This is a genomic window from Brucella ciceri, assembly GCF_041930145.1.
Taxonomy (GTDB): Bacteria; Pseudomonadota; Alphaproteobacteria; order Rhizobiales; family Rhizobiaceae; genus Brucella; species Brucella intermedia.
In genome coordinates this window covers 180,477-238,147 of record NZ_JBHEEV010000005.1, presented here as the reverse complement: position 1 = coordinate 238,147, position 57,671 = coordinate 180,477, and the positions used below count along the sequence as shown (strand labels likewise).

The window sequence follows — 57,671 nt, the reverse complement described above, 5'->3', positions numbered from 1 at the left end:
CTGCTGAAGACGCTGATTGCCGAAAACCTTGTCGAGCAGCTTCCCGACAAGAAGGCCTATCGCCTGTCGCTGGAGTTTTTTGCGATGGCGGCGCAGGCGCGCCAGCGTGACGGTATATTGAGCATTGCCCGCCCCTCGCTCTTGCGCCTTTCGACCACGTTCAACGATACGGTCTTCCTGCTGGTGCGCAGCAATTTCGACGCGGTCTGCCTCGACCGCGTGGAAGGGCCGTTTCCGATCCGCTCCTTTACCGGCGATATTGGCGGCAAGGTGCCGCTCGGCATCGGTCAGGGGAGCCTTGCCATCCTCGCCTTCCTGCCGGAAGAAGAGCGCGAGGCGATCATCCGCTTCAACATGCCCCGCATTCTGGACAAGTCGGCTGTGGACGAGGTCGATTTGCGCATCATGATCGCGGAAGTGCGCGAAACGGGCGCATCCACTTTCAATTTCAACATGATCGACGGCATGGCGGGCCTTGGCGTCCCCATCCTCAACCGCGACGGCGAGGCGGTGGCAGCACTCAGCATCGGCACGCTTGCCGCGCGCCTGACCGAGAAGCGGCAGGAGACGGTGACCGAACTTCTGCGCAAGGAAGCGGCCATCATCTCGCAACGGCTCAATCCGTTCGACCCGACCCTGCGGCACCCAAATCAGGCTTTGTTGAAATAAACGAAAGCTTTATGAGCATTGTGCGCAACAGACCGGCTTTGTCCACAGCGGGCAAAAAGTTTGGCGATTGACTCGCAACCGCCGTCAGCGTTTGATCGCTGGCAGGTGTGGAGGTTCTGTGGGCGGAGGGCAAAATATCCAAAGCAGAAAATCCATCTCCATAACGCTACAATATTGGAGTTCTGTTGTGATCAAATCCACCAGACGGGGAATAATCCACCTTGCCTTTGCCCTTGCCGCATCGACGGCGATGGGCACCTTCGCCACCACGGCGGCTCAGGCACAGGACAAGATCCTGCTCATCATCAATGGCGCGCTTGGCGACAAGTCGTTCTTCGACAGCGCCGCCAAGGGCATGAAGATGATCAAGGACAAATATGGCGACGACGTCGAGACCAAGATTCTCGAAATCGGCGACGATCCGACCAAGTGGGAGCCGGTGTTCCTCGATGCGTCCGAACAGGACTGGGACCTGATCATCGGCGGCACCTACCAGATGTCGGAAACCGTCGGCTCGGTCGCCCAGCAATATCCGGACAAGAAATACATCCTCTACGATGCGAGCGTGCCTTATGAAGAAGGCGGCTATGACAATGTCTATTCTATCCAGTACAAGCAGAACGAAGGTTCCTATCTCGGCGGCATGCTGGCGGCGTCTCTGCTGAAGGAAGGCAAGCTCGGCGATACCGGCAAGAACCTCGGCTTCCTCGGCGGCATGGACATTCCGGTCATCAACGACTTCCTCGTCGGCTATATCGCCGGCGCGCAGGCCATCCAGCCCGATGCCAAGATCGCCATCTCCTATGCCGGTTCCTTCATGGATGCCGCAAAGGGCAAGGAGCTCGGCCTCGCGCAATATCGTTCCGGCGTTTCGCTCGGCTTCGTCGTCGCCTCGCAGACCGGCCTCGGCCAGCTTTCCGCTGCCAAGGAAACCGGCAAATATGTTCTCGGCGTCGATTCCGATCAGGAAGCGATCTTCAAGGACAGCGATCCGGCCATCGCCAAGCAGGTCGTCAGTTCCGTCCTGAAGAATGTCGATGTCAGCCTGCTGCAAGCCTATGAACGCTTCAAGGCCGGCGACCTGCCGTTCGGCAAGGCGGAAGCGCTCGGCCTCAAGGAAGGCGCTGTCGGCATCGTGCAGGATGGCAACATGGCTTCCATGGCCACGCAGGAAATGAAGGACGCCATCAAGAAGGCTTCCGACGAGATTTCCGAGGGCAAGATCACGGTTCCGACCGCATTCGGCATGAGCACCGAGGATCTCAACGCGATCCGCAACAAGGTTCGTCCCTGACCGTGGAAAATCCAGCTGAAAATAATGAAGGCGGCGATGCTATCGTCGCCTTCCGCCCAATCGTCGCCTTCCGCGATGTGAGCAAGGTCTATCCGAACGGCACGCAGGCGCTTCGCGACGTGTCGTTTTCGATCCGCGCAGGCTCCATCCACGCCATTTGCGGCGAGAACGGTGCCGGCAAATCCACGCTCATGAAAATCCTGTTCGGCATCGAAAATGCCACGGCGGGCGAAATCGTCGTCGATGGACAGCATATTGCATCCTGGTCGCCGGAAGATGCCGCGGCCAAGGGCATCGGCATGGTTCACCAGCATTTCTCGCTCGTGCCGACCCTGACGGTCACTGAAAATATCATTCTTGGCCATGAGCCGGTGAAGGCCGGGCTGATCGACCGCGCGGGTGCGCGCAAAATGGTCGAAGCGCTGATGCAGCAATACGACCTGCACGCCGACCCGGATGCGATCACCGGCGCGCTTTCCGTCGCCGCCCAGCAGAAGGTCGAAATCCTCAAGGCGCTGGCCCGCCGCACAAGGCTCCTGATCCTCGACGAGCCGACCGCCGTTCTCTCTCCGCCGGAGATCGAGGAACTGATGCGCAAGCTGAAATCGCTGCGCGACGAAGGCATTACCATCCTCTTCATTTCCCACAAGCTGAACGAAGTGCGCGAACTGGCCGAAAACGTGACGGTGCTGCGCGCCGGTGCCGTCGCCGGGACCGAAAAGCTCGCCGACGTGCCGGACGATGCCATCATGCAGATGGTGATGGGCCACGCGGTCGACATACCGCAACGCGCCCACAAGCATGGCGCGATGAAAACCGTTCTCGACATGAAGGACGTCACGACCAGGGCAGCCGATCCGGCTGACCGCATCAAGGATGTGAGCCTGACCATCGGCGCGGGCGAGATCGTCGGCGTTGCCGGTGTCGATGGGAGCGGCCAGCGTGGCCTCGTTTCCGTGCTGTCCGGCCTTGCTGAAGCGGCAAGCGGCGCGATCAGCCTCAACGGCAAGGACATGCTGCGCGCCGACACGGCAAGCTGGCGGAGGCAGGGCCTTGCCTATCTGCCAGCCGACCGCTTTTCGCAGGGCGGCGCGCCCGGCCTGTCTCTCGCCGAAAACGCGATAGCCGGAGCCGGATCGATTACCGCCGACAGGCAGATTTTCCGGGGACCGTTCCTGCGCTGGAACGCCATCAAGGCCCGCGTCAGCGGCATGATAAGGCAATATTCGGTGCGGGCGGGCGCGATTACCGAACGGCTCGATTCCCTTTCCGGCGGCAATGCGCAGAAGCTGATCGCCGCGCGCGAGCTTGCCACCAATCCGAAATTCCTGATCGCCGACCAGCCGACGCGCGGCATCGATGTCTCGGCGGCAGCCTTCCTGCATCGCCGCATCGACGAAGTGGCGCAGGGCGGCTGCGCCGTGCTGCTCGTCAGCGCCGATCTCGATGAATTGCTGCGCTTGAGCGACCGCATCGTCGTGCTCTTCAACGGACGCATCGTTGCCGTTCTGCAAAACGGACCAGACATCACACCGGCTGCTCTTGGTCCTTATATCCTGGGGACACGAGCATGATCCCAAAAAGTGTAAAACGGTTTTTGGATAAGATCATGCTCAAACAGAAAGCTGCCGCCTGATGCGCAGATTCATATCCTATCTCATTCCATTCTTCCTGACCGTGCTGGTGATCGGCGTCATCATGGCGGTGCTGCTGGTGCCGCTGGCGCTGATGCAGGACAATCCGGCGGCGATCCTCAAAACCTTCTTCCTCGGACCGTTCGGCAGCATTCGCCATATGGGCAATGTGGTGGAGGCGGCAACGCCGATCATGCTGACCGGCCTTGCGATCACCATCCTGTTCCGCTCCGGCCTGTTCAATCTCGGCGCGGAAAGCGGCTTCTTCCTCGGTGCGCTTGGTGCTGTGGCGGGTGCTGTCCTGCTTCCTTCGCTCGGCTGGTTCTCGCTGCCGGTGGCCATCCTCTGCGGCGCGGTCGCAGGCAGTTTCGCCTGCACCATCCCGGCGGCGCTGCGGCTGCGGTTCGGCGCCTCGGAAATGGTGACGTCGCTCGTCCTCAACTATGCCTTCCTGTTTCTCGGCCTCTTCGTCCTCAACTATGTCATCCGCGATCCGGCAGCGGGCGGGATGATGTCGCTCAAGATACCCCCGGACGCCAAGCTCGACCGCCTGCTTGCCGGGACGCGCCTCAACAGCGGCTCGATCATCGCGGTTCTTGCCTGCATCGCTGGCGGCATCTGGCTTTACTGGACGCGCTCTGGCCTCAATATCCGTATTGCGGGCTCAAGCCCCGGCTTTGCAAATCACCTCGGCCTGCCGCTGAAACGCATCGTCATGCGGGCGCAGATCGTCGGCGGACTGGTGGCCGGCATGGCCGGAGCGCTGGAAGTGCTGGGCCTTCATGCCCGCTTCGCCTGGCTGGACCTGCCCGGCTATGGCTGGACCGGCCTCGTCGTCGCCATCCTGGCGCGCGAAAACCCGTTCCTGCTCATTCCGTCGGCACTTTTCCTCGGCTTCGTGCAGGTGGGCGGCGATCTTCTGGCCCGCAACATGAACATCCCGACCGAAGTGGTGGGGCTGGTGACCGCGGCGATCATGGTGGGCGCGACGGCAAGCGTCATTCACAATCATCCGACCGTCTTGCGGCTGATCCGCAATCTTCGCAATCGCGATGCAGACCAGGCCGCAGTGCAGCCGGGAGTACAGGCATGAGCACCGTTCTTGCACAGATTTTCGACCCGCATTTCATCGGCACGATCCTGCGTGTGGCGACACCATTGCTGCTGGCCGCTCTGGGCGTGATGATTTCCGACCGGGCGGGCGTGCTCAATATCGGCATGGAAGGCATGATGCTGGTCGCGGCCCTCATCGCCGTTCTGGCCAGCGCCGCAACGGGAAGCCCGGCCATCGGCCTGCTGGCGGCGCTTGTCGTGGGCGCGCTTCTGGGCTGGCTCATGTCGCTTTCGGTCAACCGGCTCGGCACCGATCTCATCATGACCGGTATCGCGCTCAACATCGCGGCTGCGGCGGCAACGACGCTCGGGCTTTATCTCGCGACAGGCGACAAGGGCATGTCCGGCGCGCTGAAAAGCGGGGCCCTGCCAAGCCTTCCCGTGCCCTTCATCGGCAATATCCATGTGCTCACCTTCGCGGCCCTTCTGGCCGTCCCGGCGGTCAGTCTCCTCATGATGCGCACGCGCTTCGGCCTGCATCTGCGCGCCACCGGCGTCGATCCGAAATCGGCGCGCGCCGCAGGCATCCAGACCGGCCGCGTGCAGATGATGGCGCTCGTCCTGTCCGGCCTCTTCGGCGGTGCCGCCGGTGCCTATCTGTCGCTTGGTTATGTCACCTGGTTTGCCCAGAACATGACCGCCGGTCGCGGCTTCATCGCCATTGCGGCGGAAGTCATGGGACAGGGGACCGCATGGGGAACGCTCGTGGCGAGCCTGGTCCTGGCGGCGGCGGAAGGTTTTGCCATCACGCTGCAAAGTCTTGGCCTGCCTTTCGAACTGATGCAGATGATCCCTTATCTCGTCCCGGTCGTCGTGCTGACGGTCCATGCGGCGCGGCGCCAGCGCCGCGCCCGCCTGCTGAAGAAATCCTGATAATGAACATCGAAACGAGAATGACATGAAAGCTTGGGAACTGACCCGAGACCTGCTGCGCGACACGAAACCGGTGGTACGCACGGCGGAGGAACAGACCTGGGATGCGAGCGCCGTCATGAAGGCGCAGGACGATCTCATGGCCATGTTCTGGAAAAGCAATGTGCCGGGATCGGCTGCGCCTGAATGCCTGATGGCGGGTGCGCTGCAATCGCTGGAAAACAAGGGCTTTGTCCTTGCGCGTTATGAAGAACTGCTTCGCGACGGGCTCGCCGCACTTGAACGCGGCGACTTCGAGACGCTCTATCGCATCGACATGCGCCTGCGCGTCCTGATGCGCGCCGCACGTCCCGATCCAAACCATCCGTCGCAAAAAACCGTGCGCTATGGCACGTGGGACGAGTTCGACGCCGCCGTTCAATGGCCCGACGATGTGCTCTATGCCATCCAGTCCGATGATTTCCGCGACCGCACCGCCGCCGCCTGGATGGCGCAGCTTGTCGGTGCGGCGGCTGGCACGGCGCTCGAAGGCTATACGGCGGAAAACATCGCCGAGGTCTTCGGTCCGATCCGCGATTATGTGCGTGAGCCCAACACCTATAATGACGACATCACCTTCGAGATCGCCTTTCTGGAAGCCTTCGGCGACAAGGGTTCTGCCGTGACCAGCGCCGACATTGCCGAGCGCTGGACTTCGCTGATCCCGCTTGGCTGGTCGGCGGAGGCGATCGCGCTTTCCAACATGCGGCGCGGCCTCACCGCGCCTGAAACCGGGACGTCCGACAATCCGTTCGATGAGTGGATCGGCGCACAGATGCGCGGCACGATCTGCGGCATGGTCGTACCGGGCCGCGCCCGCGAAGCTGCCCGCCTCGCATGGATGGATGCGGAAATCTCCCATGCCGGAAACGGAATATTGGGCGAAGTTTTCAACGCCGTCATGGCGGCGCGCGCCTTTGCTGTTTCCGACACGCGCGAACTGCTCGTTTCGACGGCAGCACTTTTCCCGGTCGAGACCGAATATGGTGCGGTTCTGGCCTTCGCGCTCGATGCCTGCCGCTCCGCCGGCAACTGGCAGGATGCATGGGCGAAATGCGATGCGGAATATGCCGAATATAACTGGATTCACGTCTATCCGAATGCAGCCGCACAGGTCATCGCGCTCTGGTTCGGCGAAGGCGACTTCGACCTTACGCTCGAAATCGTCTGCGGCATCGGCCATGACGTCGACTGCAATGCGGCGCAGATTCTCAGCATGATCGCCATCCAGCACGGCTCCGGCATCATCGCCGAACGGTGGTCGAAGCCGCTTCTGGCCGACGACATCGTCACCTATATGCGCCGCCCGGCGAAAATCTCCTTCGACGCACTTGTCGACCAGACGGTCGATGCGGCGCGCAACGCAGTTTAAATCTTTTTACGCTTTTCCGGACGCAAAACCGCTTCACATTTTTGCTGGAAAAGCTTTAACGCAGAAAGACCCATCATGGCCCGTAAAATCATTATCGATACCGATCCCGGTCAGGACGATGCAGTCGCCATTCTTCTGGCTCTGGCAAGCCCGGAACTCGACATTCTCGGCATTACCGCAGTGGCTGGCAACGGCCCGCTAGCGCGCACCGAAGTCAACGCCCGCACCATCTGCGAAGTGGCGAAGAAGCCGGACACAAAAGTGTTCGCAGGCTCCATCCGTCCTCTGGTGCGCCCGCTCGTGACGGCTGAAAACGTGCATGGCAAGACCGGTCTCGACGGTTATGACCTGCCCGCCCCGACCATGCCGCTGCAGGCACAGCATGGCGTCGACTTCATTATCGAAACGCTGATGAAGGAAGAGCCCGGCACCGTCACGCTTTGCCCGCTCGGACCGCTCACCAACATCGCGTCCGCACTCATCCGCGAGCCGAAGATTGCCGGGCGCGTCAAGGAAATCGTGCTGATGGGCGGCGGTTATTTCGAAGGCGGCAACATCACGCCGTCGGCGGAATTCAACATCTATGTCGACCCGCATGCCGCATCGGTAGTGTTCAAATCCGGCATAAAAATCACCATGATGCCGCTCGACGTCACCCATAAGGTGCTGACCACCGAGAAGCGCATCGCCGCCATTCGCGGCATCGGCACCCATGTCGGCGAGGTGGTCGCCGCATGGCTTGAATTCTTCGAACGCTATGACGAAGCCAAGTACGGCACCGATGGCGGGCCGCTGCATGACCCCAATGTCATCGCCTATCTCATCAAGCCGGAACTTTATTCCGGACGTGAGTGCAATGTGGAAATCGAGATCAATTCGGAACTGACCATCGGTGAGACGGTCGTGGACTGGTGGGAAGTAACCGACCGTCCGAAGAACGCGCTCTTCATCAAGGATGTGGATGCAGACGGCTTCTTCAAACTGCTGACCGAGCGTCTCGCAACGCTTTGATTTTTTCAGGACACGATCCCGAAAACCGGAAGTCCACCTTTCGGGATCGTGTCTCAAATCACAATTTTGCCACAAATAAGCCGCGAGTGCCTTAATTTCGTTGTTTCTTCGCCATGTTTTAAGTGGTGTTTTCGAGCATTTTTTCGCTCAAATCGCGTGAAAGCGGCGCAAATCGCCGCCAATCTTCGCTTCGTCACAATTTGCGAAAGCCGGTTCAGGTCTGGCTTTGCAGAAGCGCTGCCACTTCCGCAGCGGTCGGCGCGGCGCTTCCCGCACCCGGTCTCGTGACCGCAACCGCACCCGCCGCCGAACCATATCGCACGCAATCGTGCAGGGAACGGTCCTGCGAATAGGCGACCGCGAAACCGCCATTGAAACTGTCGCCAGCGGCGACCGTATCCACCACATCGACCTTGAACGGCGCGAAATGTTTCACCTCGTCCGCTGTCACCAGCAGCGCGCCACGGCTTCCAAGCTTGACGATGACCATCTTCGGCCCGCGCTCCAGAAGATTTCGGGCTGCGGCTTCCGCCGAAGCCAGATCGGTCGGCTCGATGCCGGTGATTTCGGCGGCTTCCGTCTCGTTGGGCGAGATGATGTCGCTGAGCGCAATCAGATCGGCCATGCGGCCTGCATCGCCGACCGGGGCCGGATCTAGCAGAACGCTGCCGCCTGCCGCACGCGCGGCCTTCGCCACGGCCAGATTGGCTTCATGCGGAACCTCGCGCTGCAGCAGCGTGATCTTCGCCCTGGCAATATCGGCTGCATAGGCATCGATGTCTGCAGCCGACCAGCGCGCATTGGCTCCGGCACAGACCGCGATCGTGTTCTGTCCGGCTTCCTCGACCTGAATGATCGCCATGCCCGTATCGACACCGTCGATCACGCGCACGCTTTCGGTATTGAGGCCGAATTCCTGCATCTGCTTCACGGCCAGTTCGCCAAAGGCATCATTGCCGACAGCGCCGACGAAGCGAATGTCACCGCCAAGCTTTGCGACCGCAACCGCCTGGTTGGCGCCCTTGCCGCCGAGGCCGATGCCATAGCCCGATGCATTCACGGTCTGTCCCGGACGCGGCAGCGCGGCCATCCGCGCGCTGACATCCACATTCACACTGCCGAAAATAAAAATCTTCAACGGTTTTCTCCATAGCTTTGTCGCGGCACCTTAACCGGGCCGAAACAAAACTTCCACGCCGGGCTTGTCGCCATGCACAGAGAGAAAAGGGGCTCGCGCACCCAAGCCCTGTTCGTCAATGCGGCTCCGCCCCTGATTGCAGTTCCCGCTTCAGCAGTTTTTCGAGCCAGTCGGCAAAGACCTGAAGCCGACGGGAAAGATGCTGGCGGTGTGAATATAGAAACGTCATTCGCATCGGCGCGGCGCGCATATCGGCCATTACCTCGATCAGTTCGCCGGCTTCCAGATGGCGTCTGACGTCGTAGGCCGGAATCTGGATGAGGCCGAGACCGGCAAGACAACAGGCGATATAGGCTTCGGCGCTGTTGACGGTGACGCGGCCGCGCACCGGAATCGATCGCGTTGCGCCAGCTTCGCTCCACTCCCACGGCTCGACGCGCCCGCTCGACGGCGAGGCATAGTTGATGGCCCAATGGGCGGAAAGGTCATGAGGCGTTTCGGGAATACCGTACCGCTCAAGATAGGCGGGGCTCGCAACGTTGATCAGCGGAAGCTCGCCGAGCGATCGGGCGATCAGCCCGGAATCCGTCAATGGTCCCACGCGCAGAACGCAATCGACACTCTCTTCGACAAGATTGACGGCGCGATCAGTCACTCCCAGATGTATATCGATTTCCGGATAGGCATCCAGAAACTCGGGCAGGGCTGGCGCGATGATCAGACGTCCGATGCGGCCGGGAACGTCGATCCGCAACGTGCCGGATGGCGTCGCGGTATTCCGAAACAGATTTTCCGCTTCCTCCATATCCGCAATCAGACTCAGGCATCGTTCATAGAAGGCGGCGCCATCCTGCGTCGTCGACACGCTTCTGGTGGTCCGGTGGAGGAGCCTCGCCCCGAGGCGCCCCTCCAGCTCGAGAACCGCCGCCGAAACAGAGGAACGCGGCACGCCGAGCGTATCGGCGGCGCGCGTAAAACTCGAACATTCGACGACACGGGCGAAGATACGAAAGAGGTCGATGCGATCCAAGATAATCTGCCTCCATTGTCCGTCAAACCTGACAGGTGTTGTCAGAATGACGGTCTTTATAGCGCTATCCTAGACGATACTCTTCGGATTTGAAAGCGGCTGCATGGCGCAGCCGCATCGGAAAAGAAGGTTGAAGCCATGACGGACCACAGCATCAAGGGCAAAACGGTTATCATCGCCGGTGGCGCCAAGAACCTCGGCGGATTGATCGCGCGCGATCTTGCGGAACACGGGGCAAAGGCGATCGCAATTCATTATAACAGCGCAGCGTCCAAAGCGGACGCGGACGCCACTGTCGCCGCCGTGAAGGCCGCAGGCGCGCAAGCGGTTTCCTTCCAGGCCGATCTCACCACCGCCGGTGCGATGGAGAAACTGTTCGCCGATACGGTTGCCGCCATCGGACGTCCCGACATTGCCATCAACACGGTGGGCAAGGTTTTGAAGAAGCCGATCGTCGAAGTTTCGGAAGCCGAATATGACGAGATGACCGCCGTCAATTCCAAGTCGGCCTTCTTCTTCCTGAAAGAAGCAGGGAAGCATGTCAACGACAATGGCAGGATCTGCACACTGGTAACCTCGCTGCTGGGCGCCTACACGCCGTTCTATGCAGCCTATGCAGGCACCAAGGCCCCGGTAGAGCATTTCACGCGCGCGGCTTCCAAGGAATTCGGCGAACGCGGCATTTCAGTAACCGCCATTGGTCCCGGCCCGATGGACACGCCATTCTTCTATCCGGCGGAAGGCGAGGACGCGGTGGCCTACCACCGGACTGCGGCGGCACTCTCCGGCTTCTCCAAGACCGGCCTCACCGATATCGAGGACATCGTTCCCTATATCCGCTTCATGGTTTCGGAGGGCTGGTGGATGACCGGGCAGACCATCCTCGTCAATGGCGGCTATACGACCAAGTAGAGCATTTCCAGCAAAAGTGTGGAGCGGTTTTGCGCGGGATAATGCGTGAGAACGATAAGACAGAGCATTTCCAGCAAAAGTGCGGAGCGGTTTTGCGCAGGATAATGCGTGAAACAATGAGATGGAGCATTTCCAGCGATTCAATCCCAACTGGAAATGCTCCAGGGTCAATGGCGGCCTGCCGATGCAGGGACAGGCCGCCATACGGCTCGCTGAAAATCGAGGAAGGCCTATTCGGCCTTCAGGAATTCGCCCACTTCCAGCAGGACGAACTCATTGTCATCCACCTTGTCGAGCGCGCGGCCTGCCGAGAACGGCAGATTGTTGTCATTGCCGACGACGATATGCGTTTCGTCCACGCGGTCCACATTCTCGATGGTCAGGAACGGCATGTCGTAAATGCCCTCGCGTCCACCCTGACGGCGCTTGTTTTCCGGGTCGGCAATGGCGAGCAGGTCGATATAGCCGATCTTGCGCACGTCCTTGCCGACATTGCTGTCGTCGAAAGCGATCTTGTAGATGCGCTTCACCTTCGACGGCACATCGAAACAATCTGCCTGCGGCTTCTTCGGATCGGCGCAGGCCTTGTCCGCCGTGCCGACGCCATTATCGCGCTCGATGACCAGCGCCGTGGTTTCATCCAGCATGTTGAAATCGCCGATGGCTTCGCCGCCTTCGGCCAGCGGATAGAGCCAGGACCGGCCCGTCCACTTCTTGTCGGCGACGCTGAACTCGATGACGCGCAGGCCCGTCTTGCCGCTCTCGGTCTTTTCCGGCGCACCGTCGACGAAAAGCGGGCCTTCCAGAAGCCCATAAAGCTTCGTACCGTCCTTCGACATGGCAAGACCTTCGAAGCCGCCGGAACGCTTCAGATTATAGGCCGGGAGCTTGAGGCTCGGATTGGCGGGCAGAGCGAGCTTCGGATTGTCAGGCGAGACAATTTCCTTCTCGCCGACGAAAGTCGGGAACACATCGGTGAGTTTGCCGTCCGTGTCGAATTTCAACAGGAACGGACCGAATTCCTCGCCGACCCAGAAACCGTCCGCCACCGGCTGGATGGATTCCACGTCGAAATCCGCGCCCGTCAGATAGCGCTTTTCCGCGCCTTCCATGACGATGGGAAACGGAGCCTTCCTGTCTGGATCGCTCAGGAACACGGTCTTTACGCGCTCCACCGTTCCCTTGTCCCAGTCGAACTTGACATTGTGCAGCATCAGCATGGCATCCGGCGAATTGAGTTTTGAGCCGAAACCATTGTCGGACAGCGACCAGAAGCTGCCGTCTTCCATGGTCTTGATGCCGGAAAAGCCCTGCACCGGCTGGCCGTCGAACGGCACCGAAAGGCCGGTCTTGCGCACGCCGTCCTTGCCTTCAACCGTGCCGATGCCCTCGGCGCGCTTGCGGTCGGCGGTGGTGAACTTGCCGGATGTCTTCAGGTGTTCTGCCGCATCCTCCGGCGCAGCGATGATGGTGTTCGCCGGCAGGATGGCATGGGCCTTGAGCGTTGCGGGAAAAGCCTTTTCTTCAGCGGAGGCCGGAAACGCCAATGCGACGGCACCGGCAAGCATGGTAGAGGCGACAAGACGCGATATCATGATAAGTCCCCGTTGGATTGGAAATACAGGGATGGAATTAGGCTGGCTTTGTATCGCTGGCTTGACGCTTCCATGAAGCTTTGACGAAGGTCCCCGGCTTTCACCGGGGGCCACCGTCTCATCAGGTCATTTTACCAGGGCGCTGAGATGCTAACGCATCACGCCCTGAAAATGCCCAGTCGCCGCACGGGCTTAACCAAAACTCGATGAGTTTGACTCATCGAGTTTTGGTATTACACCGCGATCTTGCCGCCGCCCTGTTTGGTGATGGCCACCACGGCAGGCCGCACCGGCATATCGTCCTTGAAGTCCGGCCAGCGGGTGGACAGATCCTCATAATAGGACGGACGGCCATGACCGTCCCAGTCCTCGCCGCCATCGCCCGGATGCTGCACGGCGACAAAGGCCGTTTCATCGTCCGGTGCGAACAGCGGACCGCACATTTCCGCGCCCACCGGCACGCGGTAGAACAGTTTCGAGGTTGCGCGCGCATCGCCTTCCGTGTCGACGGCCCAAAGCCCGTCGGTGCGGCCTGTATCCTTGTTGCTGTTGCCATCGGTTGCGACCCACAGCCGACCGGCGCTGTCGACGGCGGCATTGTCCGGCATGCCGAACCAGCCATTGCGCGTCGTATCGGTGGAGAAGCTGGCGCCAACTTCGGCAACGGAAGGATCGCCGCATTTCAGCAGCACTTCCCACTTGCCGGTCGTGGCGGCAAAATCCTGCCCGTCTTCCTCGATCTCGATGATATGGCCGAAGGCGTTCTTGGCGCGCGGATTGGCGGCATCCACCTGATCGTCCTTGCGCTTGGTATTGTTGGTGAGCATGACATAGACGCGGCCATTGACCGGGTTCGGCTGCACGTCTTCCGGGCGGTCCATCTTGGTGGCGCCGAGAAGATCGCCAGCGCGGCGGGTTTCGATCAGCACATCGGCCTGGCTCTTGAAACCGTTCTGTTCGGTGAGCGGACCCTGTCCGAACACCAGCGGCATCCACTCCACCTTGCCGTCCTCATGGAACTTCGCCACGTGCAGCGTGCCTTCATCCAGCAGGTCCATATTGGCGGCGCGGTCATCAGGGTTGAACTTGCCCGCCGTCACGAACTTGTAGACATAATCGAAGCGTTCGTCGTCGCCCAGATAGAAGACCACGCGCCCATCCTTGCTGACGATGGATTCCGCTCCCTCGTGCTTGAAACGGCCAAGCGCGGTGCGCTTCTTCGGCATGGAGTTCGGATCGGACACATCCACCTCGACGATCCAGCCGAAACGGTTCGGCTCGTTCGGTTCCTTGGAAACGTCGAAACGGTCGTAGAAACGGCCCCATTCATACGAGCCTTCGGGAATGCCCATGCGCTTGTAATTGGCCGCTTCCGCGTGGCCTTCCGGCAGTTCACCAATGAAATAACCGTGGATGTTTTCCTCGGCCATGATGTAGGTGCCCCATGGGGTGACGCCGCCCGCACAATTGTTGATCGTGCCGAAGACCTTGGTGCCGGATGGATCGGCATTAGTCTTGACGCGATCATGACCCGCGACCGGCCCGCTCAGCACCATCTCGGTATTGGAGGTGATACGGCGGTTCTTCGCGCCGTCGAGCACCGGCTGCCATTTGCCGTCCTGCTTGCGGATCTCGACAATCGTGCCGCCATGGGCGGCCATTTCGATATCCACCTGCTCCTTGGAAAGCGGAGCCTGCTCCACCTTGCCATCGACGATCTTGACGAGACCGGGGAACATCAGGTGCGGATTGGTATATTCGTGGTTGACGACCAGCAGCCCGTGTTCGGGCGAACCGTCGATGGCGATATAGCCGACATAATCATTATTGTAGCCGAACTGGCGGGCCTGCGCCTCGGCGGACTGTTTCGCCGGGTCGAATTCCGGCGCATCAGCGAAAAGCCTGTCTCCCCAGCGCAGAAGCACATCGGCATCATAGCCTTCCGCGACATGATGATGGGCGTCCACACCGGCCTCGACTTCCTTGAACGAAAAGGCCGAACCGGATGCGGCGCGCGCATCGCCAGCACTCATGAGGGCGAGCGGGCTGACCGTTGCCGCAATGGCCGAGACGGCGAGCGATCCACGCAGAAAGCCACGGCGGGAAAAGCGGCGGCTGATGATTTCGCCCATGGTGGGGTTATCGGACGGATTGCGCGGATCGGCATCGGCTTCTTCCAACTGGCTGGTCTTGAACAGACTTTGCTGGGAAAGATTGTCTGACATTGCTGGCTCCCTATCGAACAGTGAAGCTGCAAATTAGAAGCAGTTCATGACAGACGGACGACATTGTCCCAGTCCTTGGTCCCAGTCCTTGGCCACAGTCCTTGCCTTCCCGTGATGCCGGGCTGCCAAGAAAACCTGTCAGGAATAATTCTGCGGACCAGTAGAATAATTTTGCTGGCGAAAGCGCTTTCCGATAAAACCGTCCCGATTTCGTCCTTTGAGGGGTTGACGATGACCGACATGACGGCCGCACGGCGCAATATTATTATCCTGACGATTGCACAGGCGCTTGGCGCCTCCAGCCCGCCCATCGTGATTTCGCTGGGTGGCCTGGTCGGCCAGAAACTGTCTTCCGATCCCGCCCTCGTCACGCTGCCCGTCAGCCTGTTCAATCTCGGCCTTGCGCTGGGCACGCTGCCAGCGGCCTTCTTCATGCGCCAGTTCGGACGCCGCAATGCCTATATGCTCGGCGCGCTTGTCGGCGCCTCGGCGGGCGTGATCGCAGCCGCAGGCATTTTTGCGGCATCCTTCCTCATCTTCTGTCTCGGCACGCTCACCGCCGGTTTTTATGCCGCCTATGTCCAGAGCTACCGCTTTGCCGCCACCGATGCGGCGACCGGCGACATGAAGGCCCGCGCCATCTCATGGGTGATGGTCGGCGGGCTCGTTGCGGCCATCGTCGGGCCGCAGCTCGTCATCTGGACACGCGATACCATTCCGGATGCGATGTTCGCGGGCAGTTTCCTCAGCCAGGCGGTTCTGGGCCTGCTCGCCCTCCCCGTCCTCTTCATGCTGCGTGCGCCTAAGATCCGCAAAGACCCGAACGTGGTCCATGATACAGGCCGTCCTCTCGGCGAAATTCTCCGCTCGCCGCGCTTCATGCTTTCCGTGGCCGCCGGCGTCTGTTCCTATGCACTGATGACATTCGTGATGACGGCTGCGCCCATCGCCATGGTCGGCCATGGCCATTCCGTCGATCATGCAGCCCTCGGCATCCAGTGGCACGTGCTTGCCATGTTCGCCCCGAGCTTCTTCACCGGAAGGCTCATCACCCGTTTCGGCAAGGAAAAGATAACCGCGCTGGGGCTGGTGTTGATCGCCTTTTCCGCCATCATTGCGCTCGGCGGCTTCGATGTCGGCCATTTCTGGGGAGCGCTGATCTTCCTCGGCATCGGCTGGAATTTCGGTTTCATCGGCGCGACCGCCATGGTGACCGACTGCCACACGCCGGCTGAACGCGGCAAGGCACAGGGCGCCAATGATTTCATCATGTTCGGCACCGTGGCCTGTGCTTCCTTCTTTGCCGGCTCGCTCCTGCATTCCTCCGGCTGGGAAACCATCAACTGGCTCGTTTTCCCGATCGTCGCCCTCGTTCTGGTGCCGCTCATCCTGCGCCTGAAGCCGAAAGAGGCTGTCGCAGAAGCCTGATCGGTCAAAAGCCCCGCTCTTTCATCCAGAGCCTGCCGCCTTCGGACACTGCGTCATAGACAGCGCCACCGAGGGCGGCGCCTATATCCGTATGCAAGCCTGCGTAGGATGCCCCGTCTCCCCGCTCACCAGGCGGCGCGGAAACCGCGATGCAATCCGTGCCGGTCCCTGTCGAGACCCTGCCGCCGACATCGAGCCCAAGTTCCATGATGGCTGCGGTGCGGGCCTCGGCGGCAATCGACATTGCCTCCAAATGGGCCGCGACCGACAAGGGCCTGTCGATATGAACCAGAAGATTGATGGTTCCGGCGGGCATAATCATCTGCGCGCGTTCCCCCACCCTCCCCGCATTGGTCAGGCCGACAGTGGCAAGGCAGGCGGCATGTGCCTCGCCGGAGCGCCGTGTTGCGACATGATGCTTCTCCACGTTGCGCGACGTCATCATCTGCACCGCTTCGCCATAGCCGGCTTCCGCCAGTTTCGCCTCAAGCAAACGCACCGGGTCCACATCCAGTGTCAGATCGTCATTGCGCACTTCCAGCCAGGCGACGGAGCGCGCCCGGACGAAACCCGGACGGGTCAGCGACCAGCTCAGAATGTCTTGCGGTTCGCGAAACTCAGCCGCGAGGACCGGGCGGAAACAATGGATCGTGAAAGGCAGCATGAGCAATCTATCGCAGATCAGCGTGAAGTGCGCGACCAGCGCCTTGTCGCCATTTGCCATCATCCACAGGACCGCCGCAGGGGCAACATAACCGGCGCGGCGATAAAGCACGGCTTCGTGACTTGGCCACCGTTGCGCAAGGCGATATGGATCGCGGAATATTGTTTCGCGCGTCTTGAAACGGACAAGCGGTTTGCTCTGGATTGCGTCATGATCAACGATCTCACCGATGAGATATTCTGGATATTCACCATCGGGTGCTGCATCCTTTTCATCATGCGCCTTCTGTCGCCTCCCCCACGTCACAAGACTGACCAGGCGCAGGACCTCAACACATTGCGCCCTCGCCGCCGTTCGCGTCGTCGTCGCTTTCAGGCACTGGACTGAGTTTTCTTCCCCGCCCATGCTTTCCGGCGCGTTTTATAGCGGTAGCCCGACGGCCCTGATCGACGCCTCCACAAGCGGCGCTGACAATTCTCAAGCAATGTTCAAAGCCAACAGCCCATGAACCTCCAAGGCGGGTTGGAAGCCTTCCCGGCCTCTTTTACGGTTCCTTGATCTTGTTAAACTTCATGAACGATACGAAACCTAAAAGGCAGTTCAGTTTTGTCATGCTGACTGGACTTTTTATGGTTAACGAACCTGTCCATTGAGCGCGGCCATCAGCATTGGCCTTATCGAGAAAGAGCCATTGGCAGCCTTTTCCGTCAAAATGCGCAGATAGCCTCCAGCAGACTGAATTTGCTCAAAGCGCTGCAGGATATAGGCAATCACGATCGACGCATTATAGGGTCCAAGAACCTTCTTTGCGAGATCATAGAGCTTTCCATCGATCCCGAGGAAGGAGCGTACTTTCTCTGCCGTATTGGCGAGATCCTGCCAATGCCGAATGGAACTGACCGCATAGGCCGTGATCTCCGGACAGGAGCGAAGCACCATGTCGAGCGAAACCGTGGGTTCTGTTGGAGCGCTGGTGATTTCATTTACGCGCTGGTCGATAAATTCAGCCGTTGCCTTTTCAAAATGGGAATCTGGATTCGATTCAATTTGCTGCCGCTCATTTTGAGATTCATTGCCGCGCAAATTCTGAACATTTTCATGAATTTTCAATGCGTTATCGATTTCCGTACGAATTGCCTGCAAGGATTCGACCAAAGCTGCCAGCTCTTCCTGCTCCGCACGGCGCGGAATGCTGTCGACGATCAGGCGAAAGCGGTGACGGATGTCCTGCCAGTTACCGGCAAGCTGTTCCTCGGCGGCGAATTCGACAAGCTTGGTGATATCGCGGCGCAGCAAGGTCAGCTGCTCGCGCATTTCACGCAATGCAGTCTTTCCCGCCCTCACCTGTTCCGCAGCTGTTTCCAGTTCACAGGCACGGGCCAGAAGCGGCGCCAGTGAAAAGCCGAAAGCAATCTGCACGTCTCCGCCCTTGGCGCGACGCGCATAACGCTTGCCATTCGGGCTGTCCTGCCGAAGGATGAAACCGGCATCGACCAGCGCAGCCAGATGACGTCGCAAGGTCGCATCCGCCATGCCATGGGCGCGCAATGCCAGTTGCTTGTTGGAGGGAAACACGATCAGGCTGCTCTGCGTATTCAGTTCCGTTTCCGGATAGAATGACAGGAGCGCCGAAAGAACCGCCAGAGAGCGATCATTCAGGCCGAACAGCGTCTTTGCCTCACACAGCCAGCGATGCAGCTGCCACTTGTCGGCAACCGTTCCAGGCGCAATTTGCCGTGTGTTCTGTTGACTTGCCAGCAAGGCAAGCGTCATCCTTCGACTGCCAAACGGCGTCGAGGCCAATTGAATCTCCATTTTCTTTCACCTTCCACAAGGCAAAAGAAATCCACCCGCCGAAATGACGCTAATAGCACTTGACAGTGATTCGTGGATTTGCGATTCTCTAGCTGCTAAACCAATGAGAAGGGCTTCCACACGGCGACGTTTGGGGGCCTTTTTCTTTTGCTGTCTCGTTCCTTTTCCTGAACAGTTTCGACGCAAACACTCTTACAAATTCAACTGAGCATGTCCTAATCCGAACCGGTTCCCGTTCCCGTTCCCGTTTCCGTTTCCGGTTTTCGGGAAGACATGCCTTACACAATCAGACCGCAGCAAAGCCGCTGGTCAGTACGCTACTCACTTCTCCTCGTTGCGGAACGACGCATAAAGCTCATCCAGATTGCGAGAAAGCCATTCGGCAAAACGCGGCCCGTTGGCGGCACTGAGCGCCAATGTGGCCGACTTGCCATTCTGTTTGATAACCGCGCTGACGGACTTGTCAGAAGCCGTCCAGCTGGTTCCGGGCCGCAGAGCCGCCTTGGTGACGGGTTTCTTCTGCTTTCCGCCTTTCAGATAGCCATAGAGCTGCTCGAAACGATCGACAGACGACGCCTTTTCAAAGGCCGAAGTCGCCAGAAGTTCTTCCGCAGCATCCTTCTTGCCCGGTATTTCGATCAGCTTGCGCAATTCCAGCCAGCGATCACGCCCGATACCCTTGGCCGGACCCACGGCCAGGAGAATATGCTCCGGAATGGCCTTCGGAATGGTCAGCATCTTCGACAGGGTCTGGTAATCTACCGTCAACGCCGCCTGTATGGCTTCACGTTCGAAGCCCAGCGCCTCAAGACGCGCCGCAAAGAAGACACGCTCGATGAAGCTCAGATTGGCGCGGGCGGAGTTTTCCTGGCCCTGGCTCAGAATATGTTCCAGATCGGCGAGGGGCTTGATGACCGCCTTGACCTTGATACCAAGTTCCCGGGCAACCCGCGCACGGCGGTGGCCGAAGACGATCATATAGCGGCCGCTGGTCTCTGGATGCGGACGCACGAGGATAGGACTGTCCTGCCCACGCTCGCGAATGGCTTCCAGAAGTTCGCGATATTCCTCGTCATCCGTTTCAGGCAGGCGATCCGCCACGAAAGAGACATCCAGCTGTGCGGGATCAAGCTCGACAATGGTTTCGCCATCGAGCTTCTGGGCCGCCTGCTTTGCCAGTTCGTCAATCGATGCGGAAAGGGATTTGGCGGCACCGAACCGGCGCGATACGTTTTCGACCGGCTGAGAGGCCTGTTCAGCCGCCGGTTGGTCCCGCATAACGCTTTCAAATATGTTCTTTCGTGCCATTCCTGTATCCTCAAACCGGTCAGAGACCTGATTTTATTCAATATTCGCCGCTTTAGACGGCAGTCTAACGCCCCCATGCCTCATGAACGAGGCCGCGAATTTCCGAATTGACCGCTTCCATGGCTTCCATGGCGCGATCATAGGTACCGCGATTCATCGATGAACGCTCAACCTCGTAAAGCGTCTGCTTGGTAAGACCGGCATCGGAGATAGCCGTCGATTTCAACATCTGGTGCTTGAGCATATGCGAAGCGAGCATGCTTTGCATGAAGCCGACCATCTGCGCCTGCGGCACGTCGGTCGGTTCGTAACGGGTGATCAGATAGCGGAACCAGTCGAGCTGCACCGCGCCGCCGGCCTGACGGACCGTCTTGAGAATATCGCCGAGCATCAGCAGGAACTGCGACATGGACATCAGGTCGAGCATTTGCGGATGAACGGTAATCAGCACCGAAGTCGCTGCGGAAAGCGCCGTCAGCGTCAGATAGCCAAGTTGGGGAGGGCAATCGATGACCACGACGTCATAATCGCTGTCGACATCGGCGAGAGCTTGCGCGATGCGGTTCCAGAATGTCTTGCCCTCGCCGCCATTCTGCATGGCGAGCGGCGTGTCATATTCATATTCCTGCAGCTCGAGCATGGCGGGAATGATGTCGAGGCCGGGGAAGTTCGTCCGCCGGATAACCTCACGGATGGGTTTCCTTTCGGAATCGTAACGAATGGCTTCATAAAGCGACGGAAACTCGTCGAGTTCCGGCTGGATGCCGTGCAGGGCGGAAAGCGAAGCCTGCGGATCGAGATCGATGGCCAGCACGCGATGGCCGGTCAGCGCCATATGCTGCGCCAGATGCGCAGCCGTCGTCGTCTTCCCGGAACCGCCCTTGAAGTTGACGACGCCGATGACCTGAAGCTTTTCATTGCCGCGACGATGCGGAACGTAGCGCTTCACTTCGGCGCGGCCGTTCTGGTCGAGCCACTGGCGCAGTTCCTGAATCTGCTCGCCACTATAGGCGCGGCGGCCACCTGTTAGAATGGTCGGCTCGACACCCTTGCCTTCAAGATGTAATTTCTTGAGATTGCTGGGAGAGACACCGAGGAAATAGGCAGCCTCGGCCATCGAAAACTGGCGCAGCATGTTCTTGCGCGCATCCGGCGGAAAGTTTTCGTGACGCAGCAGATTGAGCTTGCGAGAAATCTCGCGCCCTTGCGATAATATCATGTCGTCAAACGACAAGGCTGCTGCCGGATTTGCGATATTCATTTGCTTGGTGTCCCTAGTGACGGCATTGGAACTGATACCGCCTAAATACCGTCATTATGTCCGATTCTTATTCTATCGCAAGGGGCAGCCGAATTAACAAAGAGTTAGCGCCGGTATTAAAATTAAGCGAAATTTTATCGATTCGCTGCCGGTTCTGCTATCCTTTTGTTTTTATGATCTTTTATCGGTTTTAGACGGCGGTCTATAAACCGGAACCCTGAACCAGCCTGGAATTTCAATCGAGAAGAGTCCTGTTTCCACACCGGAGCGACATCGCTTTATAGGGGACAAAGCTTGTTCGGCCGATTCTCTGCTAAGTTCCGGCGCCGTGATCATTGCGAAGCCGAAATGATACAAAGCGGCGCGGGGAACTGCCCATTTCGGCGTGTCAAAAGACGCGTGTTAAGGTCGTCTGAGGCCGAGGGGAGGCCGTGGCGTCTCCACTGGTCGGCACCACCTTCATTCTCCGTCGTAGATACGATCGTTCAAGACGGTCTGCGGTGGTCCGCTTGTTAACTGGGCCGCGAATAGCGGTAACCGATATTGGTCCGGGCTGCTGCGGCCAGCGTCGGGAAACGAAGGACTGAAATCCAATATTGAATAATAACCCCTGTGCAGTTCCTCCGATCAATCCAGACGGTGAGGCTGCGTTGCGCGGAAGGTGAAGGGGGCGTTCAGCATGCACCGGTTTTGAGCCGGGTTCACTTCTATGAAGTTCTGCCGCTGGGGCCACGCGCTGTTCTCCGGAAGAGGGGAGCGAGTGGTTTCACCCTTACTGCTTGTCCCGCTTCGTGCTTTCAGGGGGTGGATTTCTTAACCAAATCAGGCTAGCTTGGACAGTATCAGTCAGGTCCTGCCGACCTCCGAAGATTGAGCGCGCAGCGCCGCCTCCCAATCCCTATCGAAAGCCCCCTTGCGATCGTCGCTCGAACAAAACCTAAGGGGGTTTTAGGTTTAATACGGCTTCAAAAGGCGATAATTTTCAGCGGGATATAGAGCGGGATATGAGGTCTCCGAGGCGTGCTTTTTCATGCGCTGGTAAGCCTCTGAAGAACTCTGACAACTGTGCGATAAGCCTGATTGTTTACAGGGTGGCGGTCCTTGAACCGGACCATTCCGCGAGCGGTTCGCTAACACTGTTCGCAAAGCGAAACCGCCGGAATCCTTTTCCGCTCGGAGGCAGATTGTTCAAAGGTGCTGAACTGAGTGGGTTCCGCCTGCTTCGCTACCTTCATTCACGTCGCTTGCTTTATTCTCGTCCGTGTTTTCCCACCAGTCGCCGAGGGCATCGATGAGCGGCACCAGTCTTTCGCCCGCTGGCGTCAGGTCGTACTCGACACGAAGCGGATAACCGCCGAACTCGGTGCGCCGGACAATGCCGGCCTCTTCGAGCTTGCGCAGTTCCAGTGTGAGCATCTTGTGCGAGATCGTGGGATTATCCCGGCGAAGATCGCTGAACCGTTTTGTCCCTTCCTGAAGATAATAAATGAGCAGGGTCGGCCAGCGGCCGCTCAGGACCTGCATGACTTCTTCGATCGGGCAGCGGGAAACAAGGTCTTTCATCGGCAGCTCCTGGTTACAAAAAGGTGCGTAATTTACTTGGCGGAGCGATGTTTTATGGTCCGGCTTCGCTGCGCAGCGTGATCAGAAGACATCACGGAGAACACCAAACATGGAACCGATCCTTATATATGGCTTCCCGGCCGGAAGCTCCATGGGACTTGTCGCAGCTCTGGAATGGCTGGGCAAGCCTTACAGGCTGTGCCGGGTCGACATGCTGACCGAGATGCGGGAGCCTGCTTACAAGCGGATCAACCGCCGGGTCGAGACGCCCGCCTTCGTCACGGATGAGGGGCGGGTCGTGACCGAAAACATGGCTATCGCCGCCTGGTTGGAGGCGCGCGACACCGAGCGGCGGATCAGCTTCGATCCGTTGTCGCGCGAAGCCGACCGGATGCATCAGCTGATGGGGTTCATCAACACCGGCTTTACCGGCATGTTCGGCCCGCTTTGGGCTGCGATGGAAATGCAGTCGCCTGACCCTGCGATGAAATCGGCGCTGACCCGATGGGGTGGCGAACGCGTCATCGAGCGGCACGACCGGCTTGAAGAAATGATCGGTGCCACCCTTTTTCTGGTCGCCGACCGTCCGACGCTGGCGGACGCCCTGCTGGTTGGGGTTGCCCGCTGGCTGGACTTTCACCAGGTGGCAGACGCCGCACGCTGGCCGAAGCTTGCCGCCGTGAGAAGCCGTATCGAAGCCGATCCCGCTGTCATCCATGCAATGGCGCTGGAAAGGGGCGAGGCCTTGCCGGGCAACGGAGCCTTTCAGGGCCATGTCGGTCTGGAAGAACTGATCGAACAGTTTGGCGCGAAATAGCGATCACGATGCGCAGCGACCCCCAGCAACGGCAGCTGCGCATCACCCGGCAGCAGCGGGCGCTTCTCATGGAACCGGGAGTTGGCGGCTGATTGCTGCCATTCCTGTTTTTGAATGACGCCCACTGGAGTAGACGATATTATCCGGATATAGATCGGCCGGTTTTGATAATTTGCGATAGACAAGTCTCCGTTGAAGAGGAATTCTGGCGTTCTTTGGCAGCAGACAACGCAAACAACTTCGAAACGGCCATGACATCGATATTCAACGTCAGCCTATCCGGCAAATCCTGGAATGATGAGCAATAACAGGCCGCGACAAGACCCAGCCCTGTTGCGCCGCCTGCTCAGGGCCAAAGACAGGCTGGATGCCGCCTCGCATGAGCCCTGGCCGGTGCGCCGGCTGGCGCAGGTGAGCGGTGTCTCGGAGGCTCATTTCGCCCGCGCGTTCAAGATCGCATTTGGCGTGCCGCCGCACCGCTATCTCCTCTCGCGGCGCATCGAGCGCGCGAAGGCATTACTGCGTGACACCGACAAACCGGTGATCGAAATCGCGTTTATCACAGGTTGGGCAAGCCTCGGAACGTTCGGGCGCGTTTTCCGCGATATCACGGGCGAAAACCCCTCCGACCTTCGTGCCCGCGAGCGGGCGGGTTCGCACAGGCTGGAGCACGTGCCACATTGCTTTGTCAGTGCAGCGTATCGCCCGGACCTCACAATAGCAGTTTCGGAGAAGCGGCGCCAAGATAAGGCTGATACACAGAACCCATGACAACAGGAGAGCAGTCATGGAGAGAGCAGTGATGGACCAGGGAGTAGGGGTGGCGGGCATTTACGTGCGTGACCAGGATGAGGCCATTGATTTCTATGTAGGAAAACTTGGGTTTGCCGTTCACACCGACGTCAAGAACGGAGACTACCGCTGGCTGACAGTGCAGCACCCGGACCAGCCTCACTTCCAGCTTGGGCTGTTCCGGCCCCAGCCGCCCACTGTAGATGAGACGACCGCGCGATTGCTTGACGAGGTCGTCGCGAAGGGCGCGATGCCGCCGCTGGTGATGGTGGTCAAGGACTGCCACGCTACGCATGAGGCATTCGCGGCAAAAGGCGTCGAATTCATTCAGGAACCGATCAGCCGCTTCGGCAGCGTCGATGCGAGTTTCCGCGATCCCTCCGGCAATGGCTGGAAATTGGTTGAGGCGCGGTGAGGCTGCCTGACCTTGGTCATTTACGGGCATTTGCTGGATTTAATCCGGTGTAGACCGATGCCCTGCGGACCAAGGTGAGCGCGGCACAGGCGTAGCTGGCCGACAACCCGATTGTCGGCCGAACCAAAAACTCATCCAATGCTTAAGTGCCCAACCGGTACGCTGGTCACGAGAGAATGACAGGGATATTGGCTTCCTCGAGTATGCGGGCCAAAATCGGGGCTGGCGTTTCATTCGTTACCAGGGCGCTTACGTCGCGAACCGAACCAAGCTTCACCATGGCGCGCCTGCCGAACTTTGAGCTGTCGACTGCGAGCAATTTGTGTGCAGCTTGTCCAAGCGCTGCGGAAACGACGGCGACTTCGGTATGGTCGTCATCGCATAGATCGCCGTCATCATCGATGCCGCTCACCGAGATGATTGCATAGTCGAATTTGAAACGCCGAATGAATTCCGGTGTGTCTTCCTGAAACATTCCCCCATCGATAGGGCGCACGAAGCCGCCGGGAACAGCGAGCGTGAAATCCGTCTTCTCGCTGATGATGGCGGCGGATCGCAAGCTGTACGTGACGAGGTGCAGCCGCTCCCTGCTGACGAGCGCATTGGCAATCGCTTCACATGTTGTGCCGGTATCGAGGAAAACGGTGGCGCCATCGGGAATGAGCGCGACGACAGCTTCGGCAATTCGCACCTTCTCGTCGGCCCGATCATGTCTGCGCTGACGGTAGGTCACGGGATCGAGCGGCGTCAGTTGCGACACGCCGCCATGCAGTTTCCGGACTTTGCCCCGATGTTCCAGGTCCGCAATGTCGCGCCGCGCCGTCTGGGTGGTGACATGGAACCGTTCTGCGATCTCTTCAAGAGAAACATAATGGCTGTTTTCAATCCATTGCAACAATGCCTGCTGCCGGATTTCCTTCTTCTTGCCACCGGGACCGGAAAGTTCGCTCATGGTAGTCGTTATGTCCTTATGCGCCTGATCACTCTGATCCATCTCTCATTTCCAGGTTGAATGAGGCGAGGAAATCGTGGGGTTAAAATAGCAATATCTGGGTGAATCGATTAGCGAATAAAAATGTAATATTAATGACATTTACTATTAAGGACCGCATGTTTTGGAGTCCTGGCATCCCGGACAGGAGTAAAATGTAATAAAAGTGACATTGAACTCTGTCATTTCAGCATCGATTGAAGTTGGATGATCAATCCGGCTGTCACGTTGATGAAATGGAAGCACCTTCCAGGAAAAGGACCGAGGGATGGTAACGGGGACGACCAAACGCAACGGAAAACTTTTGGCTCTGACTGCGCAGCTTTTATGCGGTGTCGCAGTCGCAGGAATTGCTGCCGCTCCGGCGCGCGCAGCCGATAGCTATGACATTCGCGTCATGACGCTCAATATCTGGAACAAGTTCAAACAGAACCCGGAATTGACAGCGGACTTTATGGCAGCCGCCAATTTCGACGTGCTCGGGATGCAGGAAGTCAACGGTAGTACTTATGTCACGCGCATACCGGATTTCCTTCAAACCGCGGGTCGCGGCACTTACGGTAATGTGCAGGTCGGCGATGTCGGTATCATCTCCCGTTTGCCGGGCAAATTCGGCACGATCAATCTGGGCGGAAATACGCAAGGTCGCTATGTCAGCTATACTCAGCTGGACGCCCAGGGCTCCCGTCCGCAGACACTCGTCGGTACGGTTCATCTCGATTATGCAGATGGATCGACCGGTCGCGTGAATGAAGCCAAAGCCCTCAACACGTGGGCAAAAGGAGCCATCCAGCCGATCATGGTCATGGGCGACTTCAATGCGGGGGATGTTTCCGAGCGCGGCCTTCATCACATCGATGCGCAGATCAGACTGATGCAGCAATCTGACGGCAACACCTTTTATCGCGATCTGACGCGGCAATATGTTCTCAACGCCGATCAGCAGACGATGCGTTCGGTCATTCAGGAAGCATATGTCGGACAGGACATCGACACCCTGTCGTGGAAGCAATGGGGCGACGCTCTTTCCGCCGCCTACAAGGCCGGGAAGAATGTCGGGCTGCAAGACGAAACCTATGCGGTAGCCAACAACACGCCGGTTACGATGAATGTGCTCAAGAAGCAGTACATGCTGCTCCAGACGGATGCGGTCCGCGAAGACTTCAAGCCGCATGATCTCAACGATGGCAGCACCACATGGCCGTCGGCAGGCGAGGACGCAACCAATACCTGGGCGAGCTGGGATCGTGCCAAGATTGATCATTTCCTCGTCTCGCGGCCATTCGGAAAATGGTATGAGATTGTGGATGATCCCAATGATCCCTACACGGGAGTGATCAAGGACGTAAAAGTCACCCGGCCGGGCCGCCAGCCGGAAGCAATCTCCGACCATGAACCCGTTGCGCATGATTTTCGATGGGTTGGCCCGCAGCTCCAGACTTACTCGGAAAATGAAACCAGCAAGACGCGTCTCGTTTGGGGCGCCAATGCTTACGGCTTCGCGGAAAAGAACAAGGAATTTGTTCTAACCCGAAACAATCAACGCAGAGATCTCTATCTGGGCCAGATTTCGGATGCCAATGGCAAACCGATTCTGACCGATCTGACGCTTGACGAAAAGAAGACATTGCTGAACTGCGACAGCACGGATGGGCGCTTCCAGCAGGCCATCAAGGACTATTGCATCGACGATCATTCCTTTATCGGCGAAACGGCTGTCACCGACGGCGGGACGATCCTCGTCAGCGAAGATGCGGCTCTTGGCAATGCCGATGCTCGCCTGCGTCTCATTGATGGCGGTCTGCGTATAACGGGCAGCGACATGAAAACGCTGGATCGTATCGTGTCCCTTGAGGGACTTGGATGGATCGACATCGCGGAGGCAGACAACCGCGTGACGCTGCTGCAGCAAGCCACCGGGGAGGGCGCGCTGCTCAAGCGCGGAGCCGGTACGCTCGTTCTGGGCCAGGCAAACAGCTATACGGGCGGAACCTTGGTGGAAGGCGGAGTGCTTCAGGCTGGCGTGGACGGGGCGTTCGTCGACAATACGGCCTTCTCGGTGAATGGTGGCAAGCTCGATCTCAACAGTTTCAGTGTGAGCATGTCGTCGCTGATGGGCGAGGGCGGGACATTGAGCCTTGGCTCGGCAGCTCTGACCGTAGACCAGTCCGCCAATACCCGTTTCGACGGCAATATTGATGGTACTGGCAGTCTCACGAAGTCCGGCACTGGTGTTCTGGTCCTGAATGGTGCCAACACCTATACAGGCGGCACGACTGTGAAAGAAGGTGGGCTGGTCATTGGCGATGCATCCCATTCAGGTGCATTCCTTGTCGGGACAGCCAGCGTTGAAAACGGCGCATATCTGGCTGGCGCAGGCTCAGTTGGAGGCCTTTATGCCGGCGCTGGCAGTATCATCGCACCGGGCAATTCTATCGGCACGCTGAAGGTCGATGGCAATCTGGCCTTTGATGCGGGAGCCACTTACGTTGCGGAAATTGATGCTTCCGGTAAAAGCGACCGCATCGATGTGAGCGGAACGGCGACGCTTGGTGGCGCGAAGGTCTATATAGAAAAAGCCGCCGGCACCTATATGCCCGGCAAGAGCTACACCATTTTAAGTGCTGAAGGCGGCATTCTGGGTACGTTTGGCGATTTGAGCCAGAACATGCCTTTCGTCGATCTTGGCCTGGCCTATGATCCCAACGCAGTCTACCTCAACATCGCACGCAACGACGTCGACTTCGCTGCTACGGCAAAGACAGGCAATCAGAAATCGGTGGCCGTGGCCGTCGAGGGTCTTGGTGCTGGTAATGCGGTCTACGATACGGTTGTCATGCAGGACAGTGAAGAGGATGCGCGTCGCGCATTCGACGCGCTTTCGGGGGAAATCCATGCTTCGACGCGAACTGCGATCATCAATGACAGCTCGATCATTCGCAATGCCGTCATGGAACGCGTTGACGCGGCGTTTGGCGGTAGTGGGCAGAGTGCTGCCTCATCATCCGTCGCAACAGACATGGTTTCATCGCAGGTTTCGGCACCGCGCGCCGCAATCTGGGGGCAGGCACTTGGCCAATGGAGTGAAACCGGGGCGGATGGAAATGCTGGCAAGCTGAAGCAATCAACCGGCGGCTTTGTTGCAGGCTATGACGCGGAAATCGTCGAGAATTGGAGGCTGGGCGCTCTCGCGGGCTATAGCCGCACCAGTTTCGATGTGAATGATCGCAACTCGTCTGGCCACAGTGACAACTATCATCTGGGAATCTACGGCGGCACCCAGTGGAGCGCGACCACGCTCAAGGGAGGTCTTGCCTATAGCTGGCACAAGATCGAAACTGATCGCCTTGTCGCTTTCCCGGGCTTTTCAGAAAGTCTTGATGCCGATTACAGCGCAGACACCTTTCAGGCATTCGGCGAACTCTCGCATCGTTTTGATGTGAACGGAACGGCGATTGAGCCATTTGCAAATGTTGCGGTGGTACGCCTGCAAACCGGGCGGTTCGATGAACATGGCGGGAATTCCGCGCTCCGGATTGGAAAAGAAACGACGACAACCACGTTTACCACAATTGGTCTTCGGGCTTCTGCCCCAGTCGTATTCGGCAGCATGAATGCAAGGCTTAGCGGTACGGCTGGCTGGCAGCACGCCTATGGCGATACCGTTCCGACGACAGCAGCCTCATTCGATACCGGAACGGTATTTGACGTGGCCGGTGCGCCAATTGCGAAGGAAACCGCGATTATCAAGGCTGGCTTTGATATTGATCTCGGCAATCAGACGACGCTGGGTCTTGAATATACAGGTCAGTATGGTGCGAGCTTCAATCAAAACGCGGGCAAGGCCCGGCTTAGCGTAAAGTTCTAAGTTTATTCAGCACTGTTTCTACCGCCAAGGACATTGACTTGGCGGTAGAAGCCTCTGGCCGTGTCCAATGGAGTTCGGCTTCATGCAACGAGCGCATGATCGGATAGAGGAAATGCAGCATAGATTGCGGCGGTTCAAAGCTCTGTCACATTGCTGAGAGGGGAGCCTATGCTGCCGTTGAAACCGCGATAGCGCTGGTGGCTGCGGGCGAGGTGCGCCTGCATCGCCTCGCGAGCGGCCTCCGCATTCCCGGCACTGATAGCTTCGCAGATTGCACGATGTTCAGTCACGCTATTGCGGATATAGTCGGGTGTAATCAACGAAGGATTGAGATCGCTAGAAAATGCTGGCTGGGGGAGGATCTTCAGGCTCATGACGCTGAAAAACTCGATAAAGGCCTGATTGTTGGTCGCCTCGGCAATCGAACGGTGAAAGATGTAATCCAACTCATCGAGCGCGGCCTCATCGTCCACGGACGCCTCGAATTTTTTGAGCGCTTCCCACATATTGGCCTCCTGCGCCCAGGAGCGCCGCTGCGCGGCCAATCCCGCAGCATGAACCTCAAAGGCCATGCGCAATTCCAGCAGATCCATGAAGGGCAGCGACAACCTTGCCAAAGGTTCAAGCGGCGAAACATCGTCGCCTGAAAAACGCAGCCTTTCGAAATCGCGGATGAAAACTCCGACGCCGTGCTTCACTTCCAGCAGGCCATCAGAGCGAAGTTCTGCAATGGCTTCACGGATGACCGTGCGGCTGACGCCAAGCGTCTCGCCAAGCTCCACCAGCGTAGGCAGCTTGTCCCCGGTTTTAAAATCCCCATCGCGAATGAAGGCCCTAAGATTATCAATCGTCCGTGCGGTAAGCGTCTTCAATGTCCGTCAGTTCCAGTTGGCCGATCAGGTTGTCTGTCATTGATACGATGGCCTGAACAGAATTACAAGATAATATCACTCATATAGAGATATTATCTTATCGGGTTAATATGCAGAATTGTGCCCCTGGGTGTAACCTCTCTTTCGCAGAATGGTATTACTAATTTTCGGCGATGAGGGTCATGGGGCGCAAATTTTCACCATGATTTTTTTGACGGATAATATGCGTATGGCACGGTCGAGTGCTGTTAGATTATTGGAAGTATTATGTTAAATGGCGATCTCGCCGCTGGCTTCGCATCATGTCGTTCCCAAAAATATCCATCTTGACAAGTGATAATATTTTAGCAAACCTATCATCATAACAAAGGGCCAAGTCATAATATCACTTGACGAAACTCTGAGGTTGTCGGTCGGAACGGCGCGTTGGCACCAAGTGCGAGGGCCCAATCCTCCAGCCTCATGGACCGGGTGATAGAACACGTGCTCTCAAATGGTCTTGAACGGACGTATGCGCCCGCCGGTCATATGTGCGTTCCGGCGAGAATAAGGGGAAACAGAATGGGACTGGTTTCAGCCAGACTGAAGGAACTGGGTCTTATCCTGCCTGAAGTGGGGGCGCCGAGTGGCGCCTATGTACCATACAGGCTGAGTGGTCATACGTTGTATATCTCTGGTCAGGTGCCGCGTGTCGATGGCGTTGACTGCTATCTGGGATTGGTTGGCAGCACCATGAATGTCGAGGAGGCTTACCAGGCAGCGCGCGTCTGTGCGCTCAATCTGCTGGCGCGGGCGGCGGCCGCCCTCGATGGCGATCTCGATCGCATTTCCGCCTGTCTGCAACTGCGGGGCTTTGTGAACGCCGTGCCTGATTTCAAGGATCATCCGGCAGTGATCGATGGTGCTTCCGATCTTCTGATCGCGGTGCTTGGGGAGAAGGGGCATCATGCCCGCACAGCCCTTGGCGCAGGTTCCCTGCCGCGCGGTTTTGCCGTCGAGGTGGACGCCATCTTTGAAGTCCAGCCTTGAGCGCCAACTTCCTTTTGCAAATATAGACGAAGCGAGAATGAGATGTCTGACAAAGCCATCACGATGAATGGGGTCAACAAATGGTATGGCCAGCTCCATGTTCTCAAGGATATCAATTTGGAGGTCGACCGCGGTGAGCATATCGTGCTGTGCGGTCCATCCGGATCGGGCAAGTCGACACTGATCCGCTGCATCAATTATCTGGAAGAAATCCAGGACGGTATCATCGATGTAAATGGCACCCGTCTGGGACATACTGGCGCCAATGTCGATCATATTCGCCGCGATGTCGGCATGGTATTCCAGCAGTTCAACTTGTTTCCGCACATGACAGTGCTGGAAAATTGCATGCTGGCGCCGCGCCGCGTGCACAAGAACTCGCTTCCCGAAGCCCGGGAAAAGGCGATGCATTTCCTGAAGCGCGTTCATATCGCCGAGCAGGCCGAAAAATACCCGGCGCAACTCTCCGGCGGTCAGCAGCAACGCGTCGCCATTGCGCGGGCACTCTGCATGGGTCCGAAGATCATGCTGTTCGATGAGCCGACTTCCGCGCTCGATCCTGAAATGGTCAAGGAAGTGCTGGACACAATGATCAGTCTCGCTGACGACGGTATCACCATGATCTGTGTGACCCATGAGATGGGCTTTGCCCGCGCGGTCGCTCATCGCGTCATCTTCATGGATCGCGGCGAGATCATCGAAAGCGCGCCGCCAGCCGAATTCTTCGGCAATCCGAGACACGAGCGCGCCAAGGCGTTTCTAGGCCAGATTCTGAACCACTAAAAAACAAAGGGGAACCGGCCGCGAGCGGGAGAATAATTTGATGCAATACACATTCGACATGGGACCGGTCCTGGCAGCCTGGCCCGCGCTCCTCAACGGTGCGATCCAGACGCTGAAGATTTCATCCATTTCCATGGTCCTCGGCCTCGCGCTGGGCATCGTCTTCATGCTGATGCGGATGAGTTCGGTGCGGGTGATTTCGCTCACGGCCTTCGGCTATATCGAACTGATCCGCAACACACCGTTTCTGGTGCAATTATTCTTCATCTTCTTCGGCATGCCTTCGCTGGGCGTGACCCTTTCCGCTGAACAGGCGGCCATTCTCGCCATGACGCTCAATTGCGCGGCATATGCGGCAGAAATCGTGCGCGGCGGCGTGGAATCGATCAAGGCGGGCCAAATCGAAGCTGGCAAGGCGCTCGGGCTTCATACCTTCGACATCTACCGGTTCATCATCTTCCGCCCGGCCATACGCGCTGTATATCCCGCGCTTTGCAGCCAGTTCATCCTCATGATGCTCAATTCAAGCCTTGTCGCGTCGATCTCCGCGGAAGAACTGACCTATGTCGGACAGATGATAGATTCGGAAACCTTCCGCAGCTTTGAAATCTATTTCGTGCTCGGCGTCATCTACCTGGCCTTGTCGCAATTCTTCTCGATCGTTCTGCAAATCATCGGCAGGACCTATTTTTCCTACCCGTCGAAGTGAGGTCCCAAGATGATCCGCAGTTTTGGTTTCTCCGAATTTCTCTTCATTCTCGACGGCGCTAAATGGACCGTCATTCTCTCCCTCCTTGCCTTCACTTTCGGGGGGATGGGCGGGCTGGTCGTAGCACTGGGACGCACATCCGCGAAAAGATGGCTGCGCTATCTGATGGCGACCTATATCCAGATTTTCCAGGGTACACCGCTGCTGATCCAGCTGTTCTTCGTTTATTTCGGCCTGCCCATCCTGGGTATCCGCGTCGACATCTGGGTGGCGCTGATCATTGGCCTGTCGCTGCATGCCAGTGCTTTTCTGGGAGAGATCTGGCGCGGCAGCATCCAGGCTGTTTCCACCGGACAGGACGAGGCTGCCCGTGCGCTCGGTATCGGTTATTTCCATCGCATGAAGGATGTCGTGCTGCCGCAAGCCTTTCGCATTGGCCTTCCGGCGACGATCGGCTTTCTGGTCAATCTGATCAAGGGAACGGCGCTGGCAGCACTGCTCGGACTGACTGAACTCACCCGTTCAGGACAGTTGATGGCCAACATCACTTTTGAGCCGATGAAGGTCTACGGCACCGTGGGGCTCATCTATTTCATCATCTGTGTGCCACTCACTTACTACAGCGCCCGGATCGAAAAGCGGCTGAACGCCACACGCTAGTCAACGATAAAACAAACCAGAGGTAAGAACATGATCAACGCAGTTTTCAAGAGTTCCGCGATCGCACTCAGCCTTGCAACCAGCCTCGTCGCATCGGCCTTGTCCATTGGTGCGGCTGAAGCGGCAAGCCCGGAGGAAATCAAGGCCAAGGGCGTGGCCGTCATCGGCGTGCAGATGGATCAGTTTCCATGGGGCTTCATCGATGAGAACGGCAAGAATGGTGGCTTTGACATCGATGTGGCCAATCTTATTGCCGAGGAACTGGGAGTGGAGGTCAAGTTCGAGCGCGTGACAGGACAGAACCGCATTCCGCTGCTGACCAACGGCATGGTCGATTTTCTGGTGCCCTCGATGACGATCACGCCCGAGCGCGCAAAGGTTATCCAGTTCGTGCTTCCCTATTCGGCCAATGACATCACGGTCTGGGGGAAGAAGGACGCCGAAATCAACAGCAACGAGGATCTCGCCAAATACACGATCGGCGTCAATCGCGGCAGCGCTTTCGAGCCGATCCTCAAGAAGGCAGCCCCTGCGGGAACAAAAATCAAGGGCTTTGACGACGACGCCGCCACCGTGCAGGCGCTTCTGTCGGGCCAGGTTGATGCGATCCTCGGAAGTCTCACCTACGGCCTTGTGATCGAGAGCACAGGTAATGGTGACAAATATGTTCGCAAATACAAGGCAGCGGACAATATCCAGGCCATGGCAGTGCGCAAGGGCGATCAGGCCATGCTCGATTTTCTCAATGATTTCGTGACGCGCCACAATGCAGATGGTTCGCTGGATACGCTTTATAAGAAGTGGATCGGCGTCGACCGTCCGAAGCTGCCAACCACGCTTGAAGGGGTGGATTTCATCGGCAAGCAATAACGCCAGCACATAAGGTTCCCCGGTGCGGGTGAAACGCACCGGAACATCCAAAGTCTCCAGTATCCAATGACATGAACCCGCAAGGCCTTTTGCGGGAACCGGTAAACACGTGCCTGAACCAAGCCGTGACAGCACGCAACGTACTCGTCCCTTTCCGGGATATCTTTCTGGGAGTTAAGCAGAAAATGACGATAGATGGCAAACTGATCAGGGTGGGTGTCGATATCGGCGGAACCTTCACCGACGTGGCAATGGAAGTGGGTTCCACCCTCCATTCAACCAAGGTGCTGACGGATTATGCATTTCCCGAAAATGCCATCATCAAAGGCATTCGGGAAGTGGCTGAAAATGCTGGAGTGAAGCTTGATCAGATCGACACTGTCATTCACGGAACGACGCTTGCCACCAATGCACTGATTGAGCGACGCGGTGCGAAAACCGCACTCGTGACAACCAGGGGCTTTCGCGATGTGATTGAAATGCGCACGGAAAGCCGTTTCGAGCAATATGATCTCGATATCGTGCTGCCCGCGCCGCTTGTTGCGCGTAACGACCGGCTGGTTGTTAACGAACGCATCGGCGCCCGTGGCGAGGTTTTGAAGCCGCTCGATGAAAAGGAAGTCGATGCGCTTTGCGACCGCATCATCGCGGAAGGCTACGAAAGTGTGGCCGTCGGTTTCATCCATTCCTATCTCAATGGTGAGCATGAGCGCCGTTTCCGCGAGCGTCTTCTCGCCAGAAAGCCCGGTCTTTCCGTATCGATTTCCTCCGAAGTCTCGCCGCAGATGCGCGAATTCCAGCGTTTCAACACTGTCTGCGCCAATGCCTACGTCAAGCCGCTGATGGCATCTTACCTCAACCGGCTTGTCGGACGTCTTCGCGAAGAGGGCCTTGTTGCGCCTGTCTTCATGATTCATTCGGGCGGCGGTATCATCAGCATTGAAAGCGCCATCGAATTTCCTGTTCGCCTGCTCGAATCCGGCCCCGCCGGTGGCGCGATCTTCGCGGCCCACATTGCCGCCAATCACAAGCTCGATCAGGTCGTCTCCTATGATATGGGCGGCACGACCGCAAAAATCTGCCTCATCGAGCAGCAGATGCCCAAAACCTCCAAAACCTTTGAAGTGGCGCGTACCTATCGCTTCAAGAAGGGAAGCGGCATGCCGATCTCCATTCCAGTGATCGAAATGGTGGAGATCGGTGCGGGCGGCGGCTCGATTGCAACCGTCGATTCCATGCGCCAGATCCGCGTCGGACCGCACAGCGCGGGATCGGAACCCGGCCCTGCCTGCTATGATCGCGGCGGCACCCATCCAACCGTTACCGACGCCGATGTCATTCTGGGCCGCCTCGACCCCGATACATTTGCGGGCGGCACGATGCAACTCTCACGCTCTGCGTCGGAAAAAGCCATGGATGCCGATATCGGCTCCAAGCTTGGTTCCGACATTGCCACTTCCGCCTATGGTCTGAGCGAAGTGGTAGATGAAAACATGAGCAATGCCGCACGCATGCATGCGGTTGAAAACGGCAAGGAACTGTCGGAATTCACCATGATCGCCTTCGGCGGTGCCGCTCCAGTTCACGCAGCGCGCCTGTGTGAAAAACTCGGCGTGACCGATCTTCTCATTCCCCCCGGAGCCGGTGTTGGTTCGGCCATCGGTTTCCTGCGTGCGCCCTTCGGCTTTGAATCGGTACGCAGTGCATACAGCCGCCTGAGCCGCTTTGAAGGCAAAGCCATCAATGCGGTCATCAAGGAACTGGTGGAGGAAGCAACCTCCTTCGTTCGATCAGGCGCGCCTGACGCAGACCCGACGCTCGAATGCACCGCTTACATGCGCTATGCCGGACAAGGCTGGGAAGTGCCGGTTACGATTGAAGTCCGCGATTACAGCGATGCGGACGCGGTGCTGTTCCGCACGCTTTTTGACGAATGCTACGAGCGGTTCTTCGGCCGCGTGATCGATGATCTCGATGTCGAGATCGTCAGCTGGTCCTTGCGCGCAAGCGCAGACGCCGCTGCCCCGACCCCCGCAAAGCCGGTCCAGAAACAGGAGCAGGCCGCCATATCCGCCACGCGTCAGGTGTTCGACGTTCTCGAAGAACGCTTCCTGGAAGCTTCGATCGTCGAGCGCGAAGCCATGAAGCCGGGCGAGTGGATTGCCGGTCCCGCCATCATCACGGAACGCGAAACCTCGACCGTTGTGACCTCCAGCCGCGAAGCGATCATGCAGGCCGATGGATGCCTGCTGCTACGCGCCAAGGCTGCCTAGAGCGGTTCCTGTTCTGACAGAATCCCCGGAACCGCTCTAACTATTTGTTTTATCGCATTATCCAACGCAAAACCGTTTCACGCTTTTGCTGGAAATGCTCCAAGGAGCCGTCTCACATGACAAAGAAACCCATTTCCGATGTTCATATGCAGATCATGTGGAACCGCCTGATTTCCGTTGTCGAGGAACAGGCCGTCACTCTGATCCGTACCGCCTTCAGCACCAGCGTGCGTGAATCCGGCGACCTTTCTGCAGGTGTCTTCAACCGCGCAGGCCTCATGATCGCGCAGGCTGTGACCGGTACGCCCGGCCACGTCAATGCCATGGCGGAAGCGGTCGGCCACTTCATCAACGACATAGGTCGCGAAAACATCTACGAGGGCGATGTCTATATCACCAACGACCCATGGAAAGGCACGGGCCACCTGCATGACTTCACGGTCGTGTCGCCGAGCTTCCGCAAGGGTGAGTTGACTGGCTTCTTTGCCTGTACGGCCCATGTGGTCGATGTTGGCGGACGCGGCTTCGGCCCGGATGCGAACGAAGTTTATGAAGAAGGCATTTTCGTGCCGATCATGAAATTTGCCGAGCGCGGTGTGGTCAACAAGGACCTCGTCAATATACTGCGAAACAATGTGCGCGAAAGCCATCAGGTCGTCGGCGACGTCTATTCGCTCGCAGCCTGCAATGAAATCGGTCATCGCCGCCTGATGGACATGATGGATGAATTCCAGCTCGATGATCTGGAAGGCCTGGCCGATTTCATCTTCAAGCGCAGCTATGATGCGACGCTTGAACGCCTGGCCAGCCTGCCGCACGGCACCTACTCCAACGTGATGCGCGTGGACGGTTACGGCGATCCAATCGACATTGCCGTGCGGATAGACGTGCATGCCGATCATATCCTTGCGGATTTCGCCGGTACATCGGCACCGAGCCCCAAGGGCATCAACTGTCCGTTGATCTATTCTGCCGCCTATGCCTGCTATGGCCTGAAATGCTCGCTCGCCCCGGAAATTCCCAACAACCATGCCTCATTGCTGCCGTTCAAGGTGACTGCGCCGAAAGACTGCATCCTGAATGCGCAGCGTCCGGCTCCCGTTTCAGTGCGCCACGTGTTGGGCCATCTGGTGCCCGATGCAGTGCTCGGTGCCGTCCACAAGATGCTGCCGGGAAAAGTGCCCGCCGAAGGTTCCGGCGCGCTTTGGAACCTGCATGTCAGCGCACGCCCGCTCACCGGCAAGGATGCGCCGAGGGACGGAGGCCACCGTGCGGAAGTGCTGTTGTTCAACAGCGGGGGCACCGGCGCGCGGTCGCATCTGGACGGGTTGAACGCCACGGCCTTTCCAAGCGGCGTGCATTCGATGTCGATTGAAGCAACCGAGCATGTCGGGCCGGTCATTTTCTGGCGCAAGGAACTGCGCGATGGTTCGGGTGGTGCCGGTCAGTTCCGCGGTGGCCTTGGTCAGGTGGTGGAAATCGCTCCAACCGAAGGACACGAGATTTACTTCAACGCAATGTTCGACCGCATCAAGCACCCACCGCGCGGCCGCGAAGGGGGAGAGAACGGAGCCGCCGGGGCGGTCCTTCTCGACGATGGCACGGTGTTGAACGCCAAGGGACGCCAGCATGTACCTGCCGGTCGCACGCTCATCCTTCAACTGCCCGGAGGTGGCGGTTATGGCTCCCACGACAAGCGTGATGCGGAAGCCGTCAAACGCGACCGGGATTTTGATTATGTGGTGAATGGATAGTCCTGAACGTCATCGGAAGCCGCCCCATGAGGGCGGCTTCTTTCATCTGACCAATAAAAGAGTATTCCCATGCAGTATGAAAATCGCCGATCATCGGGCATCAAGGCGTCTCCCAGCATGGCCGTCTCCATGGCCGCCAGGAAACTGCGCGCCGAGGGCCGGGACATTGTGGATCTTTCTCTAGGGGAACCTGATTTTGAACCGCCCACCCACGTTCTGGATGCCGCCCATGCGGCGGTGAAAGCCGGCGGCGTGCGTTATGGTGCGGCCGCTGGCACGGAATCGCTTCGCAAGGCCATCATTGTCAAGTTCAGTCGCGACAACCAGCTTGAATTCAGCATCGATGAACTGACCGTGGCCAACGGTGCCAAGCAGATATTGTTCGACACGTTTCTGGCAACGCTGGAAGAAGGGGATGAAGTGATCATCCCCACGCCATGCTGGGTATCCTATGCTGATATTGTCGCGTTGCATGGCGGCAAGCCGGTCTTCGTGCCTTGCGGACCGGAAACTGGTTTCAAACTGACCGCGAGCCGGCTTGCAGCGGCAATCACGCCCAAATCCCGCTGGCTGATGCTCAATTCCCCATCCAATCCGACAGGCGCCATTTATAGCGAAGATGAATATGCGCAACTGGCCCATATTCTCGAAAAGCACGAGCGCATTCTCATTCTCTCCGATGAAATCTATGAGCATGTCCTGTTAAGCGAGGTGCCTTTCATCTCTTTCGGGACCGCATGTCCGCAGCTTCGCGAACGCACTCTCATTGTCAACGGTGTCTCCAAAACCTATGCCATGACGGGCTGGCGCGTCGGCTATGCCGCAGGACCCAAAGCACTTGTTGCCGCGATCAACAAGATGCAATCGCAAAGCGTGACCTCCGTATGCTCTATCGCGCAGGCGGCGGCACAGGCAGCCCTTGACGGTGATCAGGCCTTTGTTGCGCAGGCCGCAGAAATCTTCAGCCGCCGCGCCGATCTGGTGGCCGGCCATCTGGCGCAAATTACGGATATCGATTTCCTCAAGCCCGACGGCGCCTTTTATGCTTTCATCGGCGTCGAAAAGCTTTTCGGCCGCAAAACCGGTGCGGGCAATGTTCTTCAAACCGATACGGACGTAGCGAAATATCTGCTTGAGGAATTTGGCGTTTCCAGTGTGCCCGGTATTGCCTTTGGAGCCCCGGGCTTCATCCGCCTGTCGATTGCGGCTTCGGAAGAAGAACTGGTCAAAGCCTGCACGCGTCTCAGGGAAATGGTCGCTTCCCTGATGTGAGGCATCAAAAAAGCCGCAGCCAAGAGCTGCGGCTTCTGTCTTCAAGTCAAGGTTTCAGGCGGCCTGCTTGCGGGCATGATTGCCGATCAGAGCTTCAAGCATGCCTTCTTCTTCCCTGGTCAGATCGGAAAGAGGGGCACGAACCGGACCGGCAGCAAAGCCCTGCAGGCGAACGCCGGCTTTGACTGCGGCAACAGCATAGCCCTTACGACGGCTGCGGATCGCCATAAACGGGTAGAAGAACTCATTGAGGATGCGCTCGCAGCTTGCGCGTTCGCCTGCTCGCAATGCCTTGTAGAATTCCACCGCCAGGCCCGGAACAAAGTTGAAAACCGCCGAGGAATACGTGGTGAAGCCCGCGCCAAGATAAGCTTCGGCGAAGAGTTCCGCCGTTGGCATGCCGCCGAGATAGGTCAGCCGGTCGCCCATCTTTGCGGTAATCTGGCGAACCAGACCGATGTCGCCGACGCCATCCTTGAAACCGACGAGGTTAGGGCAGGCATCGCAAAGGCGGGCCAGCGTGTCAGCCTGAAGAACCGAATTGTCACGGTTATAGACCATGACGCCGATACCGATTGACTGACAGACGCGCTTGACATGCTCATAGAGCCCTTCCTGCGGGGCATCGATCAGATAATGGGGCAGAAGCAGGATTCCGTCGGCACCGGCTTTTTCTGCTGATTTCGCAATCTCGATGGCTACCTCGGTGCCATAGCCGCAACCAGAAACGATGGCCGTATTGCTGCCGCCCGCAGCCTCTTTGGCGGCTGAGACGATTGCCGGAATTTCGTCGGGTCGCAAGGAGAAAAACTCACCCGTACCTCCTGCTGCGAACAGCACGGGCGCGTCGAAACCCGAAAGCCATTCGACATGCGCCTTATAGCTTTCAGGCGCAAAATTCCCTTCCACATCAAAATGCGTGACCGGAAACGAGAGCAGGCCAGCGCCCAGTTTCTGTTTGATTAGTTGCGGTTCCATGTGTCGATCCCTTCTGGAAAACTACACATAGGACCTACCCGATTCAGATGATAAGTGTCAACAACTTATATTATAAGTTATGGCGCTCTCTGCAGAATGGCCCGATAGCGGGTCTGGCTGCCCTTCAAATGCCGGCGCATGGCATCACGCGCACCGTTCTCGTCACCGTTGAATATGGCCTCTATGATCTGCGCGTGTTCCCTATGCAAATGGGCGATATAATCACCGGGACTGGTGTCTGCACCCGACTGAAGTGCTGCACGGGGAATGACGCCACTGCCGATCATTGCCAGAAACTCGCGGAAGCGCGGATTGTTGGCGGCATCTGCAATGGCAAGATGCAGGGCAAAATCTGCCTCGCTCGTGGATTGACCGGATTCGAGGCAGGCCAGAACCTGCCTGTGACAATTGATGATGGCTTCTTCCTGTTGCGGCGAACGACGCAAGGCGGCAAGTCCCGCAGCCTCGACTTCCACTCCGGTGCGTAGTTCCAGGAGTTCTATGACGGAAGAAACGCGCTCATAGTCAAGGTTTTGGAAGGGAACTGTTTCAGGCGGCTGCGGCTCGAGCACAAAGACACCCGCACCTTGCCTTGCTTCCACCAGCCGGTCGGCCCGCAAGGCTGCGATTGCTTCGCGAATGACCGTGCGACTGACGCCAAAGGATTCAGTAAGCCGTGCTTCGCTCGGCAACTTCGTCCCGGGCGTTATTTCGCCCGACTGTATGGATCGCCGCAGCTGTTCACTCACTTTGGCGACAAGATTTCCAGTTGAACGGGATGTGTCCTTGTCTTTGTTCGTCACCGCAAACTTTCCTTGGTTGTGCTTCAATCGTGTAGCAATTCTGATTATGCAGAACAAGACTGCATATGAAAGTCGTATGACGTATTGACCGCCATCTTCAAATACATATTATGGTTTCATTAACTCATCAGAAATGGAAATGACAATGATTTTCAAGCCGCACGGATGCCATCTGATCGCCGGTGAATGGGTGGCGGGGGAGGCGACATTCGCCTCGACACCTGCGACGGGTTCATCGCATGAATTTGCGGTCGGCACGCCTGCTCTTGTGGCGCGCGCCTGCGAAGCGGCGGAAGATGCTTTCTGGACTTATGGTTACACAAGCCGCGAAGAGCGCGCTCAGTTCCTTGAGGCCATCGCCGACGAAATCGAAGCGCGCGCTGCCGCCATCACGGAAATCGGCACGCAGGAAACCGGCCTGCCGGCGGGCCGACTTGAAGGCGAGCGTGGGCGCACCACCGGCCAGCTCCGCCTTTTTGCCACCCATATCCGCAAGGGTGACTATCTGGATCGCCGCGTTGACGAGGCCCTGCCGGACCGAAAGCCAGCGCCACGCCCGGAAATCCGGCTGATGCAGCGTCCGATTGGCCCGGTTGCCGTTTTCGGCGCATCCAATTTTCCCCTCGCTTTCTCTACCGCCGGCGGTGACACGGCAGCCGCCCTTGCCGCAGGCTGCCCGGTCGTCGTGAAAGGCCACTCCGCCCATCCCGGGACCGGCGAGATCGTCGCCGAGGCCATTCATGCCGCCCTCATCAAGACCGGCATGCCCAAGGGCGTGTTCAGTCTCATTCAGGGTGGTGACCGCAAGGTCGGTGAAGCGCTGGTCACGCATCCGCTGATCAAGGCTGTCGGCTTTACCGGCTCGCTTGGCGGTGGCCGCGCTCTGTTCAATCTTTGCGCACAGCGCCCGGAACCGATTCCTTTCTTCGGCGAGCTTGGCTCGGTCAATCCGATGTTCCTGCTGCCGGAAGCCATGAAGACCCGCGCGCCGTCGCTGGGCGAAGGCTGGGCCGCGTCCTTGACCATGGGTGCCGGTCAGTTCTGCACCAATCCGGGCATCGCCGTGGTTATCGACGGATCGGACGCCGACAGCTTTGTGCAATCCACCCGCAGCGCTTTGGAAAAGGTCGCGCCGCAGGTCATGCTGACCGATGGCATTGCCAAGGCTTATCAGGATGGCAAAGCGCATTTCGACAGCCGCAACTCCGTCAAGCCTGTGCTGACGACGGAAAGCAAGGGCCGCGAAGCCTCGCCCAATCTCTATGAGACGACGGGGGACGCCTTCCTCGGCGATCACACCATCGGCGAGGAAGTGTTCGGCCCGCTCGGCGTTGTGGTCCGCGTCAAGTCGGTCGACGACATGGTGCATCTGGCCAAGGGTTTTGAAGGCCAGCTGACGGCAACCTTGCATATGGACAAGGACGATGCCGCTTCAGCCCGCAAGCTTCTGCCGGTTCTGGAACGCAAGGCCGGACGCGTTCTGGCCAACGGTTTCCCGACCGGTGTGGAAGTGGTCGATTCGATGGTGCATGGCGGGCCTTATCCGGCCAGCACGAATTTCGGCGCAACCAGCGTTGGAACCATGTCCATCCGCCGCTTTCTGCGCCCCGTCAGTTATCAGAACATTCCGGCTGATGTGCTGCCGGCAGATTTCGAGTGAAGCTTCCTTATCATTGTTGAAACCACATGCATCAGGCCGTATCGGCCTGATGCTTCCTCTTGTGGAATTATTCGCGGCCGGAACCGAGGGCATGTATGGAAAGAATATCGAACTTCGTTTCGCATCGATCCGGTTTCCAACGCTCTTCAGCCGATGGCTGGCGAGATTTTCAGTGCTCGAAGCGCATTGAGAATGACAGCGACATCGATCACCTCCTGTAGCAACGCACCCTGAACGGGTGACAGATAGCCGAACGCTGCTGCAATCATGGCGATCACTGAAAGGCCGATGCCTGCCACAACGCTTTCGACGGCGATGCGCCTTGATCGCTTCGCGATCTCTATGCCGGTCCGCAGCCTGCCTATTCTGTCGACGAGAAGAACGATGTCGGCGGCTTCGGCAGAGGCAGCCGCTCCCCTTGCACCCATCGCAACGCCGACATCCGCCGCGGCGAGCGCAGGTGCGTCGTTCACGCCGTCGCCGACCATCATCACGGGGCCATACTTGCGCTCGCTGAGAACGGTCAGCACCTTTTGATCGGGTGAAAGTTCGCAGTAGATGGCATCGAGCCCCAAACCCTTGGTGACGCGTCTGGCCACCGCAGCGCGATCGCCCGTCGCCAGCACAATGCGCCTCACACCATCCTTGCGTAAACCTTTTAGCGTAGAGGCCACATCGCCGCGCAAAGGGTCGGCCATGACTATATAGCCCGCAACAGCGCCGTCTATTGCGACTGCCACCAGCGCTGCTCCCGCTTCAGTGCCGGGAATTTCGACCAGCTTTGCGCCGGCTTGTCTTGCAACGAAGCTGTGCCCGCCGACGATGACACTTCTGCCATCGACCCGGCCAGCCACGCCGTCCCCCGCCAGTTCGCTAACGTCGGTCGGCAATACAAGATCTATACCGCGTTCCTGAGCGGCCAGTACAAGCGCCTGTGCCATCGGGTGTTTCGACACCTGGTCAAGGGAAGCAGCGAGCCGCAATATCTCGTCTTCACCGAATCCCGGCTCAAGGTGGATCGAGGTGATTTGCGGACGGCCATCAGTCAGCGTTCCGGTCTTGTCCAGCACCAGCGTAACGATGCGAGCCATATTCTCCAGCGGACCAGCACCCTTCACCAGCACCCCGAAATGAGCGGAACGCGATAGCCCGGCAACAAGCGCGACGGGCACCGCCAGAATGAGCGGGCATGGGGTGGCAACGACGAGAACGGCGACCGACCTTATCGGATCGCCCGTGAACCACCACGCTGCGAAGGCGATTACGATGGTTACGATCAGAAAACCGATAGACCACTGATCCGCCAGTCTCGACATCGGGGCTTTGGAAGCCTGTGCCTCTTCCACGAGGCGCACGATGCCCGCATAGGTGCTGTCCTTCGCTTCGTGTCTGGCAACGATATCGAAGGCATCGCCGGCATTGACCGATCCGCTCAGCACATCGGCCCCCTGGGCTAGCGAGATCGGAAGTGCTTCTCCCGTCAGTGCCGAGGTGTTTACGAAGGCCCTGTTGGAAGCGATACGCCCGTCGACGGGGATAACATCTCCCTGACGGATCAGGAGCCGGTCGCCCGGACGAACCGTGTCAACGGCAACATCCTCGAGACGATCATCAATATAACGCATTGTGGTTCGGGGCGCGCGGGACAGCAAGGCATGCATCTCACGGCGTGCCCGCCCTTCGGCAAAGCTCTCAAGGAAAGCTCCGCCGGTATACATGAGCGCGACAATCGAGGCCGCCAGCATTTCCCCAAATGCCAGAGCGGCCGACATGGACATCGCCGCGACGATATCCAGCCCGAACTCCCCTCGCCATAAACTCCTGAGAATTTCGGCGAGCAAAGTCGCCAGTACAGGCAGGGTGGCGATAGCCCAGATCAGCCGTGCACCGTAGGAGTAACCCGAAAAGTAAAAGCCCAGCCCGAGCACAAGTCCGCAGACGGCAAAGACCAGAAGGATTGTCTTCGATCGATCTTTCCCTGAAAACCGCATCTCCAAAGTCTCCCCAAGGACAGAAGGACCGATTGTAAAGCATTTTGGCGGTCTTGACGCTGACTATGATCAATCCTGTTCTTACACTCGCTGAAGCTTGGCAGAGATCATCAGGCCAAGCTGGCCGATGCTATCGTGATGCCCTTGCTCCGTCCCAAGTCAGTATCTGAATGCGGTCAGACAATCTGAAGGCCCATGATCGCCATTGTGGGACACTATGCGTTCGCCTGAGCCGCCTAGCTTAAGCCCACGTTCCCTGCGCTCGCGAGCAATATTTCTCTATTACGACGCGACTGAATTCTTTTCCATTTCGGCAGGAAAGACGCTTCGCGCTACCGTCGATGTCCTTGGCATTTCTCGGTGCTCGCGGCATAGCTGCGCCCAGAGTTGGGGCGCGCTTCAAGCCGGATGAATTGTTGCAACGGATGTCCAGGATGGTCATGCTGTGTTGACCGGGCGAAATGACGATGTTTATTATCGGAAAATTTGAACGCACAATAAGAGACGATAATGAAAATCTTCATCGCCGGTCTGGATACCGAAACGAACACTTTTTCGCCAATGCAGACAGGTTTCCAAGCTTTCACTGAAAACCTGATTGCTTATGGAGATGCCACTTCGAAGCCACTCAATTGCTGCTCATCGCAATTGTCTGTCTGGCGGGATGCCGCAGAAAGGAAAGGTTGGAGTGTCGTCGAAAGTCTTTGCGCAGTGGCCGAGCCTGGCGGCAGAACCACCCGCGCCGTTTACGAACATTTCCGCAAAACAATTCTTGATGATCTTCAGGCGGCAATGCCGGTGGACGCAGTCATGCTTGCGCTTCATGGTGCCTGCGTTGCGGACGGTTATGATGACGTCGAAGGAGACCTCATCTCCCATATACGTGGCCTTGTGGGCGCTCATGTTCCGATAGCTGTCGAGCTGGATCTGCATTGTCATATTACTGAGCGCATGATCGACAATGCAACGATGATCGTAACTTACAAGGAATATCCACACACCGATATTGAGATCGTAGCCCGTCAGCTCTTTGCGATACTGGAACGAACGCTCACGGGTGAAATCGAACCTGTCATGGCGGTCTATGACTGCCGCCTCATCAGCATCTTTCATCCGCACCGGCAACCGTTGCGCGGAGTTGTGGACCGGATGAAGGCGATGGAAGGGAACGACGGCGTACTGGCTGTCTCCTTCGGCCATGGTTTTCCATGGGGTGACGTTGCGGATGTGGGCGCGAAGATGCTCGTTGTCACCGACCAGGATCGGCAGAAGGCTGCTCACATCGCCGAAAGCTTCGGTCGAGAGATATACAGTGCACGGGAGCAAATGCGTGGCGCATACTTGTCCGTCGATGAGGCGCTGGACCGTGCATTGGAAGCGAAAAATGGTCCCGTTGTCTTGGCCGATGTTTCAGACAATGCTGGCGGGGGCGCCCCGGGCGATTCCACTTTTATTCTGCGGCGCATTATTGAACGCGGAATTGAAGACGTCGCCTCTTGTCTTTACTGGGACCCGATCGCCGTGCGGATGTGCCGGGAAGCGGGAGAAGGCGCCTCTCTCGCGTTGAGGATTGGGGGCAAGGTCGGCGAAGTGTCGGGTGCGCCGCTGGATCTCACGGTCACGGTCCGGCGGATTGCTTCGGACATTACGCAACGGTTTGGCCCCACGCCGCTGGGCATCGGCGAGGCCGTCTGGGTCAGCGCGGGGAGTATCGATATCGTGTTGAATACCATCCGCACGCAGACATTTCACCCCGAATGCATGACAGGGCTCGGACTTGATCCCTCGAAAAAGAAGATTGTCGTGGTGAAATCGAGCAACCATTTCCGGGCTGGTTTCGAACCTATTGCGGGCGAGATACTCTATGTTGGCGCTCCCGGTGCGCTACAACCACGTTTCGAAGATTTGCCTTTCACAAAACTGGAAAAACCATACTGGCCGAGAGTTGCGGATCCGCTGGCTCAGTAGGGCATCATGTTGCTTTACGGCGAGATGTAAATTACGCGCTCATGTCAGTGACGCGATATACCTCTTGAAAACAGAGTTGATCGGGATGCCACTCGAATTTGAGATCAAGCGAATGGAAAACTTCGGATGAATGATGCGAAATCCAGCCTCGGCGACATCCTGAGAGACATCCGAAGCCGCAACCATTGGACCCTGGCTGAAGTAAGCGCGATGACCGGGCTTGCAGTATCGACCCTTTCGAAGGTTGAGAACAACCAGATGCAGCTTACATATGACCGGCTTATCCAGCTTGCTCAGGGCATTGGTGTCGATATTGCAGAGCTTTTTGGCGCTGTGGCCACCCCGGATGAACTTTCAAATGTGATGGGCCGGCGTACATTCACAAAGTCCGGCGACGGCCGTTCGATCATCACGCAGAACTACGACTATCTCTATATTTGCACGGAGATCTACAAGAAGGCGATGGTCCCGATCCTCGCTGTGGCGCACGCTCGAACACTTGAGGAATTTGGGCCGCTCATCCGGCACAAGGGCGAGGAATTCATCTATGTGCTTGAGGGTGAACTGGAACTCCACTCAGAAATTTATGCACCTCTTCGTCTCAAGAAAGGCGATTCCGCCTATTTTGATGCGATGACTGGACACGGTTATCTAAGCGTGAGCGAAGAGCCCGCCCAGATCCTGTGTGTCTGTTCAACGCCGGAAACGGAACTGGTTTCTACGCTGGTCAATACGCAAACCATCAAATTCAAAGCGGATTGACGTCTTCGATAAGGCTTGAATCTCATCGGCATCTTAGGGAAATTATTTTCTTATAAGAAAATAATTTGATTGCCTCTCCGGGCTGTGCAAATCTGGTTCCATGACTTTCGGGTACAGTGGAACAAACTGGCAGGCACGGGGCTTGCAGTCAGATTGCCGGAGATAACTTTGACTGAACCAGCAGTGGCAATTGAAACATTCAACCGTCCTTATCCCGTCGACATTCAGACACCTTACGTGGAAATCGACGAAGACCGGCTGATACGCAACCTGAAGGAGATGCAGCAAAAGGCGGACAAAGCCGGGGTGCGGCTGCGGCCTCACATCAAGACCCACAAGAGCCTCATGATTGCCAACCGCCAGCTTCAGCTTGGCGCAATTGGCGTCACTGCTTCCAAGCCGGATGAAGCGCTGGTCTTTGTCGAGGGCGGCATTCCCTCCGTAACCCTCGCTTATCCCATCGTGAGACCGGATTCGATCGGTCGCCTGATACGCAGTGCGCAGATTCGAGATACCGAGCTTATGTTTATCGCCGCTCACGAGATCGGCATTCAGGCGATTGGGGCTGCCGCAGAAGCACATGATGTAAAGCTTGGCGTTTTTCTGAAAGTCGATGTCGGTCTCGGGCGCGTCGGCGTCAAGCCGCAGGACCCCGCCGCCGTTGTGCTGGCTCAAAAGATAGCACAACACCCTTATCTTGCATTCGCAGGCCTTTTTTCCCATGCAGGCCATGCCTATGGCAGCAAGTCCGCCGAAGAACTGGCAAATATTGCCAATGCGGAAGCGCAGGCCCTCCTCCACCTCGCAGAACAGTTGAAGGAGGTGGGCGTCGAAGTCCCCGCAATATCCGTGGGGTCGACACCGACTTGCCTCGGCGCGCCTATTCCGTCCGGGATAACGGAGATACGGCCGGGAAACTACGCCTTCCTTGACCGGACCGCGCTTCGCCTTGGCATAGCATCGGGTGATAACATCGCGCTTTCCATCATTGCCACCGTTGTTGCCCACAACGACCATCATTTCATTATCGATGCAGGTTCCAAATCCCTTTCATCCGACCTTGGTGCACACGGCTCTGGTGGCGGCGGCTTTGGGCTGGCCGTCAGTGTGTGGGGTGACACGTCAGAGATGTGGGAAATTGAACGCCTTTCTGAAGAACATGGGTTCGTTCGTTTCAGTGACACCCCGCCCCCTGTCGGCAGTCGTGTTCGCATATTTCCCAATCATTCCTGTGCAGTTATCGCCCAATTCGACCAGGTCGCCCTGCGACAACCGGACGGAAGAACACGAACCTTGTCGACCGAGGCCCGAGGCCATCAGACCTGATGCGGTGACGCCTGCGCTTTGGCTTTATCTGGAATTAAGGAAAGAGGACTGAACATGACGAAAGAAGTTGAATGGGCACGTATGACCGCACCGGACCTGCGCGAGATTGCAGGCAAGCCGGGTGCCCTTGCTATTCTGCCTGTGGGATCGCTTGAGCAGCACGGCCCTCATCTGCCGGTCATTACTGACACGACGAGCGCTTCGGCAGCCGCCATCCGCGCCGCGCGTCTCGTAGCTGAGGAGATTCCCGTCGCTGTCCTCCCCGGCCAATGGCTTGGCATGAGCGAACACCACCTGCCGTTTGGCGGCACTATCACGCTTGATTACGATACTTTCAGCCGTGTCATCCGATGCATAGCCAGATCATTGAAAACACTTGGGTTTTCACGTCTCCTGATTGTCAATGGACATGGCGGCAATATCGATCCGCTTTCGGTCGCTGTCCGCGAACTGGCTGTTGAATTTGCGATGCCAATCGTGGCCACCACACCGTGGATGCTGGCAGGCGACGAAGCACGAAAAATCTTCGAGGTAGATAATGGACCCCATCATGCCTGTGAGGGGGAAGCTTCCGTCATGCTTGCCATTGTCGGTGATGCCGTGAGGACGGACAAGTTCGGACAGGCATTCGGCAATCAGCAGCATCCTGTCGACGTACCGGCAGACGTTTCGCGCTTCTATTCCTTTGCCGAGCGTGCGCCGGTTACCGGAACATGGGGAGATCCGCGCAGCGCCACGGCCGAAAAGGGAGAGCGTTTCCTCGATCTTCATGCAAGGGAACTCGTGAAACTGATCCGTAATGATGTGCTCTGGACCAAACCGGATTCCGTTTGGACACCTGGACGCGGCCTCGCGACAACAGAAGGGCGAGCCGACTAACTTGCTGGGCAAACGGCAACTCGAAAAGAAAACACGATTGTGGGAACAAAAATGAAAATGAAGTCGAAAACAACACGCAAAACTCTGCTGTCACTGTTGGCGGCGGCAGCATTGTCCAGCGTAGCGCTAGCCCCGGCAATGGCAAAGACGCTGGTCTATTGTTCCGAGGGCGCACCGGAAGGCTTCGATGCCGCGCTCTACACGACAAACAGCACATGGGACGCTTCTGCCGAAACGATCTACGACCGGCTGACTGAGTTCGAAAGCGGCACGACCAACGTCGTTCCCGGCCTCGCAGAAAGCTGGACCATCTCTGACGACAATCTCGAATATACGTTGAAGTTGCGGCAGGGGGTGAAGTTCCATTCGACCGACAGCTTCACGCCAACCCGTGAATTCAACGCGGACGACGTTCTGTTCACCTATAATCGCCAGCTCGACAAGCAGCACCCGTGGAACAATTATTTCGTCGGCGCAGGTTGGGAAATGTTCAACGCCATGGACATGCCGGTGATTATAAAGAAAGTGGTCAAAGTCGATGACCATACCGTCAAGTTCGTTCTCAACCAGCCGGATGCATCCCTTCTGGCGAAGCTCGCCCTTAACTTCGGCTCGATCATGTCGGCAGAATATGCCGAGCAATTGGCGAAGGCCGGGCAGCGCGAGGATCTCGACCGCAAGCCGGTGGGCACTGGTCCGTTTCGTTTTGTGGATTATCAGACCAATGCAGCAATCCGTTTTGCTGCCAATGCAGACTATTGGGGCGGTGCGCCCAAAGTTGACAACCTGATCTTCGTGATCACGACGGACCCCGCCACCCGTATGCAGAAGCTTCAGGCAGGTGAGTGCCATATCGCAGCCTATCCCGCGCCGGCGGATGTCGCACGGCTGAAAGCCGATCCAAACCTTACTGTTATGGAACAGCCGGGACTGAACGTGGCTTATCTCGCCATGAACACGCTGGACGCTCCATTCGACAAGGTGGAAGTACGCCGCGCCCTGAACATGGCCATTGACAGAAAGGCAATTGTGGAAGCTGTCTATCAGGGCATGGGACAGGTTGCTCAAAGCGTCCTGCCACCCAGTATGTGGGGCTATAATGGTGATATAAAGGGGTATAGCTACGACCCTGATGGAGCAAAGAAGCTCCTCGACGATGCGGGCGTCAAAGACCTCAAGATGAAAATCTGGGCGATGCCGGTCAGCCGGCCTTATATGCCAAATGCGCGGCGTGCGGCTGAGCTTATGCAGGCGGATCTCGCCAAGATCGGCGTCGGTGTGGAGATCGTCTCCTACGAATGGGGTGAATATCTCAAGAAGGCTCGTGACAAGGATCGTGACGGGGCGGTGGTGCTCGGAGGCACCAGCGATAATGGTGACCCTGACAATCTGCTCAGCTATTTCTTCAGTTGCTCCGGCGTCGGTGGAAGCAACAACGCCAATTGGTGCTACAAGCCGCTGGAAGATATTCTGCAGAAGGCGAGAGTGAGCTCTAACAAGGATGAGCGAACCAGGCTCTATCAGGAGGCACAGGCAATCGCCATCTATCAAGCCCCATGGGTTCCACTTGCGCATTCAACGGTCGTATTGCCGATGTCCAAGAACGTGAAGAATTACGTTATGGAGCCACTCGGGTCGCACCGCTTCGAGAAGGTCGACATCGCGGAATAAACAATGCACCACTTGCCGACGCTGGCTTTACAGCGTCGGCAACAATTGGATTCTGCTATTTATTGGCTGCGCAGACGTTCAAGCATGCAGGCGATCACTCGGTTTGCACAAAAAGCACAGTTCTGTATGCACGGGTGCCGTTGTTCCGGCAAAAAGCACTGCTCCTGAATATGGCATCACAATGTCGCTGCCGTCGGCGCGTTTCCCGATGACTTCCCCTTTTTCAACTTTTTCGCCAGCCGCAAACTGCTTCAGCAAGTGATCATCTTCGTGATCGGCCAGAATAGCATCGCTGATTTCAAGCACCGATGACGGGTGCACCATGGCTGGCTGTGCGGAGATCAGGCCGAGCGACGCCATTCCGTTGACGACACAATCATAACCGACTTGTGGTCCGTTGGGATCGAGATGCTGACCGCATTCGACAGTCACGCCGTAGCCCCCCGCAAACCGCATATATTCAGTGGTGCCGATGGCATGCAGGGACGACAGTCCTTCGGTGACGCCCGCTTCACGTTTCTGCTCAAGTGCCTTTTCGTGCGCTGGAAGCCAACCATGGATAATGATTGGAAGGCCAAGCGCCTTGGCGAGCTTTTCTTCCGCCTCCTGATGCGCGAAAGGTTCGAGCGTTCCGTTGTTGTTGCGTGGCCCCATGAGAGCAAGCGGTGGACCTTCTGAACTGAAGGAATGAAGATCGATCAGCACGTCGTGGGCGCGCAGCAACGGACAGATGACATTGGCCACGCGGTCTTCGTTATCCTGGGGGATAGCGGCTTCGGAAAGATTGCGGTTGAAATTGCGATCGCCGAAGCGGGTATCGTTACGAAAGGCAAGTCCATTCACAACCGGCACAAAGGTCACCGTGCCGCATTCCAGGCCCCTTTGTCCGGTGCGGAACTCGTGGATCAGGCGTGTGATGGCGTGGGGGCCGCATGGTTCGTTACCATGGACAGAACCGGTCACAATAAGGCGCGGACCGGGCTTCAGGCCATGGAATGTAACTGTCTCTATAGCGGTGGGCGGGGTTGTCACCCGGGGTTCGAGGGTCATTTGCGCCCCGTCGACCGATGCGATATCGATAACCATTCCGGGGCGCACCCGGCGCGCCAGTTCCGTCAGATGTTCGTGGGCAACGACGACACAGCCAGATGTACCGCTGAAATCGGGGCGGGCCGCATGTATGAAAATTGCAGAACCGCCGCGTGCATCGGGCAGGGCATCATTCCATCCGACAGGGATAATCAGATCGAAGAGCCGCTCACCCCGACGGGAGGCTTGGGTTTCATCAGTTTCAAAAACCAGCTGGTTGTAAAAGGGACTGTCTGGATCTTCCACCCAGCGGTAGTTTTCGGGCTTGGGCAAAAAGGGGAAATCGAAACTGCGTGGTTCATCACCAAAAACCGCAGGATCGTAAAAGCCATAACGCAAAGGATAGCGACCGCGGGGTGTTTTTCCATCACCTTCGCGCTTCAGGTGCGGCTCCACCAACCCATTGCGGCCTACCGCGCATTTGACAGTCCACTCGTCAATAGTAAGCAGGCCGATATGCGGGTTCTGCTGGTCTTGGCCGGTACGAACGACAATTGTAGGCTGTTCAAGCGTTCCGACCAAAAATGGATTCTGACTCATGATCTTAGCCTTGTTTTAACAAGTGACAACGGGCTCGGTGGAAGGAACTGCCGGCGAGTTGGTGAAAACGGGAATATCGCCAGAGCGGCAAAAGAATGGCAATGGACAACGAGGATGGAAGGCACAACCTTGCGGAGGGTCGACAGGCGAGGGAGCCTCGCATCTCATGCGGTGCTTGCTGACAGTTGGAGCCAGAAGATCAGGTATCGAAGCGATCAATGGTTGAGTGCGTCAACTGTTCCTGTCGCCAACAGCCCTTCAGCCCATCCGGAAAGGCCTGATCTTCTCTGAAGACAAGAGAAATCATCCAGTTTGCGGATGACTGCCTTATCATAGCCAACCTGTTTCAAGAATGCTGCGCAGCGGCGTTTACGAAGGCGTCAAATAGCCGGCTGCCGGGATGCTCGGCAGTACCAAATAATTCAGGATGCCACTGTACTCCCATCGCAAATGATTGTGAGGGAATTTCAATCGCTTCGATTACGCCGTCGGATCCGCGAGCGGTGACAGTTACCTCCTTGGAAATATCAACAAGTGCTTCGCGATGGAACGTATTCACGTTAAATTTGTCCACCTGCAATATTCCAGCCATTTTTGTTCCCGCCGAAACAGCAACTTCATGCAGAAGATCAGCTTGATCGTGATTGATTGCATTCGGCAGGCTCGCGTGGACGTCCGAAACCATCCGACAGCCGTTCAGACAACCCAGCATCTGCATCCCATTACAGATGCCCAGTACAGGCTTATCCCTGGCAAGAAATCCCTTCATCAGGGCGACTTCCACTTCAAGACGATCAGAAAATGGGAAAGCAGACCGATCCCCTTCCACGTACCAGGAATCGGGAAATTTTATTCGAGCACCGATGCTTAAGAAGCCGTCGAATTCCTGGGTAACCCGATCCACTATATCTGAGAGGTAGGGTATGCCGTATGGAACGCCGCCAGCCCGGTGTATGGCTGCAAAATAATGTTTCGAAATGTCGTACCGATCTCCACCGGCACTGGTGTTTTCTCCCATTATTACTGCAATGGCGGGCTTGGGATTCCCGCTTTTACGTTGATTGTTCAATTTCAGCACCATCATGTTGTTATCGGGATTAAAGCCGCGCAAACTTTATATTGCCTTCGCGGTAGTCGGGGATGCCAAGTTAGGACATTCTCTCTGATAGAGCTCGGTTATTTTCTGTCTTGTCCGGATCAAACGGGATGCTGGGCCATCCAACAGATATTCGGCCGCCTGTGGGCGGCTATTGTAATTGGAGGACATCGATGCTCCGTAAGCTCCTGCGTCGTGAAACACCAGATAGTCACCGACATGAGCCGGTGGCAATTCTCTCATTTCCACGGTGCCATCTTGTTGTTGTGTAAAAACATCTCCTGATTCACACAGGGGCCCGGCAATGACAGTCGGGCGCGAAGCTTCAGTCTTCCGGGCCCTACTATTAGCCGACAAAACTGAAATATGGTGATAACTGCCGTAGAGAGCCGGACGCATCAGGTCGTTGAAGCCCGCATCGACCAGAGTGAAATGATTGTCGCCCATCTGTTTGGTGGCACGCACCTCCGCCACGAGAACCGCCGACTGTGCTACCAGAAAACGACCGGGCTCAATCTCAAGACGCACCGAATGGCCTAGTTTTTTCTCTGCCTGCCGGCGGGTCTGGTCCCAAAGATTGAAATAGTGTGCGACGTCGATGTCCTGGTCCCCATTCTTGTAGGGCACAGAAAGACCCCCACCAGCAGATATCGCCTCAAAATCGTGGTCCACCGATGAAATTATATCGGTCATGGCTTGGCAGACGCGCTCAAGGTGGCGATAGTCGACGCCTGAACCGATATGAAGGTGGAAGCCTACCAGATGGAGACGGTAACGCTCTAACAAGGTAATCGCTTGGGCAAGTTGTCCATGCCAGATGCCGTGTTTGCTGTTTTCTCCGCCGGTGTTGGTCTTCTTGCTGTGACCGTGCCCGAAGCCTGGATTGATACGCAGCCACACACGATGACCAGGTGATCTTTCGCCCAATTGGTGCAGCATGTCCAAAGAGCCTGCATTGACTTCAATCTTCTCCCGCACAACATAATCGAGGGTATCACGGTCAAAAAGATCGGCAGTGAAAACGATGCCCGCGGCGCCGGTGGCTGTAGCGGCTGCTGAAAATCCCGCCTGTTGCGCTCGTTTTATTTCACCGTGAGATACCGCATCAACGTGCACGCCAGCCTCGCGCATGAGCGACAGAATATTGACGTTGGAACATGCCTTCTGCGCAAATCTGACAATATCGAAAGGGGCAAGACGATCAATCTGCCGACGAATTACATCAGCATTATAGATCCATAACGGCGTCGCATATTGGGCAGCCAGCTCGCACAACGTGTCTTGAGGGAATTCACTCTTCATTTTATCACTTTCAGATGGAATATCAGATACGGTCGGTGAGAGTGACCGAGTGAGACAGCGCTTTTCGCTCGCCTTCACCGATGGAGGTTGGATGCGATGTACCCGTCGAAGGTTACGTCTACCGGGCCCGTCAGCATGAAAGTCTCGCCATCAAAAACTTCGACTTCAAGCTGACCACCGGGCGCATAGACTGTAACCTTGTCGCTCGATATGAGACCGGCCCGTCTTGCGGCGAGGACAGCGGCACACGCGCCGCTGCCGCAGGCTTGCGTGAGGATGCCTGGACGTTCATAGACGACGAGCCGGATCGAATCTGGGCCGGTAACTTCGGCCACGCCGATATTTGCCTGCTCGGGAAGATAGCCACTTTTTTGAACGGGATCGGCAAGCGCGGCAATGTCGAGCCCACCCAGGTTTTGAACAAAATAAACGAGGTGGGGATTGCCAATATTGATTGCGATTGGGCTAACCAGCGGTCCGCTCTCCAATTGGGCACCCGCAGATTCGAGGGAACCCGCCAGAGGAATTTCGGGCCAGTCCCATTTGGCGTTACCAATACTGAGGCTAACCTTGTGATCGCCGGCCCGTTTCGCCCGGATCGGCCCACCGAGTGTCTCGATGACAGCTTCGTCTCGCTCTGTCTCTTCCATAATCAACCAGGCTGCGCAACGGGTAGCGTTCAGACATGTTTCCGCTTCTTGTCCATCAATATTGTAGATGCGAAGCCGAACGGAAGCCTCAGGTGATTCAGGCGCTTCGAAAACCAGTAGCTGATCGCCGCCGATACCGACGTGGCGGTTGCAGACCCACTGGATATAGTCGGAAGATTTCCGAAATGGGGTACTGCGACCGTCAATGACGACGAAGTCGTTGCCAAGCCCGTTGCATTTGATGAAGTATTGTTTGCCTTCGTCTGACCGTGGAATAGCGAGCCGGAACGACGTCATTGTATCTACTTCACTCTTTCCATTTATTGGAGGAACGATCCGTCGTCTTCTTGACCACCGACAGGTTGTTTTGCGACCGTCCAGTGTCCCCATTTTTCGGTAAGGCTAACAGAGCATGACATGCCGTCAAATTCCTATTAATCATGATAATAGTCATTTATGATATGTTGTGAAAATCGTCGTGGAGGGGGACCATGCAACTGACGCACCGGCAGTTGGAAATATTTCAGTCATTGATGCAGACTCTCAATGTGACCGAAACTGCCAAGCAATTGAACTCGTCCCAGCCAACAATCAGCCGTGAGTTGAAAGCGCTCGAAGCTGACCTTGGTTTTACGCTTTTTCAACGCGAAAAACGTCGTCTTGAGATGACGCCACAGGCGGTAGCGCTCAATGTGATTGTGCAACGCTCATTTGTCAGCCTCGCCGAGATTGCCCGGACAGCACGTGCCATCCGCGGCGAAAGGCTCCAACGCGTGACTGTGGCGTGTCTGCCAGCATTCGCCCACGCGCTTATGCCACAGGTGGTTCACAACTTTCGCAGCATCTATCCCGATGCTTCTCTCAAAATTCATTCGCTGGAGGAAACCGCATTAACACGTGATCTCCT

47 protein-coding genes (2 of these 47 cut by a window edge) are annotated in these 57,671 nt (G+C 57.4%); 28 read left to right on the top strand and 19 right to left on the bottom strand.

Annotated features, from left to right (window positions below; translation table 11 throughout):
- The 7 genes from JNC63_RS12045 to JNC63_RS12015 form a co-directional block, all read left to right on the top strand.
- Window positions 1–669, top strand: partial view of an IclR family transcriptional regulator gene (locus JNC63_RS12045; RefSeq protein ID WP_006469575.1) — the 3' portion only. The gene continues 162 nt to the left of window position 1, outside the view; the window shows 669 of its 831 coding nt (coding positions 163–831); its start codon lies off the left edge, out of view; it ends in the stop codon at window positions 667–669.
- Between the two features lie 187 nt (window positions 670–856).
- Window positions 857–1,963: a BMP family ABC transporter substrate-binding protein gene (locus JNC63_RS12040; RefSeq protein WP_006470777.1), complete on the top strand. Its 1,107-nt coding sequence runs from the start codon at window positions 857–859 to the stop codon at window positions 1,961–1,963.
- 2 nt (window positions 1,964–1,965) lie between these two features.
- The gene (locus tag JNC63_RS12035; RefSeq protein ID WP_063621222.1) at window positions 1,966–3,537 is read left to right on the top strand and encodes an ABC transporter ATP-binding protein; all 1,572 of its coding nucleotides are present in this window, start codon (window positions 1,966–1,968) and stop codon (window positions 3,535–3,537) included.
- A 61-nt stretch (window positions 3,538–3,598) separates the two neighbouring features.
- The gene (locus tag JNC63_RS12030; protein WP_006470776.1) at window positions 3,599–4,690 is read left to right on the top strand and encodes an ABC transporter permease; all 1,092 of its coding nucleotides are present in this window, start codon (window positions 3,599–3,601) and stop codon (window positions 4,688–4,690) included.
- Window positions 4,687–5,583: an ABC transporter permease gene (locus tag JNC63_RS12025; protein ID WP_006470775.1), complete on the top strand. Its 897-nt coding sequence runs from the start codon at window positions 4,687–4,689 to the stop codon at window positions 5,581–5,583. The genes JNC63_RS12030 and JNC63_RS12025 overlap by 4 nt, the downstream gene beginning before the upstream one ends.
- Window positions 5,584–5,608: 25 nt before the next feature.
- Window positions 5,609–6,994 (top strand): ADP-ribosylglycohydrolase family protein, encoded by a 1,386-nt coding sequence (locus JNC63_RS12020; protein WP_006469580.1) that lies wholly within the window; start codon window positions 5,609–5,611, stop codon window positions 6,992–6,994.
- 75 nt (window positions 6,995–7,069) lie between these two features.
- Window positions 7,070–8,005, top strand: coding sequence for a nucleoside hydrolase (locus JNC63_RS12015; RefSeq protein ID WP_006469581.1), 936 nt, complete (start codon window positions 7,070–7,072; stop codon window positions 8,003–8,005).
- 214 nt (window positions 8,006–8,219) lie between these two features.
- Here JNC63_RS12015 and rbsK read toward each other — a convergent pair whose 3' ends face one another.
- Together rbsK and JNC63_RS12005 are read right to left on the bottom strand one after the other, a co-directional pair.
- On the bottom strand, window positions 8,220–9,095 hold the full coding sequence (rbsK, locus tag JNC63_RS12010) for a ribokinase (RefSeq protein WP_235691713.1): 876 nt from the start codon (window positions 9,093–9,095) through the stop codon (window positions 8,220–8,222).
- Window positions 9,096–9,258: 163 nt separating this feature from the next.
- A complete protein-coding gene (locus tag JNC63_RS12005; protein ID WP_006469583.1) occupies window positions 9,259–10,173 on the bottom strand; it encodes a LysR family transcriptional regulator in 915 nt (304 codons plus the stop codon).
- A 138-nt stretch (window positions 10,174–10,311) separates the two neighbouring features.
- On the opposite strand from JNC63_RS12005, the gene JNC63_RS12000 reads away from it, so the two are divergent.
- Entirely contained in the window at window positions 10,312–11,085 is a 774-nt protein-coding gene (locus JNC63_RS12000) for an SDR family oxidoreductase (protein WP_006469584.1), read from the top strand.
- 230 nt (window positions 11,086–11,315) lie between these two features.
- On the opposite strand, the gene JNC63_RS11995 is transcribed toward JNC63_RS12000, so the two are convergent.
- Both JNC63_RS11995 and JNC63_RS11990 read right to left on the bottom strand, forming a co-directional pair.
- The gene (locus JNC63_RS11995) at window positions 11,316–12,680 is read right to left on the bottom strand and encodes an esterase-like activity of phytase family protein (protein ID WP_006470774.1); all 1,365 of its coding nucleotides are present in this window, start codon (window positions 12,678–12,680) and stop codon (window positions 11,316–11,318) included.
- Window positions 12,681–12,913: 233 nt separating this feature from the next.
- Window positions 12,914–14,905, bottom strand: a complete 1,992-nt coding sequence (locus tag JNC63_RS11990; protein ID WP_006469586.1) for a PhoX family protein — start codon at window positions 14,903–14,905, stop codon at window positions 12,914–12,916.
- A 231-nt stretch (window positions 14,906–15,136) separates the two neighbouring features.
- On the opposite strand from JNC63_RS11990, the gene JNC63_RS11985 reads away from it, so the two are divergent.
- Complete coding sequence (locus JNC63_RS11985; RefSeq protein WP_036564788.1) at window positions 15,137–16,333, top strand: MFS transporter; 1,197 nt, start codon at window positions 15,137–15,139, stop codon at window positions 16,331–16,333.
- A gap of 4 nt (window positions 16,334–16,337) precedes the next feature.
- Here JNC63_RS11985 and JNC63_RS11980 read toward each other — a convergent pair whose 3' ends face one another.
- The 5 genes from JNC63_RS11980 to JNC63_RS11960 form a co-directional block, all read right to left on the bottom strand.
- On the bottom strand, window positions 16,338–16,997 hold the full coding sequence (locus JNC63_RS11980) for an adenosylcobinamide amidohydrolase (RefSeq protein ID WP_170873251.1): 660 nt from the start codon (window positions 16,995–16,997) through the stop codon (window positions 16,338–16,340).
- 633 nt (window positions 16,998–17,630) lie between these two features.
- On the bottom strand, window positions 17,631–18,812 hold the full coding sequence (gene repC, locus JNC63_RS11975; protein ID WP_006469589.1) for a plasmid replication protein RepC: 1,182 nt from the start codon (window positions 18,810–18,812) through the stop codon (window positions 17,631–17,633).
- Between the two features lie 321 nt (window positions 18,813–19,133).
- A complete protein-coding gene (gene repB / locus JNC63_RS11970) occupies window positions 19,134–20,120 on the bottom strand; it encodes a plasmid partitioning protein RepB (RefSeq protein WP_006469590.1) in 987 nt (328 codons plus the stop codon).
- Window positions 20,121–20,184: 64 nt separating this feature from the next.
- Complete coding sequence (gene repA / locus JNC63_RS11965; protein ID WP_006469591.1) at window positions 20,185–21,381, bottom strand: plasmid partitioning protein RepA; 1,197 nt, start codon at window positions 21,379–21,381, stop codon at window positions 20,185–20,187.
- A gap of 1,188 nt (window positions 21,382–22,569) precedes the next feature.
- Entirely contained in the window at window positions 22,570–22,944 is a 375-nt protein-coding gene (locus tag JNC63_RS11960; protein WP_006469592.1) for a winged helix-turn-helix transcriptional regulator, read from the bottom strand.
- A gap of 109 nt (window positions 22,945–23,053) precedes the next feature.
- Here JNC63_RS11960 and JNC63_RS11955 point away from each other — a divergent pair, with 109 nt between their 5' ends.
- The 3 genes from JNC63_RS11955 to JNC63_RS11945 all read left to right on the top strand — a co-directional run bounded on the left by JNC63_RS11955 (window position 23,054) and on the right by JNC63_RS11945 (window position 24,968).
- Window positions 23,054–23,761, top strand: coding sequence for a glutathione S-transferase family protein (locus tag JNC63_RS11955; protein WP_006469593.1), 708 nt, complete (start codon window positions 23,054–23,056; stop codon window positions 23,759–23,761).
- Window positions 23,762–24,055: 294 nt separating this feature from the next.
- Window positions 24,056–24,532, top strand: a complete 477-nt coding sequence (locus JNC63_RS11950) for a helix-turn-helix transcriptional regulator (protein WP_006469595.1) — start codon at window positions 24,056–24,058, stop codon at window positions 24,530–24,532.
- 16 nt (window positions 24,533–24,548) lie between these two features.
- Window positions 24,549–24,968, top strand: coding sequence for a VOC family protein (locus JNC63_RS11945; RefSeq protein WP_235693760.1), 420 nt, complete (start codon window positions 24,549–24,551; stop codon window positions 24,966–24,968).
- 166 nt (window positions 24,969–25,134) lie between these two features.
- On the opposite strand, the gene JNC63_RS11940 is transcribed toward JNC63_RS11945, so the two are convergent.
- Window positions 25,135–25,962 carry a DeoR/GlpR family DNA-binding transcription regulator gene (locus JNC63_RS11940; protein ID WP_006469598.1) on the bottom strand — a complete coding sequence of 276 codons (828 nt, stop codon included), beginning with the start codon at window positions 25,960–25,962 and terminating at the stop codon, window positions 25,135–25,137.
- 265 nt (window positions 25,963–26,227) lie between these two features.
- Between JNC63_RS11940 and JNC63_RS11935 the strand changes: the two genes are divergently transcribed.
- On the top strand, window positions 26,228–29,827 hold the full coding sequence (locus JNC63_RS11935) for an autotransporter domain-containing protein (protein WP_006469599.1): 3,600 nt from the start codon (window positions 26,228–26,230) through the stop codon (window positions 29,825–29,827).
- Window positions 29,828–29,961: 134 nt separating this feature from the next.
- On the opposite strand, the gene JNC63_RS11930 is transcribed toward JNC63_RS11935, so the two are convergent.
- Entirely contained in the window at window positions 29,962–30,699 is a 738-nt protein-coding gene (locus JNC63_RS11930) for a FadR/GntR family transcriptional regulator (RefSeq protein WP_006469600.1), read from the bottom strand.
- Between the two features lie 561 nt (window positions 30,700–31,260).
- On the opposite strand from JNC63_RS11930, the gene JNC63_RS11925 reads away from it, so the two are divergent.
- From JNC63_RS11925 to JNC63_RS11890, 8 genes are all read left to right on the top strand, one after another.
- Window positions 31,261–31,728 (top strand): RidA family protein, encoded by a 468-nt coding sequence (locus JNC63_RS11925; RefSeq protein ID WP_039853397.1) that lies wholly within the window; start codon window positions 31,261–31,263, stop codon window positions 31,726–31,728.
- Window positions 31,729–31,770: 42 nt separating this feature from the next.
- Window positions 31,771–32,511, top strand: a complete 741-nt coding sequence (locus JNC63_RS11920) for an amino acid ABC transporter ATP-binding protein (protein WP_006469603.1) — start codon at window positions 31,771–31,773, stop codon at window positions 32,509–32,511.
- A gap of 40 nt (window positions 32,512–32,551) precedes the next feature.
- Entirely contained in the window at window positions 32,552–33,220 is a 669-nt protein-coding gene (locus tag JNC63_RS11915; protein ID WP_006470770.1) for an amino acid ABC transporter permease, read from the top strand.
- 9 nt (window positions 33,221–33,229) lie between these two features.
- Window positions 33,230–33,880 (top strand): amino acid ABC transporter permease, encoded by a 651-nt coding sequence (locus JNC63_RS11910; RefSeq protein WP_006469605.1) that lies wholly within the window; start codon window positions 33,230–33,232, stop codon window positions 33,878–33,880.
- A gap of 30 nt (window positions 33,881–33,910) precedes the next feature.
- Window positions 33,911–34,750, top strand: coding sequence for a transporter substrate-binding domain-containing protein (locus JNC63_RS11905; protein ID WP_006470769.1), 840 nt, complete (start codon window positions 33,911–33,913; stop codon window positions 34,748–34,750).
- Between the two features lie 185 nt (window positions 34,751–34,935).
- The gene (locus JNC63_RS11900; protein ID WP_006470768.1) at window positions 34,936–37,023 is read left to right on the top strand and encodes a hydantoinase/oxoprolinase family protein; all 2,088 of its coding nucleotides are present in this window, start codon (window positions 34,936–34,938) and stop codon (window positions 37,021–37,023) included.
- Window positions 37,024–37,139: 116 nt separating this feature from the next.
- Window positions 37,140–38,777 (top strand): hydantoinase B/oxoprolinase family protein, encoded by a 1,638-nt coding sequence (locus tag JNC63_RS11895; RefSeq protein ID WP_006470767.1) that lies wholly within the window; start codon window positions 37,140–37,142, stop codon window positions 38,775–38,777.
- Window positions 38,778–38,846: 69 nt separating this feature from the next.
- On the top strand, window positions 38,847–40,049 hold the full coding sequence (locus JNC63_RS11890; protein WP_006469607.1) for a pyridoxal phosphate-dependent aminotransferase: 1,203 nt from the start codon (window positions 38,847–38,849) through the stop codon (window positions 40,047–40,049).
- 54 nt (window positions 40,050–40,103) lie between these two features.
- Here JNC63_RS11890 and kdgD read toward each other — a convergent pair whose 3' ends face one another.
- Complete coding sequence (kdgD, locus tag JNC63_RS11885) at window positions 40,104–41,027, bottom strand: 5-dehydro-4-deoxyglucarate dehydratase (RefSeq protein ID WP_006469608.1); 924 nt, start codon at window positions 41,025–41,027, stop codon at window positions 40,104–40,106.
- Between the two features lie 77 nt (window positions 41,028–41,104).
- Window positions 41,105–41,830: a FadR/GntR family transcriptional regulator gene (locus tag JNC63_RS11880; RefSeq protein WP_006470766.1), complete on the bottom strand. Its 726-nt coding sequence runs from the start codon at window positions 41,828–41,830 to the stop codon at window positions 41,105–41,107.
- A gap of 145 nt (window positions 41,831–41,975) precedes the next feature.
- Between JNC63_RS11880 and JNC63_RS11875 the strand changes: the two genes are divergently transcribed.
- Window positions 41,976–43,490, top strand: a complete 1,515-nt coding sequence (locus JNC63_RS11875) for an aldehyde dehydrogenase (NADP(+)) (RefSeq protein WP_006470765.1) — start codon at window positions 41,976–41,978, stop codon at window positions 43,488–43,490.
- A gap of 146 nt (window positions 43,491–43,636) precedes the next feature.
- Here JNC63_RS11875 and JNC63_RS11870 read toward each other — a convergent pair whose 3' ends face one another.
- Window positions 43,637–45,481, bottom strand: a complete 1,845-nt coding sequence (locus tag JNC63_RS11870) for a heavy metal translocating P-type ATPase (protein ID WP_006470764.1) — start codon at window positions 45,479–45,481, stop codon at window positions 43,637–43,639.
- Between the two features lie 510 nt (window positions 45,482–45,991).
- Here JNC63_RS11870 and JNC63_RS11865 point away from each other — a divergent pair.
- The 5 genes from JNC63_RS11865 (at window position 45,992) to JNC63_RS11845 (ending at window position 52,087) form a co-directional block, all read left to right on the top strand.
- A complete protein-coding gene (locus JNC63_RS11865) occupies window positions 45,992–47,449 on the top strand; it encodes a M81 family metallopeptidase (protein ID WP_006469613.1) in 1,458 nt (485 codons plus the stop codon).
- A 126-nt stretch (window positions 47,450–47,575) separates the two neighbouring features.
- Window positions 47,576–48,211 carry a helix-turn-helix domain-containing protein gene (locus JNC63_RS11860; RefSeq protein WP_006469614.1) on the top strand — a complete coding sequence of 212 codons (636 nt, stop codon included), beginning with the start codon at window positions 47,576–47,578 and terminating at the stop codon, window positions 48,209–48,211.
- Between the two features lie 168 nt (window positions 48,212–48,379).
- Window positions 48,380–49,537 carry an alanine racemase gene (locus JNC63_RS11855; protein ID WP_039853400.1) on the top strand — a complete coding sequence of 386 codons (1,158 nt, stop codon included), beginning with the start codon at window positions 48,380–48,382 and terminating at the stop codon, window positions 49,535–49,537.
- Between the two features lie 54 nt (window positions 49,538–49,591).
- Window positions 49,592–50,416 (top strand): creatininase family protein, encoded by an 825-nt coding sequence (locus tag JNC63_RS11850; RefSeq protein ID WP_006470762.1) that lies wholly within the window; start codon window positions 49,592–49,594, stop codon window positions 50,414–50,416.
- 57 nt (window positions 50,417–50,473) lie between these two features.
- Window positions 50,474–52,087 (top strand): ABC transporter substrate-binding protein, encoded by a 1,614-nt coding sequence (locus tag JNC63_RS11845; RefSeq protein ID WP_063621279.1) that lies wholly within the window; start codon window positions 50,474–50,476, stop codon window positions 52,085–52,087.
- A 78-nt stretch (window positions 52,088–52,165) separates the two neighbouring features.
- Here the strand turns inward: JNC63_RS11845 and JNC63_RS11840 are convergent, their stop codons facing one another.
- From JNC63_RS11840 to dapF, 5 genes are all read right to left on the bottom strand, one after another.
- Complete coding sequence (locus tag JNC63_RS11840; RefSeq protein WP_063621214.1) at window positions 52,166–53,716, bottom strand: L,D-transpeptidase family protein; 1,551 nt, start codon at window positions 53,714–53,716, stop codon at window positions 52,166–52,168.
- Window positions 53,717–53,731: 15 nt separating this feature from the next.
- On the bottom strand, window positions 53,732–53,935 hold the full coding sequence (locus JNC63_RS11835) for a hypothetical protein (protein ID WP_075041748.1): 204 nt from the start codon (window positions 53,933–53,935) through the stop codon (window positions 53,732–53,734).
- 127 nt (window positions 53,936–54,062) lie between these two features.
- Window positions 54,063–54,800, bottom strand: a complete 738-nt coding sequence (locus JNC63_RS11830; protein ID WP_235691685.1) for a gamma-glutamyl-gamma-aminobutyrate hydrolase family protein — start codon at window positions 54,798–54,800, stop codon at window positions 54,063–54,065.
- 30 nt (window positions 54,801–54,830) lie between these two features.
- Window positions 54,831–56,114, bottom strand: coding sequence for a diaminopimelate decarboxylase (lysA, locus tag JNC63_RS11825; RefSeq protein ID WP_006470760.1), 1,284 nt, complete (start codon window positions 56,112–56,114; stop codon window positions 54,831–54,833).
- Window positions 56,115–56,188: 74 nt separating this feature from the next.
- The gene (dapF, locus tag JNC63_RS11820) at window positions 56,189–57,061 is read right to left on the bottom strand and encodes a diaminopimelate epimerase (RefSeq protein ID WP_006470759.1); all 873 of its coding nucleotides are present in this window, start codon (window positions 57,059–57,061) and stop codon (window positions 56,189–56,191) included.
- 194 nt (window positions 57,062–57,255) lie between these two features.
- On the opposite strand from dapF, the gene JNC63_RS11815 reads away from it, so the two are divergent.
- On the top strand, window positions 57,256–57,671 hold the beginning of the coding sequence (locus JNC63_RS11815) for a LysR substrate-binding domain-containing protein (RefSeq protein WP_006469623.1). Its footprint extends 520 nt past the window's final position; the window shows 416 of its 936 coding nt (coding positions 1–416); it begins with the start codon at window positions 57,256–57,258; its stop codon lies off the right edge, out of view.

Bases quoted from the DNA above. Each gene is read 5' to 3' on its own strand.
- JNC63_RS11955 (WP_006469593.1), top strand. From the start codon at position 23,054: ATGGAACCGATCCTTATATATGGCTTCCCGGCCGGAAGCTCCATGGGA.
- JNC63_RS11830 (WP_235691685.1), bottom strand. From the start codon at position 54,800: ATGATGGTGCTGAAATTGAACAATCAACGTAAAAGCGGGAATCCCAAG.
- JNC63_RS11950 (WP_006469595.1), top strand. From the start codon at position 24,056: ATGATGAGCAATAACAGGCCGCGACAAGACCCAGCCCTGTTGCGCCGC.
- JNC63_RS11960 (WP_006469592.1), bottom strand. From the start codon at position 22,944: ATGAAAGACCTTGTTTCCCGCTGCCCGATCGAAGAAGTCATGCAGGTC.
- JNC63_RS12025 (WP_006470775.1), top strand. From the start codon at position 4,687: ATGAGCACCGTTCTTGCACAGATTTTCGACCCGCATTTCATCGGCACG.
- JNC63_RS11940 (WP_006469598.1), bottom strand. From the start codon at position 25,962: ATGGATCAGAGTGATCAGGCGCATAAGGACATAACGACTACCATGAGC.
- JNC63_RS12020 (WP_006469580.1), top strand. From the start codon at position 5,609: ATGAAAGCTTGGGAACTGACCCGAGACCTGCTGCGCGACACGAAACCG.
- repA (WP_006469591.1), bottom strand. From the start codon at position 21,381: ATGAATATCGCAAATCCGGCAGCAGCCTTGTCGTTTGACGACATGATA.
- JNC63_RS11845 (WP_063621279.1), top strand. From the start codon at position 50,474: ATGAAGTCGAAAACAACACGCAAAACTCTGCTGTCACTGTTGGCGGCG.
- JNC63_RS11900 (WP_006470768.1), top strand. From the start codon at position 34,936: ATGACGATAGATGGCAAACTGATCAGGGTGGGTGTCGATATCGGCGGA.
- lysA (WP_006470760.1), bottom strand. From the start codon at position 56,114: ATGAAGAGTGAATTCCCTCAAGACACGTTGTGCGAGCTGGCTGCCCAA.
- JNC63_RS11875 (WP_006470765.1), top strand. From the start codon at position 41,976: ATGATTTTCAAGCCGCACGGATGCCATCTGATCGCCGGTGAATGGGTG.
- JNC63_RS11920 (WP_006469603.1), top strand. From the start codon at position 31,771: ATGTCTGACAAAGCCATCACGATGAATGGGGTCAACAAATGGTATGGC.
- JNC63_RS11895 (WP_006470767.1), top strand. From the start codon at position 37,140: ATGACAAAGAAACCCATTTCCGATGTTCATATGCAGATCATGTGGAAC.
- JNC63_RS11860 (WP_006469614.1), top strand. From the start codon at position 47,576: ATGAATGATGCGAAATCCAGCCTCGGCGACATCCTGAGAGACATCCGA.
- JNC63_RS11985 (WP_036564788.1), top strand. From the start codon at position 15,137: ATGACCGACATGACGGCCGCACGGCGCAATATTATTATCCTGACGATT.
- kdgD (WP_006469608.1), bottom strand. From the start codon at position 41,027: ATGGAACCGCAACTAATCAAACAGAAACTGGGCGCTGGCCTGCTCTCG.
- JNC63_RS12015 (WP_006469581.1), top strand. From the start codon at position 7,070: ATGGCCCGTAAAATCATTATCGATACCGATCCCGGTCAGGACGATGCA.
- JNC63_RS11990 (WP_006469586.1), bottom strand. From the start codon at position 14,905: ATGTCAGACAATCTTTCCCAGCAAAGTCTGTTCAAGACCAGCCAGTTG.
- JNC63_RS11995 (WP_006470774.1), bottom strand. From the start codon at position 12,680: ATGATATCGCGTCTTGTCGCCTCTACCATGCTTGCCGGTGCCGTCGCA.
- dapF (WP_006470759.1), bottom strand. From the start codon at position 57,061: ATGACGTCGTTCCGGCTCGCTATTCCACGGTCAGACGAAGGCAAACAA.
- repB (WP_006469590.1), bottom strand. From the start codon at position 20,120: ATGGCACGAAAGAACATATTTGAAAGCGTTATGCGGGACCAACCGGCG.
- JNC63_RS11870 (WP_006470764.1), bottom strand. From the start codon at position 45,481: ATGCGGTTTTCAGGGAAAGATCGATCGAAGACAATCCTTCTGGTCTTT.
- JNC63_RS12000 (WP_006469584.1), top strand. From the start codon at position 10,312: ATGACGGACCACAGCATCAAGGGCAAAACGGTTATCATCGCCGGTGGC.
- JNC63_RS11980 (WP_170873251.1), bottom strand. From the start codon at position 16,997: ATGCTGCCTTTCACGATCCATTGTTTCCGCCCGGTCCTCGCGGCTGAG.
- JNC63_RS11850 (WP_006470762.1), top strand. From the start codon at position 49,592: ATGACGAAAGAAGTTGAATGGGCACGTATGACCGCACCGGACCTGCGC.
- JNC63_RS11890 (WP_006469607.1), top strand. From the start codon at position 38,847: ATGCAGTATGAAAATCGCCGATCATCGGGCATCAAGGCGTCTCCCAGC.
- JNC63_RS11840 (WP_063621214.1), bottom strand. From the start codon at position 53,716: ATGAGTCAGAATCCATTTTTGGTCGGAACGCTTGAACAGCCTACAATT.
- JNC63_RS11910 (WP_006469605.1), top strand. From the start codon at position 33,230: ATGATCCGCAGTTTTGGTTTCTCCGAATTTCTCTTCATTCTCGACGGC.
- JNC63_RS11945 (WP_235693760.1), top strand. From the start codon at position 24,549: ATGGAGAGAGCAGTGATGGACCAGGGAGTAGGGGTGGCGGGCATTTAC.
- rbsK (WP_235691713.1), bottom strand. From the start codon at position 9,095: ATGGCCGCGCTGCCGCGTCCGGGACAGACCGTGAATGCATCGGGCTAT.
- JNC63_RS11905 (WP_006470769.1), top strand. From the start codon at position 33,911: ATGATCAACGCAGTTTTCAAGAGTTCCGCGATCGCACTCAGCCTTGCA.
- JNC63_RS11925 (WP_039853397.1), top strand. From the start codon at position 31,261: ATGGGACTGGTTTCAGCCAGACTGAAGGAACTGGGTCTTATCCTGCCT.
- repC (WP_006469589.1), bottom strand. From the start codon at position 18,812: ATGGAGATTCAATTGGCCTCGACGCCGTTTGGCAGTCGAAGGATGACG.
- JNC63_RS12030 (WP_006470776.1), top strand. From the start codon at position 3,599: ATGCGCAGATTCATATCCTATCTCATTCCATTCTTCCTGACCGTGCTG.
- JNC63_RS11865 (WP_006469613.1), top strand. From the start codon at position 45,992: ATGAAAATCTTCATCGCCGGTCTGGATACCGAAACGAACACTTTTTCG.
- JNC63_RS11935 (WP_006469599.1), top strand. From the start codon at position 26,228: ATGGTAACGGGGACGACCAAACGCAACGGAAAACTTTTGGCTCTGACT.
- JNC63_RS11915 (WP_006470770.1), top strand. From the start codon at position 32,552: ATGCAATACACATTCGACATGGGACCGGTCCTGGCAGCCTGGCCCGCG.